The sequence below is a fragment of the Amycolatopsis ruanii genome (genome assembly GCF_003385175.1).
Taxonomy (GTDB): domain Bacteria; phylum Actinomycetota; class Actinomycetes; order Mycobacteriales; family Pseudonocardiaceae; genus Amycolatopsis_E; species Amycolatopsis_E thermalba.
In genome coordinates, this window is record NZ_PQHY01000031.1 from 1 (window position 1) to 56597 (window position 56597).

The window sequence follows — 56597 nt, forward strand, 5'->3', positions numbered from 1 at the left end:
GGCGGGACCGGATGACCGGCGGGAGGCGTCTTGTCGTCCGGCCGGTCCTTCGGATCGGGGCCGGTCCAGCCTCCGGTGTCGCTCATCGGGTCTTCTCCAACTTCCTGCGGGTCGCTTCGCCGCCCACTCTCGCAGAGCGGTCCGGCACCGGCCACGGGTGGCACGCGGCCGCCGCCGAGTCGTGATCTCTCCCTCGCGGGACGCGCGCTGACTATGCTGGCGGCCGATGACGTCTCCGCCGCCCCGGGAACCGTTGCCGCCGCCCTCGTCCGCGCCGCGGCACCGGGCGGAGCGTCGTTCCTCGCGGCCGGTGACCGCGTTCGCGCTGAGCGCCGTGGTGGTGCTGCTCGCGGGGCTGGTGGTGTTCATCGCGGTCGGCAACAGGCCGGACTCGCCGTCGCCGACCGTGGCCGCCCCGACGAGCACCGCGGCCAGCGGCGGCAACGCGGCGGGCGCGGCGACCGGCTCGGTGGACGGCGAGAAGATCCTTGCGCTGGCGAGCCACCCGATCCTGCAGAACCCGGACGACGGGCTGCAGAACTTCGCGTGCGAGCTGCCGGAGTGGCGCAGCGACCAGGCGTCGGCCGAGGCGTTCTTCACCGCCGCCGACCAGTGCCTCAACCAGGCCTGGGGCGAGTTCCTGGAGCGCTACCACCTGCCGTTCACCCCGCCGACCCTGCACTTCCCGACCGGCACCCACTTCACCACCGCGTGCGGCACGATCGCGGTGAGCGTGGCGACGGCGGCCTACTACTGCGACGACAACCTGTACGTGCCCTTCCGCGGCCTGCAGACCGACCAGTACGGCGACAACCCGGGTGTCTACCTGGCGCTGTTCGCGCACGAGTACGGCCACCACGTGCAGGAGGTCGCCGGGATCATGGACGCGGTGTGGCAGCAGATCTACGCCGTCGGGCAGAACAGCCCGGCCGGGCTGGAGCTGTCGCGGCGCAAGGAGCTGCAGGCGCAGTGCTTTTCGGGGATGTTCCTGGGCGCGGTGGTCGACCGGGGCGGCTCCGTGACGCGCGACATGTACGCCAAGGCCTGGCGAGACCAGGACACCCGCGGCGACAACACCTCCGGCAGCTCCGACCACGGCACCAACGCGCACTACGCGCAGTGGTGGCGGACGGGCGCGCAGTTCAACCGGATCGCGAAGTGCAACACGTTCGCGGCCCCGGCGGCGGAGGTCCGCTGAGGGCGGTTCCGGGCGGGCGCCGCGGCCGGGGCCAGCCGACGCGCACTTCCCGGATGTGCCCGACGGGTCACGCCCACGCGGTGCAGGTGGCATCGGGAAGGCTGCCCTCCGCGTGTCGCGGGTGATGTGGCCTCACCTCCTCCGGTGGGGCCAGCAGCGTCGGCGCGCCGGGTCAGCTCGCGGCAGGGATCTCCGCGCGGCGCGGGCCGCGGTGGATCAGGAATGCGTAGGTGCCTCCGCCGAGGCAGCTCAGCGCCAGCAGCGCCAGCCCGATCGGGCGGCGCAGGTCGTCGTGGCCGGTGACCACGTCCGCCAGGTGCACCTGGATCTCCCCGTCGCCCGCGGAGGCCGGCACCGTGACGTCGACCCGGTCGTTCTGGTCGTGCCCGCACGCGTCCAGGATCCCCGTGCGGGTCCGGCCGTCGACCGTGATCTCCACCGTCTCCTGCGGGTTCGGCGCCGTGCACTCGGCACCCTTGGTGACCGTGGCCTGCGCGACCGTGCCCTGCGCCGCGGCCGCGGTGCCCAGCACGCCCGGCCCCGCCCACCACACGGCGGTCACGATGGCGATGCCGACCAGCACGGCGACGGCGAGGGTGTTCCAGCGCAGCACGATCACCATGCTTCCAGAAGCGCCGGGTGAAGCACAGCCGCCGACGGGCTGCCGAGATCTATCACTCAACCCGGTCGGCCGGGGTCACTTTCCTCACGTAGAGCAACCGGTCGCCGGGTTCGATGGCGTCCACGGCGGGCGAGTCCACCCGGTACAGCTGCCCGTCGCGCACCACGCCGAGCACGATGTCCGGCAGGTGCCGCGGCGAGCCGCCCTCCTCGGACTTCTCCGCCGGGCGCTCGGCGATCGCCAGCCCGGACTCCGGGGTCAGCAGGTCCTCGAACATGTCGACCACGACCGGCGTGGACGTCGCCATGCCGAGCAGCCGTCCCGCGGTCTCGCTCGACACCACCACCTGGTTCGCGCCGGACTGCTTGAGCAGGTGCACGTTCTCCGCCTCGCGCACCGACACCACGATGTGCGCCTTGGGCGCCAGTTCCCGCGCGGTGAGCGTGGCCAGCACCGCCGAGTCGTCGCGATCCGCGGCCACCACGACCGCCCGCGCCCGCTGCACCGCCGCCACCCGCAGCACGTCCGACCGGGTGGCCGAGCCGTGCACGGTGACCAGGCCCAGCGCGGCGGCCGCGTCGAGCGCCTGCTGGTCGGTGTCCACCACGACGATCTTGTTCGGCTCGATCGCCTCGTCACCGAGCAGGGTCTTGACCGCGGCCCGGCCCTTGGTCCCGAACCCGACGACCACCACGTGGTCCCGCACCTTGGTCCTCCACTTCTGGATCCGGAGCGCCTGCCGCGACCGCTCGGTCAGCACCTCGAGCGTGGTGCCGACCAGGACGATCAGGAACAGCACCCGCAACGGCGTGATCACCAGCACGTTGATCAGCCGGGCCGTGCTCGTGACCGGGGTGATGTCACCGTAACCGGTGGTCGAGAGCGACACCGTGGCGTAGTAGAACGCGTCGAGCAGCGAGAGCCCGTCCTCGTTGACGTCCCGGTAGCCGTCCCGCCCCAGGTAGACGATGAACACGGCCGCCACCAGCGCGACCAGCGCCCACAGGACCCGTCTGCCGATGGACCGGATCGGGCTGACCGCCGGCTCCGGCATCCGGACGACGCCGACGAGCGAGTGGTCCGGTTCGTCCGCGACACGCACCCGCGGATCGTAAGGGATCATGTCAGGCCTCGCTAGGGCTGTGGCACGCTGCGGAGCAGATCGCGCAGACCGTCCGCGTCGAGCAGGTCCACCGGGCGCACCGTGTGGTCCTCGCGCACGTAGTGGAAGGCGGCGCGCACCTTCTCCAACGGCGTTCCGGACAGCGACGCCCAAGCCAGACGGTACGCCGCCAGCTGCACGGCGAGCGAGGCCATCCGGCCCTCCTCGGGCACGGCGCCGGTCTTCCAGTCCACGACGGTCCAGCCGCCGTCCGGATCGGCGAACACGGCGTCCATCCGCCCGCGCACGGTCACGCCGTCCACCTCGGTGGAGAACGGCACCTCCACCTCGTGCGGCGTGCGCGACGCCCAGGCGCTGCGGTCGAAGGCCTCCTGCAGCGCTTCGAGCGCGTCGTCGCCGGCCTCGTCCGGGTCGGCGGCGCCGGGCAGCTCGTCGAGGTCGAACAGCCGGTCACCGGCGAAGCGGCGCTCCAGCCAGCCGTGGAAGGCGGTGCCGCGGCGGGCGAAGGTGTTGGGCGGCACCGGCAGCGGGCGGCGCAGGCGGCGCGCGAGTCCGGCCGGGTCCGCGGCGAGCTCGACGAGCTGGCTCACCGACAGGTGGTCGGGCAGCGCGACCTGGTCGGCGGTGCCGGCGCGCTTGGCGTACTCGGCGAGCAGCACGTCGGTGTCGGCGATCCAGCCGTCCGGATCGTCCTCGTCCTCGTCCTCCTCGACCTCGCCGTCGGCCAGCGCGGTGCGGACCAGGTCGGCGCCCTCGTGCACGGCGTCGCGGCGGCCGGTCAGCGGGTCGGACGGCCAGTGCGCCGTCCGGGCCTGGCTGACCAGTGGGTTCTCCTCGTCGGCCGGTGGTTCCTCGGCCCACGCGGCGACCTTGCCGACGCCGTCGGCGGCCAGTTCGCCGACCTCCAGCAGGAAGTCCGAGGGGCCCTTGGGACGGGTGCTCGTCTCGTTCCACCAGTGCCCGGACACGACGAGCGCGCGCTCGGAGCGGGTCAGCGCGACGTAGCAGAGGCGGCGTTCCTCGTCGGCCTCGCGCTCGGCGAAGTCCTGCTCGTGGATCTCGAACGCCTCGATGACCTCCTTGCGGTCCATGCCGTCGGACACGCGCAGCTTCGGCAGGTCCGCGGAGTCACCGCGCAGCGCGGCGGGCAGCGACGTGACGGTGCGCAGCCAGGACGAGGACCGGCGCTTGTTGGGGAAGACCTCGCGCGCCAGGTGCGGCACGGCGACGACCTCCCACTCCAGGCCCTTCGCGGAGTGGACGGTCAGCACCTGCACGCGGTCCGGCACCACCTCGACCTCGCCCGGGGTGAGGCCGTCCTCGGCGTGCGCGGCGGTCGCCAGGTAGTCCACGAAGGACATCAGGGTGGCGGTGGGCGAGGTCTCCGCGAAGTCGGTGACCACGTCGGCGAAGGCGTCCAGGTGGGCGCGGCGGGCGCTGCCGGGGCGGGCCTGCGCTTCCACGTCGAGCAGCATGGTCCGTTCGACGTCGGCGACCAGCTCGGGCAGCGACTGGTCGAGGCGGCGGCGCAGCGCGGCGAGTTCCTGGCCGAGTTGCCGGATGCGGCGGTAGCCCTCCGGGGAGTAGCGCTTGGGGTCGCCCGGGTCGTCGAGCGCGTCGATGAGGCCGGTCTGCTCGGCGCGTTCGGCGAACAGCTCGTCCACCTTGGACTCTTCGGTGGGCGGGGGCGCGGAGATCTCGTTGGCGCGCCGCCACAACGCGGCGAGGTCGGCGGCCGCGAGGCGCCAGCGGGCACCGGTGAGCAGGCGGGCGGCGGCGGTGCCGGCGAGCGGGTCGGCGAGGACGCGCAGGGTGGCGACGAGGTCGGCCACCTCGGGTTCGTCGAGGAGCCCGCCGACGCCGACGACCTCGACCGGCAGGCCGCGGGCCCGCAGCTCGGCGGCGATCGGGGCCATGTCGGCGCGGCGGCGGACGAGGACGGCGGCGGTGGGCGGGGCGCCGTGCTCGTCCTGGTGGGCGAACCACCTGCGCGCCACGGCGTCGGCGACCCATTCGCGTTCGGTGCGGATGTCCGGCAGCAGGGCGACCTCGATGTCGGCGGGGTCGGCGTTGTCGCGGGCGCGGAGCCGTTCGACGCCGAGGCCGCGCCGGCGCAGCGGTTCGGCGATGCCGTTGGCGAGGACGAGGACCTCGGCGGGGTTGCGGAAGCTGGTGAGCAGGCCGTACTCGTGGGCGGGTTCGAGGCCCGGGCGCGGGAAGTCGGTGGTGAAGCGGGGCAGGTTGGCCGCGCTGGCGCCGCGCCAGCCGTAGATGGCCTGTGCGGGGTCGCCGACCGCGGTGACCGGCAGCGGCTCGTTCTCGACGCCGCCGAAGAGCGCGCGCAGCAGGATGCGCTGGGCGTGGCCGGTGTCCTGGTACTCGTCGAGGAGGACGGCGCCGTAGCGGGCGCGTTCGCCCTCGGCGACGGCCGGGTGCAGGTCGCGCAGGGTCGCGGCGAGGGACATCTGGTCGGCGAAGTCGAGTGCGCCCTCGGCTCGTTTGCGGCGCTGGTACTCCTCGATGAGCGGGATGAGCGAGAGGCGGAACTTCTGCGCGGCGATGATGTCGGTCAGCGACTTGGGCATCGCGGCGCGCTGGCCCTTGGCGCGCGGGGCGCGTTCGATGAGGTCACACAGCCAGCGGGTGTACTCGGCGAGTTTCTCTTCGGTGACCAGGTGTTCGCCGAGTTCGCCGGTGAGGGCGAGGAGTTGCGCGGTGACCGAGGCGGGGACGCGGTCGGTGTCCAGGTCTTCGTCCCAGGTCGACACCACGCGGTGGGCGAGCTGCCAGGAGCTGGTTTCGGAGAGCAGGCGGACGCCGGGTTGCACGGGCAGGCGCAGGCCGTGCTCGGCGAGGAGGCGGCCGGCGTAGGCGTGGTAGGTGAGGACGGTGGGTTCCCCGGCGAGCACCGCGGCCCGGCGCGCGCCGCCCGGGTCGAGCCGGTCGAGGAGGCCGGAGCCGGCGAGACGGCGCAGGCGGGCGCGGACGCGGTCGGCGAGCTGGCGGGCGGCCTTGCGGGTGAACGTGAGGCCCAGGACGCGCTCCGGGGTGACGAACCCGTTGGCGACGAGCCAGACCACCCGGGCGGCCATGGTCTCGGTCTTCCCGGCCCCAGCCCCCGCGACGACGAGCGCGGGCTCGATGGGCGCCGCGATGACCGCCGCTTGCTCCGGGGTGGGCGGGTGCAGGCCGAGCGCGTGCGCGATCTCGGCCGGGGAGGCGATCTCGGTCATGGCTTGGCTCCCGTGCTGGACACGGGAGCGGCTTGCGACGCCGCCCGCGGCGCGAGCCCCGGCGCAGGCGCGGCCACGCACAGCGCGGAGGCAGTGGGGGTTGGCACGCGCAGCGCGGCCTCAGCAGGAACCGCCACGCGCAACGCGGCCTCGGCGGTCGTCGAGCCGTTCGGCACCGCCACGCGGACCGCCGCCCCCGCAGGAGCCGCCGCGCGTAGCGCGGCTTCGGCGGTCGCCGAGGTATTCGGCACCGCCATCCGCACCACCGCCCGCCGCCCGGGCGCCGTGGCAGGCATCGCGGCGCTCGGCACTGCCCCCGCCCAAGGCGCCCAGCGCCGGATCACAAGTGTGATCGCGCGTGGCCGGTGCGCAGTAGCAGCCGTGCCGGCGGGTTTCGCGGAACCGGTCACGGCCCCGTCACCTGCCTGCCCTCCGGTCGCAGCGGGCAGGAACCCTTCGCGGGGCAGCGGTCGCAGTCCGGGTTCTCCGTGGCCTCGTACGCCGGGCCCGTCGCCGACGCCGCCACCTTCCGCACCAGCTCCAGCCACTCCCGGCCGCTCTCGTCGTCGAGCGGGGGCTGCTCCCGCACCGTCGCGCCCGTCTTGTTGTGCGACTTCGCCAGGTACACCAGCTTCGCCCCGCCGGGACGCTTCCCGCCGCCGAACGCGCCCAGCAGCACCGACAACTGGTACGCCGCCAGCTGCGGGTTCAGCTCGGCATCCGCGGCGCTCACCGCGGTCTTCCCCGTCTTCAGGTCGACGATCACGGGCCGCCCCTCGGCGTCGTGCTCCAGGCGGTCCACCCGGCCGCGCAGCTTGACCAGCAGACCGTCGCCACCGACCGGCAGCTCGACCTCGATGTCCTGCTCGATGCCCATCTGCTGCAGCTCGTGCCGCGAACTCGCCAGCCACGCCAGGAAGTTGCGCACCATCTGCTCGACCCGGTTCCGCTCGCGCCGCGAGAACCACGGCGCGCCCGCGTCGACCTTCGCCCACGCCTCGTCCAGCGCGCGCCGCAGGCCCTCGTCGTCCACGCCGTCCGCCGCGGCCTGCGCCAGCTCGTGCACCAGCGTCCCGGTGATCGCCGCCAGCTGGGCCGGGTCAGACCCGCCGTGCCGTTCGATCAGCCACCGCAACGGGCACTTCTTCAGAGTGTCCACAGTGGACGGCGAAATGCGCACCACGTCACCCTCGCCGTACAGTGGCGTGTCCGTCGACGTCTCCACCAGCCCGTACCAGGAATCCGGGTGCGCGCCCGGCACCCCGGCCCGCGCGAGCAGCACCAGCTGCCGCGCCGCCCGCGCCCGCCGGTCCGGCGGCACGTCCGGGTCGCACACCGCGCGCCGCAGGTCGCCGACCAGCTCGGCCAGCACCAGCGACCGCCCCGGCGGCTTGACCCGCGAGTCCAGCCCGGACTCGTCCGCGCTGTTGGCCTCCAGGTCGTCGACGAACCGCGACGGCTGCTCGTCCTCCCCGATCACGGCGCTCACCAGCAGCGTCCGCTTCGCGCGGCCGAGCGCCAGGTAGAACAGCCGCCGCTCCTCGGCCAGGATGGGCGCCGTCGCCGACACCGTCTCCTCCTCCAGCCCGGACAGCAGGTCCACCAGCCGCTCGACCCCGAGCAGCGAGCCACGCAGCCGCAGGTCCGGCCAGCTGCCCTCCTGCACGTTCGCCACGGCCACGACCGTCCACTCGCGACCGGCCGCCCCGTGCGCGGTCAGCAGGGACACGCCCTCGCCGCGCATCGCCACCGGCGCCAGGCTGTCGCCCGCGATGTTCTGCGACGACAGGTAGTCCGCGAACGCCGCCACGCTCGCCTTCGGCAGCCGGTCGACGTAGTTGCCCGCGGCGTGGAACAGCGCCACCACCGCGTCCAGGTCGCGGTCGGCCTGCGCGCCCAGCGTCCCGCCGCGCGCGGACAGCCGCACCCACCGCTTCTGCAGGCCGCTCTCCTGCCACACGTCCCACAGGACCTGCTCGACCCCCGCGCCCCGGCCGATCGCCGCGCGCGCGACCGCGATCAGACCACCGACCCGCCGGATCGGCGCCGCCTCGGCCTCCGCGAGACCGCCGAGCTTGTCGTTGTCCCGCAACACTTCCACGAGCAGCTCGTCACTGGACCGCTCACCGCCACCGGCCAGCTCCAGCCGCCGCAGACCACGCCGCATCCGGCGCAGCGCCAGCGGATCGGCGCCACCGAGCGGGGACGCCAGCAGCATCTCGGCGGTGTCGACGTCGAGCAGCGCGGGATCACCGGCGACGCGCAGCACCGCGAGCAGCGGCCGCACCGCCGGCTGGCGGGCCAGCGGCAGCTCCTCCACCGCCGACGCGATGGGCACCCCCGCGGCCCGCAACGCCCGCTGCAGCACCGGGAACGACCGCCCCGGCGAGCGCACCAGCACGGCCATCTCCGACCACGGCACGCCGTCGATGAGGTGCGCGCGGCGCAGCTGGTCGGCGACCCAGCTCGCCTCGGCGGACGGGGTCGGCAGCAGCCGGACCTTCACCTCGCCTTCGTCGGCCTTCGGGTCGACGCTGATCGCGCGGTGCCGGTTCGCGCCCGGCAGGGTCGCGCCGAGCTTCGTCACCGCCTCGTGCACGGCCAGGCTCAACCGGTGGGTCCGGGTCAGCGTCACCGTGCGGCCGCCGTCGGCGTCGGCGCGCGTGAGCAGGTTCGGGTCGGCGCCGCGGAAGGAGAAGATCGCCTGGTCCGGGTCGCCGGTCACGACGAAGTCCTCGGCCGCGGTGCCGAGCAGCCGCAGCAGGCGGAACTGCAGGTGGTCCAGGTGCTGGGCATCGTCGACGAACACGTGCCGGATCCGCGCCTGCTCGCGCGCCAGCAGGTCCGGGTCGCCCTCCAGCTCGACGAGCGCGCTCGCGACCAGCTCGGCGGCGTCCAGCGCGGGCGAACCGGGCGCGCCGAGCGCGTTGCCTCCCGCGCCCTGCAGGACCGTGACCTCCTCGTACTGCCGCCAGAACACCCCGGCCGCGACCCACTCCGGGCGGTCCTTGCGCCTGCCGAGTTTGACCAGGTCCTCCGGGCCCAGACCGCGTTCGGCGGCACGCAGCAGCAGGTCGCGCAGCTCCTCGGCGAAGCCGGGCACAGCCAGCGCGCGCCGCAGCTGCTCGGGCCAGTCCGGCGCGCCCTCGGCGAGGTCGCCGGCGAGCAGCTCGCGGACCACGACGTCCTGCTCCGGGCTGGACAGCAGCCGCGGCGCCGGCACGTCCTGCAACCCGGCCTGCAGGCGCAGCAAGGAGAACGCGTAGGAGTGGACGGTGCGCACGATCGGCTCGCGGATCGTGCGGGGCACGCCGTCACCGGCGGTGACGCGGCGGGTGATCTCGGCACGCAGGGCGTTCGCCGCGCGGCGGGACGCGGTGAGCACCAGCAGGCTCTCCGGATCGGCGCCACCGGCGATGCGGGCCGCCGCCGCGCTCGTGATCAGGGTGGTCTTGCCGGTGCCCGGTCCACCGAGGACGCGGACGAACCCGCGGGGCGCCGCCAGCACCGCCCGCGCGTCGTCGTCCCAGCGTTCCGGGCGCTGCTCGGGGGCGGGCGGCCGGACCAGCCGCGCGCCCGCCCGGGACCGGGTGCCCTCTGCGCTCACGTCTGGCATGGAATCACGACCGCCCGACAGAACCGGGGACCGGCACACCCTGGCGGTAGTTTGGTCACGTGAACGAGGAGCTGCACGAGCGGGTGCGCGAGGTGGTCGCGACCGTGCCGCCGGGGAAGGTCGCCACGTACGGTGACATCGCGGCGATCGCCGGCGCCCCGTCACCCCGGATGATCGGCCGGATCCTGTCCGAGGACGGCGCGGACCTGCCGTGGCACCGGATCCTGCGCGCCAACGGCACGCCCGCGCCGCACCTCGTGCACCGGCAGCTGGAACTCCTCCGGGCGGAGGGCGTGCTGGCGGACGGTCAGAAAGTCAACCTGAAGACCTACCGCTGGCGGCCGTAGAGCCGCTGGTCGAAGAACTCGACGAGGCCGGTGCGCTGGAAGTCCAGGCTGTGGGCGGCGTCGACGTCGCCGATCCAGGGCGCGGTGATCGCCGGATCGACGCCGAGCCGGGGCAGCAGGAACTGGTAGTCGGTGTAGCTGAAGTGCTCGCCGCCGGCCAGGTGCCGCTGCTCGCCTGGCCGCGCTGGTTGCTCAGGAACTCCTGCCAGGACCCGTCCGTGGCGGCGCTGTGGTCACCGGCGCTCATCAGCAGGAACGGCTGGTCCAGGCCCTGCTCGACGGCCTGCCCGAAGATCCGGTCCCGCTGCGAGTAGGCCATGCTGCCGTCCAGGTCGGCGCCCGCGTCGATCCGCGGGTCGGCCAGCATCGTCTCGGCCGTGGTGAACCCGCCGGCCGAATGCCCGAACATGCCGATCCGGGTCAGGTCGAGCGAGCGGCCCAGCCGGGCGGGCAGCGCACGCCCTTCCGCGTCCGGGTTGCCGCCCCGCGCGAGGACTTCGAGCTGGTCGAGGACGAACCGGGCGTCCGCGACGCGGGTGGCGATCATCCGGCGGCCGACCTCGACGCTCTGCGGTGGCAGGGCGCCGCGCACCAGGCGGCCGTCCGGGAACTCCACCACGGACGTCTCGCCGGGGTGGTCGAACGCGACGGTGACGTACCCCCGGCTCGCGAGCTCCTCCAGCTGGGTGGTCGCCAGCGCGCGGGGCTGCTCGGCGCCCGGTGTGTAGAGCACGACGGGCAGATGTCCGGCGGCGACGGGCGCGCCGGAGCGTGCGTTGGTGGCGAAGCCGTAGTCCAGCCGGGCGGGGTCCATGCCGAGCCGGGCGGCGTCGGCTTCGGCGATCACGGCGGCGGCGCCGGGTGTCAGGAACGGCGCCCGCGGGCCGCGGTCGTGGATCGCGGGGTAACGCACCGTCGCCATCAGCTCGCGGTCGCGGGCCTGGGCGGCCAGGTGCAGCTCGGTGACTCCGACGGCGAACGGGCCGGACGGTTCCGGCAGGGCGAGTGCCGTCCCGGCCGACGCCGGGACCACGGTGAGCGCGAAGGCGGCGGCGGTGAGCAGTGCGAGGCGGCGGATCGTCGATCTTGGTTTGACCATGCACCGAACCTAGGAAGCGGCCGGACCGGGCACATCGGGTTGATCACCGGGAGCGGCCCGGAGATCTCCCCCTAGGTGCCCAGCTCCGCGACCAGCAGCTTGACCAGCGCGCCCAGCCGCTGGCGGTCCGGTTGCAGGGTCGGCACTCCGGCCTCGGTGAACGGTGCGGCCGTCACCGGGCCCACGCACGCGCACACCACGTCACCCCGCAGGGCCCGCACCAGCTCGTCGTACCTGCCGCGCTCGCGGGCCAGCTCCAGCATGTTCGCGCTGGCCGGGGCGCTCGTGAAGGCCAGCGCCCGCACCGTGCCGGCCAGCACGCCGTCCAGCAGCTCGTGCGCCGGGTGCAGGTCCGCGGGCCACTCCCACCGGTACGGCTGCACCTCGATCACCCGCGCGCCGGCCTCCCGCAGCGGCGCGGTGTGCTCGGGCAGCGGCGAGCCGTGCAGCTGGACCGCCAGCCGCGCGCCCGCGACCCCGGCGTCCAGCAGGTGACCGAACAGCTGCCGGTTGCTCTCCTCGGGCGCGGCCCACTCCTCGGTGAGCCCGACGCCCCGCACCGCGCCCTTGCCCTTCGGGCCGCGGACGAACACCCGCGCCCGGGTCAGCGACGCCAGCAGGTCCTCCCGCAGCCCCCACCCCTCGGCGGCGTCCACCCAGCCGCGGAACCCGGCGCCGGTGGTGACCGCGAGGATGTCCAGCGGTTCGGCGAGGACCTCCTCGGTGGCCGCGCGCAGCCGGGCGTCGTCGGGCAGCGGGACGATGTGGATCAGCGGCGCGTGCCGCACGGTGGCGCCGTGGCGTTCCAGCGCGCCGATGAACTCCTCGGCCCGCCGTTCCGCGGTCACCCCGATCGTGACTCCGCTCAGATCACCCATAGAACGCACCCATCCGGTCCACCGCGGCCGCCACCTGGTCACGCAGGTCCGCGGGCTCCAGCACCCGCAGCTCGGGCCCGAACCGCAGCAGCTCCCCAAGTGCCGGGGCGCCGGGTTCCACCGGTAACTCCACGCGCAACCACCCGTCTTCGTCCGGCACCTCGCGGCACTCGCGCAGAGCGCGGGCACCCACCGCGCCCAGGTAGAACGGTACGAGGTCCCGGCCCAGCGGAGACAGCCGCACCACGGCGACCCGCGGGTACATCCGCCGCTCGAACTGCTCCGACCACTCCCGCCAATAGGCGGCCAGGTCGAACCCGGCCGGGCGCTCGAACGCGGCGCCGGGTTCGAGCGAGCGGATCCGGGACATTCGATAGGTCCGGATCGCACCCTCACACTGTGCGGCAAGGTACCAGTTCCCGGCCTTGAGGATCAGCCCCAGCGGCTCCAGCAGCCGGTTCGTCTCGCTGTTGTCCCACCGCCGGTACTTCACCGAAACCCGCCGCGAATCCCACACCGCCTGGGCGACCTCGGCCAGGTGCGGCAGGCTTTCGATGCCGCGGAACCAGCCGGGCACGTCGAGCACGAACCGCTCGGCGACCTTGCCCGCGCGGCTGCGCAGCTCGTCCGGCAGCGCGGCGTAGAGCTTGAGCTGGGCGGCGGTCAGCACGGTGACCACGCCCAGCTCGGCGGCCGCGTCGGGCAGCCCGGCCAGCGGGAGCGACTGGGCTTCCTCGCCGGTCAGGCCGGTGAGGCGGGTGCGGTAGCCGTCGAGCAGCCGGTAGCCGCCGGCCCGGCCGCGTTCGGCGTAGACCGGCACCCCGGCGGCGGACAGCGACTCGATGTCCCGGTACACGGTCCGCACCGACACTTCGAGCTCCTCCGCCAGCTCCTCGGCGGTCATCCGGCCGCGGTTCTGCAGGAGCAGCAGCACCGACAGCAACCTGCTCGCGCGCATGGACCCAGTATTCCCCGGAAACCTGACAGAAGGTGTCAGGCATGGGTCGCACACTGGGGCCATGACCAACACTTTCACCACGCGGACCTGGGACGAGAAGGTCGTCAGCGGCCCGGAGAACGGCCCCCGGTACGCCCACGCGCACGCCACGTTCGCCTACTCCGGCATGATCGAGGGCGAGTCGGCGTGCGACTTCCTGCTGTACTACCCGGGCGAGGGCTACAGCGGCAGCGGGCAGACCGCGCCGGGGTTCGAGCGGATCGAGGGCAGCGTGGACGGACGGAAGGGCAGCTTCGTGATCCGGCACGACGTGGCCTACGGCGCCGACGGCATCCAGGGCACGTTCACGGTCGTCGAGGGCTCGGGCACGGGTGAGCTGGCCGGACTGGCCGGGACCGGCACGATCGGAGGAGCGAGCGAGACCGTGAACTACACCTTCGACTACCGGCTGTGATGATCGAGGTCGAGCGCGAGCAGGTGCTCGCCCACCGGATCGCGGCGCAGGGCCTGCACCGCGACGTCGCCGACCCGGCCGGGCTGACCGTGTTCGACCTCGGCCTGCAGAGCACCCAGCGCGACACGGCGGCGATCTCCCTCGCGGCGCGGCTGCCCGGCCCGGTCACCGAGGAGTCCTTCGTGGAGGATCCGCGGTTCGTGCTGGCGTGGACGCACCGCGGGGCGCCGCACTTCCATCGCACGGACGAGATCGGCCGGGTCACCGCCGCGCTGGTCCCGCTCGACGAGGACGATGCGATGGCGCGGATGGGCTGGCAGCGCAAGCAGATCGAGGCGGCCGGGATGGGCGCGCTGGACGGGTTGTTCACCGCGGCGCGGGCGATGCGGAAGGTCGTCACCCGGGTGATGTCGAAGGGCGCGGTGAGCGAGGCCGTCACGAAGATCATCCCGGACGGCTTGTCGTACCAGTGCCGCGTCTGCCAGGCCACCCACATCCTGGATCACGTCATGCGGCTGGCGGCGATCCACGGCGGGGTGCGGCTGGAAGCCGGGGCCCAGCCCGCGACGCTGGCGCCGCTGGACGGCCGGCCGCGGATGCGGACGACGCCCGATGCCGGGGCCGCGACGGCCGTCGTCCGGGATTACCTGCACCTGCACGGCCCGGCGGCGCCGAAGGAGGCGGCGGATTTCGTGGGGACGAAGGTCGCCGTGGTGAAGCGGATGTGGCCGGAGGAGCTCGCCGAGGTGCGGTTCGCCGGGCGGACGGTGTTCCTGCCGGCCGGTGACGTGGCGGCGCTGGAGAACCCGCCGGAGCCCGACGTCGTGCGGTTGCTGCCGCCGTGGGACCCGTTCCTGCAGTCGCGGGACCGGGCGGTGCTGGTGCCGGACCGGGCGCGGCAGAAGGAGGTCTGGAGGATCCTCGGCAACCCCGGAGCGCTGCTCGCGGGCGGCGAGGTGGCCGGCGTGTGGCGCGCGAAGGGCAGCGGCCGCAAGCGGCTGGACTTCACGATCACCGCGTTCGACCCGCTCCCGCCCGCGGCGCGGACAGCCGCCGAGGAGGAGGCCGAACGGGTGGCGCGCACGCGGGGGTTCGCGGACCTGAAGGTGAGCTGGAACTAGCACCAGTCGCCGAAGCCGTCGCGGGCGCACCGCGGTCTCGTCAGCGCAACGCACTGCCGATGCTGATGCCGCCATCCACATCCAGCACCACCCCGGTCACGTAGCCGGCCGCCTCCGAGCACAGGAACGCCGCCGCCTCCGCGATGTCCGCCGGGTCGCCGATGTGCCCCACCGGCACCCGCGCGGCCAGCTTCGCCCGTGCCTTGTCGTCCATCGACGCCAGCATCGGCGTCGCGATCAGCCCCGGTGCGATCGCGTTCGAGGTCACGCCGTGCCGCGCGCCTTCCAGCGCGATCGTGCGTGCCATCCCGACCACCCCGGCCTTCGCCGCGGAGTAGTTCACCTGGCCGAAGTTTCCGCGCCAGCACATCGACGACAACGACAGCAGCCGCCCGTACCCCTGCCGCTTCATCGCACCGAACACCGCCCGGCTGCAGTTGAACATGCCGCGCAGGCTGACGTCGATCACCGCGTCCCACTCGTCGTCGGTCATCCGCTCCAGCCGGTTGTCGCGGATCACCCCGGCGTTGTTGACCAGCACGTCCACCCGCCCGAACGCTGCCAGCGTCCCCGCCACCCACGAACCGACCTGCGCCGGATCGGCCACGTCCACCACGGACGCCCGCACGTCGATGCAGTCGGCCGCGGTCTCCTTCACCGCGGCCTCGTTGACGTCGCACAACGCCAGCGACGCCCCCTCGTCGGCGAACCGGCGCGCCATGGCACGGCCGAGCCCCTGCCCGGCACCGGTGATCAGGACGACGCGACCCACGTAGCGCTTCACGAAAACAGAAACTACTGTTTCATCCAGCGAACCACAAGTCTCAGGCGGCGACCGCGAGCCGCCGCTGCGCCTGCTGATACCGGGCCAGCACCAGGTCCACCACGTCCGGGTGCACGCCCAGCGGATCGGCCACCACGTCCGCGCCCGCGTCCAGCACCTTCCGCTGGAACAACCCCGGCGCCAGCAGCCACGACGCCACCGCCACCCGGCGGCCCCGCCCCCGCGCCCGGGCCACCGCGTCGGCGATCGAGGGCTGCGCCGTCGCGACGTAACCCACCCGCACGGACGTGCCCAGCACCGCACCCAGGGCATCCGCGGCAACCCGCACCTCGGCGAGCGCGCGTGGATCGCTGGAGCCCGCCGCGGCCAGCGCGACCGCGTCACCCGCGCGGTAGCCAGCCCACTCCAGCCGGTCCCGCATCACGCCGACCAGCTCGGGCGCCGGGCCGAACGGGTCGGCCAGCAGCACGTTCCGGTGCCCGCTCGCGGCGATCTGCGCCGGGATGTCGGTTCGCACGTGGTACCCGGCGGCCAGGAACGCGGGCACGACGATCGCCTGGTAGCCGCGCACCGCATCGAGGACCGTCGTCACGTCGGGCTGCCGCACGTCGGCGTAGGCCACCCGCACCGGCACCGGCGTCCCGGCCCGCACGCGGTCCGCCAGCTCCTCGATCACCCGCGCGCCCCGCGGGTCCCGCGTCCCATGCGCTGCCAGCACGATCATCGTTCCACCGCCAACCGGTATCCGCGCTTCACCACGGTCTGCACGAGCTTCCCTTCGCCGAGCGACGTGCGCAGCCGCCCGATCGCGGTCTCCACCGCGTGTTCCTCACCGCCGCCGGGCAGTGCCGACGTCAGTTCCCGGCGCGAGACGACCCGGCCGGGCTCGCGGGCCGGCGCTCGCAGCACCGCCATCGGCGCGGGCGCCACGTCGCACAGCTGACCGTCCACAATGGCCGCCTGGCCGCGCAGCTCGATGAGCCTCCCGGCCGCCCGCAGCTTCGGCGACCGCTCGACCAGCGCCTGCGACACCGTCCGCGCCAGCGCGCCGATGCGCGCCCGCTCCGGCTGCACGGTGGGGATCCCGACCGCCGCCAGCGGGGCCGCCGTGATCGGCCCGACGCACGCGACCAGCACCCGGTGCGTCAGCGCCTCCACCAGCTCCGCGAGCCGCCCGGTGCGCTTGGCCATCGCCAGCGTGCTCGCCGCGGCCGGCGCGCTGGTGAACGGCATCGCGTCCACCGAGCCGTCCAGCACCGCGTCGATCAGCCGGTCCAGCGGCCCCGGATCGGACGGCCCGACCCAGCGGTACACCGGCACCTCGATGACCTCGGCCCCGGCCTCCCGCAACGATTCCACGAAGTACGGCAGGGGCTCGCCGTGCAGCTGCACCGCGACCCGCTGACCGTCCACACCGGACGCCAGCAGGTGCTGGAGCAGCTCCGCGCTGCTCTCCGAGGCCGGCGAGTAGCTCTCCGACAACCCGGCCGCGCGGATCGCGCCACGCGCCTTCGGCCCACGGGCCAGCAGCGACGCCTCGCCGAGGCGGCCGACCAGCGCCTCGCCGAGACCCCAGCCCTCGGCCGCCTCGACCCACCCGCGGAACCCGATGCCGGTGGTCGCCACGACCACGTCGACCGGCTCCGCCAGCATCCGCACGGTCGCGGCGTGCAGCTCGGTGTCGTCGGCGAGCGGCACGATCCGGATCGCCGGCCCGTACCGCACGGTCGCGCCCTGGCGCACCAGCAGCGCGCCGAGCTCGTCCGCGCGGCGCGCGGCCGTGATGCCCACCGCGAACCCGGCGAGCGGGAGGACACCGGGGGAATCGATCATGGCTGGAGGTACACCACACCCTCGATCACCCGCACCGGATACGTGCGCACAGCCACCGTCTCGTCGTCCAGCGAGTTGCCGGTGGCCAGCTCGAACCGGTGCTTCAGCATGGGCGAAGCGACGTGCGGCACGCCCTTCACGTCACCGATGATCCCCCGCGAGAGCACCGCCGCCTTGGTGAACGGGTCCACATTGGACACGGCGTAGACGTCGCCGGTCACCGTGCGGAAGATCGCCACCTGCCGCCCGTCGGGCAGCAGGGCGGCCACCCCGCGACCGGGGATCAGCCGGTCGACCGGGCAGATCTCGACCGCCTCCGTGGCGCGCTTCTCCTCCACCGCGGTCATCGCGAAACCACCTCCGGAACACCCAGCAGGACGGGGACTTTCTGGTCACGTTCGGCGCGGAACGAGATGGTCGGGTCGGGCGTGCCCGGCGCGTTGACGAACGAGGTGAACCGGGCCAGCTTCGCCGGGTCCTCCAGCACGCCGCGCCACTCGTCGGCGTAGTTCTGCACGTGCTTGGCCATCGCGGCGTCCAGCTCCTCGCAGATGCCGAGCTTGTCGTCGACGATCACCGCCCGCAGGTGGTCCAGGCCGCCGTCCATCTCCTCGATCCACGGCGCGGTGCGCTGCAGCCGGTCGGCGGTGCGCACGTAGAACATCAGGAACCGGTCGATGTAGGTGATCAGCGTGTCCTTGTCCAGGTCGGACGCCAGCAGCTCGGCGTGCCGGGGCAGGGCGCCGCCGTTGCCGCCGACGTAGAGGTTCCAGCCCTTCTCGGTCGCGATCACGCCGAAGTCCTTGCCGCGGGCCTCGGCGCACTCGCGGGCGCAACCGGACACCCCGGCCTTGAGCTTGTGCGGCGAGCGCAGGCCGCGGTAGCGCAGCTCCAGCTCGACGGCCAGGCCGACGCTGTCCTGCACGCCGTAGCGGCACCAGGTGGAGCCGACGCACGACTTCACCGTGCGCAGCGACTTGCCGTAGGCGTGCCCGGACTCCATCCCGGCGTCCACCAGCCGTTTCCAGATGTGCGGCAGCTGGTCCACGGTCGCGCCGAACAGGTCGATCCGCTGCCCGCCGGTGATCTTGGTGTAGAGCCCGAACTCCTCGGCGACCTCGGCGATCACCTTCAGCTTCGCCGGGGTGATCTCGCCGCCGGGGATCCGCGGCACGACCGAGTAGGTGCCGTTGCGCTGCATGTTCGCCAGGAAGTGGTCGTTGGTGTCCTGCAGCGCGGCCTGCTCGCCGGCCAGGACGTGACCGCCGTCGCGGTGGGTCGTGTCGAGCGTGGCGAGGATCGAGGCGACGGCCGGCTTGCAGATCTCACAGCCCGAGCCGGTGCCGTGCTTGGCGATCAGTTCGCCGAACGTGGTGATGCGGGTAGCGCTGAGGATCTGGAACAGCTCCTGGCGCGAGTAGGCGAAGTGCTCGCACAGCGCCTTGGACTGCTCGACCCCGCAGGCGTCGAGCAGCTTCGCCAGCATCGGCACGCACGACCCGCACGTCGTGCCCGCCTTGGTGCAGCCCTTGATCTTCGCGACGCTGTCGCAGCCCTCGTCGTGGATCGCGCTGGTGATGGCGCCCTTGCTGACCGCGTTGCACGAGCAGATCTGCGCCTCGTCCGGCAGCGCGTCCACACCCACCGCACTGGAGCCGCCTTCCGGCGCGAGCATCGCGGCCGGATCGGCCGGCAGCGGGCTGCCGACCAGCGGGCGGAGCAGGTTGTACGCGCTCGCGTCACCGACCAGCACACCGCCCAACAGGAGTCGGCGCCCGTGCTCATCAGGTTCGGACACGACGAGCTTCTTGTAGTACCCGCCGACCGCGTCGGAGAGCACGACCTCGACCGCGTTCTCCGTGGTGGCGTGCGCGTCGCCGAAGCTGGCCACGTCCACGCCCATCAGCTTCAGCTTGGTGGACAGGTCCGCGCCCGGGAACTCGCCAGTCTTGCCGAGCAGCTGCGCGGCGACGATCTCGGCCATCGTGTAGCCCGGGGCGACCAGGCCGTAGCAGCGGCCCTCGACCGCGGCGCACTCGCCGACCGCCCAGATGTCCGGATCGCTGGTGCGGCAGGCCAGGTCGGTGATGATCCCGCCGCGCTCGCCGACCGCCAGCCCGGACGAGCGGGCCAGGTCGTCGCGCGGGCGGACACCGGCGGAGAACACCACCAGGTCCAGGTCCAGCTCGGTGCCGTTGGTGAGCCTGGTGAACAGGCGGTCGCCGTCCTGCTCGATCTTCTCGGCCGAAGTTCCGGTGTGGACGGTCAGGTCCAGGTCGGTGACCAGCTTGCGCAGCAGCCGGCCACCGCCGTCGTCGACCTGGAGCGGCATCAGCCGCGGCGCCATCTCCACCACGTGCGGGGACAGGCCCATGTCGCGCAGGGCCTTCGCCGCCTCCAGGCCGAGCAGGCCACCGCCGACGACCATCGCCGCCGCGCGGCCGCGCTTGGTCGCCTTCGCGTGCTCGACCGCGGCCCGGATCGCGTCCAGGTCCTCGATCGTGCGGTAGACGAAACAGCCGGGCAGGTCGTGTCCCGGCACCGGCGGCACGAACGGGCGCGAGCCGGTGGCGAGCACGAGCGCGTCGTAGGGCTGCACGTGCCCGGACGCGGTGGTGACCGTCCTGGTCGCCCGGTCGATCGCGGTGACCGGGTCGCCCAGCCGCAGCTCGACCAGGTCGTCACCTTCGTAATCCGAACCGGACAGGGTGAGCGCCTGGACGTCCCAGCCATCCACGTAGGAGGTCAGGGCAACCCGGTCGTAGGCCGGGCGCGGCTCCTCGGCGAGCACGACGACCCGCCAGGCGCCCTCGGTGTCCTCGGCCCGCAGTGCCTCCACCAGCCGGTGGCTCACCATGCCGTTCCCGACGACGACGAGTGTGCGCATTACCGAAACCTCCTGCTCGCTTGCTCTTGCTTCAGACCCGGGCACCGGCGAGAGCCAGCCCGCGCTCGCTCACCGGCGCGTCCGACTTGCGGAGGTACACGGCCCAGGTGAGGACGAAGCAGATCCCGTAGAAGACGAGGAACCCGACGAACGCCGGCACGCCGCTGCCGGTGTCCAGGAAGGACTGCCGGAACGCCAGGTTGATGAACAGGCCGCCGAGCGCGCCGACCGCACCGGCCAGGCCGATCAGGGCGCCGGACCGCTTGCGGGCCTTGAGCATCTCGGTCGCCTCGTCGGCGCCGGCCGCGATCGCGGCCCTCGCCTTGGTGCGGAAGATGGCCGGGATGCTCTTGTAGGTGGAGCCGTTGCCGACCCCGGTCAGCACGAACAACACGATGAAGGCCGTGGTGAACAACGCCAGCGACTGGGTGTTGGACGCGATGATCAGGATGACGGTCATCACCGCCATGCCGACGAACGTGGTGAAGGTGACCCGCGAGCCGCCCAGCTTGTCCGCCAGCCAGCCCCCGGCCGGGCGGGAGAACGAGCCGAGCAGCGGGCCGAGGAACGTGACCGCCGCGGCCTGCAGCGGGGTGCGGCCGAACTGGTTCTGCAGCACCAGGCCGAAGGCGAAGCTGTAGCCGATGAACGAGCCGAACGTGCCGATGTAGAGGAACGACATCACCCACGTGTGGGCGTCGCCGATGATCTCCCGCATCGCCTTCTTGTCGTTGCGGACGGACGCGATGTTGTCCATGAACAACGCCGAGCACAGCGCCGCGACGACGATCAGCGGGATGTAGATGAACAGGATGATCCGCGGCGCGCCGGTGCCGACGGTGGCGATGATCAGCAGACCGAGCAGCTGGATCACGGCGACGCCGAGGTTGCCGCCGCCCGCGTTCAGGCCCAGCGCCATGCCCTTGGCCTTCTCCGGGAAGAACGCGTTGATGTTGGTCATCGAGGACGCGAAGTTGCCGCCGCCGACACCACCCAGCGCCGCGACGATCAGGAAGCCCCACAGCGGGGTGCCCGGCTCCATCACGATCGCCGCGCCGATGCTCGGGATCAGCAGCAGGGTTGCGCTGACGATCGTCCAGTTGCGACCGCCGAAGCGCGCCACCGCCCAGCTGTAGGGCAGCCGGGCGATCGCGCCGACCAGGGTCGGCGTCGAGGTCAGCAGGAACTTGTCGGCGGCCGAGAACCCGTACTGCGGCCCCATGAACAGGACCATCACCGACCACAGTGTCCAGATGGAGAACCCGATGTGCTCGGAGAAGATGGAGAACCACAGGTTGCGGCGGGCGATCTTCTTGCCGGTGGACTCCCAGAACGACTCGTTCTCGGGCTCCCAGTGCTCGATCCAGTGCTTGCGCGCCGCCGGCGCGGTCATCGTTGTCGTCATGTGGCCTCCCTAGGCGGTGGTGGCGAGCCAGTCGGCGATGCCGCAGACGGCGTCGCGACAGCTGCCACATCCGGTTGTCGCTCGGGTCACGGAAGCGAGCTCGGTGACGTCGGTGGCACCGGCGCGGAACGCCTCGACCAGCCGGCCCTTCGTCACCGAGTTGCACCGGCAGACGAGGGCGGCCGCCGGGATGTCGGCGGGGCTCGACGCGACGGTCGCCCCGCCCGGCAGCGCGCGCCCGAGCAGGACGGCGAGCCGGTCTTCGGGGACCGGGACACCCCGGTCGAACAGGTGCGTGATGTTCGCGGCGGCGTCCGGCGCACCCAGCAGGATCGCCCCGGCCACCCGTTCGCCGCGCACCACGAGCTTCGCGTAGCGGCCGCGCGCCGGGTCGGTCAAGCACACCACCTCGGCGTCCGGGTCGCTCGCGTCGGTGTGCACGTCGCCGAGCGCGGTGAGGTCGATGCCGCGTGCCTTCAGCTTGGTGATCACCTGCGTGCCGCGGTAGCGGGCGGACACGTCGGCGCCGGTCAGCAGGTCGGCCAGCACCTTCGCCTGCTGCCAGGCCGGCTCGACCAGGCCGGACACCGTGCCCGGGTGCTGCGCGCAGTCGCCGATCGCGTGGATGCGGCCGTCGCTGGTGCGCAGCGCGTCGTCGACCACGATGCCGCGGTCGACCGCCAGACCGGCCTCGGCGGCGAGCGTGGTCTCGGCCCGCACGCCGGTGCTGACGACGACCAGGTCGGCGTGGACCTTGCTGCCGTCGTCGAGCTTGAGCCCGTCGCCGGGAACGTACCGGGCCGCGCCCGCGCCGAGCCGGAAGTCGATGCCCAGCTCGCCCAGCGCCCTGGCCAGCACGCCACCGGCCCCGGCGTCGAGCTGGCGTTCCATCACGTGGCCGACCGGGTGCACGACGGTGACGAGGTTGCCGCGCCCGGCCAGGCCGCGGGCGGCTTCCAGGCCGAGCAGGCCGCCGCCGAGCACCGCGACCCGTTCCCCGGCCTGGGCGGCGTCCAGGATGCGGTCGCAGTCGTCCAGCGTGCGGAAGGTGACCACGCCCGGCGCGGGGGTGCCGTCGTCCAGGGTCAGGCCTTCGACGGGCGGCAGCCACGGGCGGCTGCCGGTCGCCAGCACCAGCGCGTCGTAGTCCACAGTGGAGGAGTCGCTGAGCCGGATCCGGCGGGCGGAGCGGTCGATGTGCTCGGCCCTGACGTCCGTGCGCAGGTCGATCGCGTGCCGGGCCGCCCAGTCCGGATCGTGCAGGCGGACCATCTCGGGGCGCATCGTCCCGGCGACCGCGGCGGAGAGCAGCACGCGGTTGTACGCGGCGTGCGGCTCCTCGCCGATGACGGTCAGCGTGACGCGAGCGCCTTCCGAGTCGCGGGCCCGGATCTCGTCGGCGAGCCGGGCCCCGGCCATGCCGTAGCCCAGCACCACCACCTTGCGGGTCATTCCGCACCGTCCTTCGTGGTCAGGCGAACCGCGCACACCTTGAACTCGGGCATGCGGCTCGTCGGGTCCAGGGCGGGGTTGGTCAGCAGGTTCGCCCGCTGCGCGCCGGGGAAGTGGAACGGCAGGAACACCGTGTCCGGCCGCATCGAGGCGACGCACCGCACACGCGCGGTGGTCTCCCCGCGCCGGGAGACCACCGCCGCCCAGTCGCCGTCGGCCAGACCGGCGCGGGCGGCGGTGTCCGGGTGCACCTCGACGTAGGCCTCCGGCACGACGTCGTTCAGCTCGCCGATCAGCCGGGTCTGGGCGCCGGACTGGTAGTGCTGCAGCACCCGGCCGGTGGTCGCGATCAGCGGGAACTCGCCGTCGGTCGGCTCGGCGGCGCCGCGGTGCTCGACCGGCACGAACCGGGCGCGGCCGTCCGGGTGGGCGAAGGAGTCCAGGAACATCCGCGGCGTCCCGGCGTGCTCGGTGCCGGTCACCGGCCAGTACAGGGCCTCACCGTCGCGCAGGCGTTCGTAGGTGACGCCGGAGTAGTCGGCGAGCCCACCCCGCGAGGCCTCGCGGAGCTCGGCGAACACCGTCTCCGCCTCGACCGGGAAGCGCGCGGCCGGCTGTCCCAGGCGCCGCGCGAGTCCACTGAGGACCTCCAGGTCGCTGCGCACCCCGGCGGGCGGGTCGATCGCCTTCTGCCGCAACAGGACACGGCCCTCCAGGTTGGTCATCGTGCCGCTCTCCTCGGCCCACTGCGTGACCGGGAGGACGACGTCGGCCATCGCGGCGGTGTCGGACAACACGAAGTCCGCGACGACGAGGAAGTCCAGGCCGCGCAGGCGATCCGCGACGTGCGCCGACCGCGGCGCGGACACCACGACGTTGCTGCCGAACACGAGCATCGCCTTCGGGCCGGTCTCGGTGCCCAGCGCGTCGAGCAGCTCGTAGGCCGAGCGGCCGGGGCCGGGCAGATCGGCGGGGTCGACACCCCACACGCGCGCGACGTGCTCGCGGGCGGCCGGGTCGTCGATCTTGCGGTAGCCGGGCAGCTGGTCGGCCTTCTGGCCGTGCTCGCGACCACCCTGGCCGTTGCCCTGACCGGTGAGGCAGCCGTAACCCGAGCCCGCGCGGCCGGGCAGGCCGAGCGCCAGCGCCAGGTTGATCCAGGCGCTCACGGTGTCCGAACCGCTCGCGTGCTGCTCGGTGCCGCGCGCGGTGAGGATGTAGGCGTCGCGGGCGTTCGCCAGCAGGGTGGCGACGCGGCGCTGGTCGGCGGCGGCGACACCGGTGACCCGCTCGACGCGCTCGGGCCACCAGCGCGCGACGATCTGCCACACCGCGTCGAAACCGCGGGTGCGCTGCTCCACGTAGGACCGGTCGAGCAGGCCCTCGGCGACCAGCGCGTGCAGGATGCCCAGCGCCAGCGCGAGATCGGTGCCCGGGGCGGGCGCCAGGTGCAGGCTCGCCTGGTCCGCGGTCGGCGTGCGGCGCGGATCGACCACCACCAGCCCGCCGAGGTCGATGGCCTTGCGCAGGTGCTGCATGAACGGCGGCATGGTCTCCGCCGGGTTCGACCCGATCAGCAGGACCGCGTCCGCCTCGCCGACGTCGGTCAGCGGGAACGGCAGCCCGCGGTCCAGGCCGAACGCCTTGTTTCCGGCCGCCGCCGCGGACGACATGCAGAACCGGCCGTTGTAGTCGACCTGCGAGGTGCCCAGTGCGACCCGGGCGAACTTGCCCAGCAGGTAGCTCTTCTCGTTGGTCAGACCGCCGCCGCCGAACACGGCGACCCCGTCCCGGCCGTGCTCGGCCTGGACCTCGGCGATCCGGCGCGCGACCAGGTCGAGCGCGTCGTCCCAGGTCGCCGGCACCAGCTCGCCGTCGACCCGGACCAGCGGCGTGGTCAGCCGCGCCGATCTGGTGAGCAGGCTGCCGGCGGTCCAGCCCTTCTGGCACAGGCCGCCGCCGTTGGTGGGGAACTCGCGGGGTGCGACGGCGGTGCCGGACAGGCTCATCCCGCACTGCAGGGCGCAGTAGGGACAGTGGGTGGCCACCTTGACCTGGGGTTCCGCGGTGAGCGTCACGCGCACCTCCTTCCGCCTCTGCCCAGAGACGGTAGGAACGGCGTGTTACCTGGAAACTCTCGAATGTTTCAGGCGTTTGACATTGCTACGGCATTTCGAGGGATGCCCGGTGAGAAGTGACGCGGGCTACAGGATCTCACTCACCGCGGCCGCGGCGGCACGCAAACCGTCGAGCGAAGCGGCCGTGGCGCGCGGGCTGAGCGCGTTGCCCGCCAACCGGAACAGCACGGCCCGCAGCAGGAGCTGCGGCCATTCCGGCAGGTGGGACCAGCGCCGCAGGAAGCCGGGCGCGGCGTCACCCCAGGCGACGGCGTCGACGGCGGCCACCGCGGCGCCCCATTCGGCGGGCCGGTAGAACGGGTCGAAGTCGACGATGCCGGGCGGGGCGTCGTCGTCGAAGAGGACGGTGCCGAAGAGGTCGCCCGGCACGACCTGGTCCGGCAGCCGCACGGGTCTTCGCGCCACCGCGAGGACCTCGAACCAGCGGCCGCCCTTGGCCTCGTCGACCGGCACGTCGGCCTCGCCCCAGGCCACCCGGTCGGCCACCGCGTCCGGATCGGTCCGGGCGGCCAGGTGCCGCGGGCGCGGCAGGCCGTCGAGCGCGTGGGCCAGTTTGAGGGCGGCGAGCATGATCTCGTCGTGCCGGTGCTCGGGACTGCCGTCGAGGTAGCGGCGCGCCGCCCACCCCGCGACGATCCACCGCCCGTCCCGCGCGCGTTGCGGCTTGGCGAGGCGCAGGTCGGGGACGTCGAGGGTGGGCAGCGTGCCGGCGAGCCACAGCGTGCGCGGCCGGTCCCGCACCGGGGTCAGGACGATGTCACCGCAGCGGTGCGCCCGCCCACCGGGCAGCGGCTCGGGGGTGGTGTGCTGGAGGCCGAAGGCCATGAGCACAGCCGCCGGTGGCTGACCTGCTCTCGGACCGTCGGGCACCGCCCGAGATTACCGCGTGGGGACGACGTTTTTCGGCCGTTCGAGCACGACCGGCCTCATCGGACGGCCCAGAGTTTGATCGTTCCGTCATCGCCGCCGCTGGCGAGTGTGTTGCCGTCGGGACTGAACGCGACGGCGTTCACCGGGCCGGTGTGGCCGGTGAGGACCGCGACGGGTGCGGTCCGTTCGCCGGCGTCGTCGACGGACCACGGATCCCACAGGCAGACGGTGCCGTCGTCGCTCGCGCTGGCCAGGGTCTTGCCGTCGGGACTGTACGCGACGGCGTTCACCGCGCCGGTGTGGCCGACGAACGTGCCCAGGAGATCATCCTCCTCCCTGCCGGCGAACCACCGCTTGATCGTGTGATCGGCGCTGCCACTGACCACACCGACCGGGTCGACCGGGCCGAAGGCGAGGCAGGTGACCCGATCGGTGTGACCGACGTGGGTGACGACGGTGCCGGGCTGACGCAGCGGCCACACGCGCACGGCGTTGTCGGCGCAGCCGGCGGCCAGGAGCGCACCGCTGCCGTTGTAGTCCACCGCGCTGACCGCCGCCGGCTGCTCCTCGGGCGGCAGGTCGCGGGCGTGCTGGTGGGTGACGGTGCTCCACAGGCTGATCGTTCCGTCCTCGTTGCCGCAGGCGATACCGGTGCCATCCGGGTGGAACGTCGTCGCCGTCACGTGCCCGGTGCCGGTCAGCTTGGTCGTGTAGGTGCGGGCGATCGGGTCCCACAGGGTGACCTCGCCGCCGCTGTCGACGCAGACCAGGGTTTTGCCGTCCGGGCTGAACGAAACGGACCGGGCAACGGTGATGTGACCGCTGAGCGGGGCGAGCAACCGGTGTGTGACCGGATCCCAGAGCTTGATGGAGTAGGAGACCCCGGCGGCGAGCAGCGTGCCGTCCGGGCTGAACGCCAGCCCGCGCACGATGTCGTCGGCAGCGAGATCCACCGGAGGGGCACCGCTGTGCGTGGTCGCGGCGGCCGTGCCTTGGCCGCCCTGGTTCGCCGACGGGGAGGAAATCAGTTTGGCCGCCACCGGGACCGCCAGGGTGGCGGCCAGTGCGCTTGCCCCGGCGGTGAGGACGGCACGGCGACTCGGCCGCCAGCCTCGCGCCGGCCCCGGACTGATCTGCGGTTTCCCCGGGTGTCCGGCAGGCTGGTCAGCACCCGTTGCCGAGGCTTCGCGGTTGCGGGCGAAGACGAAGTCGGCGGCACGGTCGCTCACCCGGCTGCCGGGCTCGGGTTTGCCGTCCCGCACCAGGGCTTCCGCAACCCGGTCGAAGATCGGGCCGAGCGTGAGCCCGGGTGGCTGGCCGGGAATCCCGGCCTCGACCACGTCGACCAGGTACTTGGTGAAGTAGGTCTGCGGTCGTGGGTTGCCGGCCGCGGTCTCGAACCAGGCGGTGTTGAATTCGCCGCTGGCCATCATCAGGTAGAAGCCCGGCGAACGCGGCAGGTCCGGAGTTCCGGCGAGGTGGCCGTCCCGGCCCGCGGCGAGGCCGGCGAAGCAGCAGTCCAGGATCGCGATCTTCGTGGTCGCCTTGCTGGCCCGGAAAGCCTGACGGACGGCGTCGAAGGTGAGGCTGGTGGTGGTGCGCAGGACCGGGTCCGGGCTGGAGTCGCCCAGCGCGAGGCAGAGCCGGTCCTCGTTGTCGTACTGGCCGTGGCCGACGTAGTAGAACAACGCGACGTCCACCGCGTCGCGCAACCCGACCACCAGTTCGTGCGGTAGGTCGCCGAGCCTCGCCCGATTGCCGACCACCGAAATCCGGTCCTGGGGCCACGGTCCGCACAACGGACTCGTCAACAGGGCCGTCATCCGGTTCAGGCTGTACTCGGCGGCCGGTACGGGCGGCAGGTGACGGTACTTCCAGGTACCGATCAGCACCGCCCGCGACCGGGAAAACTCCCCATCCAGCGCGTCAGGCATCGCCAAGCAGCTTGTCGACCACGGCTTCCGCGTCTTCGACGTTCTCGGCGGTCACCGTCACGCGGCGATCGCCGGACTCCAGCGTGACGGTCACGTTCGAGCGCCGCGACCGGATGAACTCGGGCAGCGTCTTGATCGTCACCGCGAGCACCCCGCCACCGGCGGCCAGGACCTGCAGCAGGTCCCAGGCCCCCTGTTCGCCGGCACCGGGCCGGCCCGGGACCTGCGTGACCTCCACACCGGGGATCCGGCCCAGGTGCTCGCGCAGCGACCGCAGCTCGGCCGGGTCGGACACCACCACGTCGACGCTGCAGGACGCGTTCTTCCCGCGCATGATCCCCCTCGCCCTGCTCGGACTGACACGCTTCGCACTCGCATCGTCGCAGAAAAGGGTCGCCGAATGGGCGGCGCTGACGAAAAAAAGGCCCGCCGCGGCGACACCGCGGCGGGCCCTTCCGGCACGCGTCAGTAGGTCGGCAGGCTCTGGTCGATCTGCCGCGCCCAGGCCAGCACGCCGCCACCGAGGTGGGTGGCGTCCTTGAACCCGGCCCGGTGCAGCGCGGCCAGCGCCTCGGCCGAGCGGGCACCCGACTTGCAGTGCAGCACGATCGGCTTGTCCTGCGGCAGCTCGGCCAGCGCCTCACCGGACAGGATGCGGTCCTTCGGGATCAGCTTGGCGCCCTTGATGTTCACGATCTCGTACTCGTGCGGCTCGCGGACGTCGATCAGCTCGAAGTCCTCGCCCGCGTCGAACTTGGCCTTCAGCTCCGCCGGGGTGATGGTGCTGCCCGACGCCGCCTGCTGCGCCTCGTCCGACACGACACCGCAGAACGCCTCGTAGTCGATCAGCTCGGTGATCTTCGGCGTCTCCGGGTCCTTGCGGATCTTGACCTCGCGGTACTTCATCTCCAGCGCGTCGTAGCTGATCAGGCGGCCGAGCAGCGGCTCACCGATGCCGGTGATCAGCTTGATCGCCTCGGTCACCATGATCGAGCCGATCGAGGCGCACAGCACGCCCAGCACGCCACCCTCGGCGCACGAGGGGACCATGCCCGGCGGCGGCGGCTCGGGGTAGAGGTCGCGGTAGTTCAGGCCCTGCCCGTTCGGCGCGTCCTCCCAGAACACGCTGACCTGGCCCTCGAACCGGAAGATCGAGCCCCACACGTACGGCTTGCCCAGCAGCACGGCGGCGTCGTTGACCAGGTAGCGGGTGGCGAAGTTGTCCGTGCCGTCCAGGATCAGGTCGTACCCGCGGAAGACGTCCAGCGCGTTCGCCGTGGTCAGCTGCTCGGTGTGCAGGATGACGTCGACGAACGGGTTGATCTCGGCGATCGACTCCTTGGCCGACACGGCCTTGGGCTTGCCGATGTCGGACTGGCCGTGGATGACCTGGCGCTGCAGGTTCGACTCGTCGACCACGTCGAAGTCGATCACGCCGAGGGTGCCGACACCCGCGGCGGCCAGGTACAGCAGCGCCGGGCTGCCGAGGCCGCCCGCACCGATGACCAGGACCTTCGCGTTCTTCAGCCGCTTCTGCCCGTCCATCCCGACATCCGGGATGATCAGGTGCCGACTGTAGCGGGCCACCTCTTCTTTGGTGAGTTCGGCCGCCGGCTCCACGAGCGGCGGCAGCGTGCCTGCCATCGGTCCTCCAAGTTCGCGCGGCTGTCGTTGTCGCTCCCCAAGTATCCACAACACGGAGCGCGACCGGACTCTTCCCGCCGTCCCAGGATGTGGGACCGGGTCAGCCGGCGGGAGCGCTGTCGCCGAACTGGAGCACCGGCCAGGCGTTGGGCACGCACGTCTTGCCGTCGGCCGGCACGGCCTTCGAGTTGTACTGGTCGACCGCGTTCAGCTGGGCCACGTAGTTGTTGGACACCCCGAAGGTCTGCTGCATCATCACGGGCGCCAGCGCGCCGTTCTCCTGGCAGCCCACGTGCGATTTGCCCAGCGCGTGCCCGACCTCGTGGTTGATCGCGTACTGGCGGTACAGCCCGAGGTCGGTGAACGCCATCGCCCCGCGCACCCAGCGGGCGAGGTTGATCACCACGCGGTGGTCGAACGCCCGCGAGTAGCAGGAGGTCGGGAACGGGATGCTGAACCCGCACACGTCCGGCCGCTTGGCGGTGTCCGGAGTGGTGAGGCTCACGCGGAAGTCGATGTCCGGGTAGTCCGCGCCGACCCGCTGCAGCTTGACCTTGCCGGTGCCGATCCAGCTGCGCACGTCCGACAGCGTCCGCTCGACGGCGCTGGCGAAGGCGTCGTCCCCGGCGTAGCTGGCCGGGTCGATGCCGTTTTCGACCTCGATCGTGTAGTGGTACAGCTTCCCGCCGCTGCCGGCCTCCTTGCCGCTCACACCGTCGTTGGGCACCGGCACGACGTGGTAGGCCATCGAGCCGCCCGGCGTGAAATCACCGCCGGTCGGCAGCTCGGCGGTGGGGATGTTGAGGTCGCGTGGCGCGGCCGGTTGTTCGGACAGCACGCTGTCCCCGCCCTGCCCGGCACCTCCGTCCACGGCCTGCGACGCGGAGTTCGTCTGCGGCGGGGCCGGCTCGGTGGCGGTGTTGAACACCACCAGGACGGTGATCACCACGAGGACCGGCAGTGCGTACGCGCGCCAGCCGTAGGCGCCGACGAGACGCCGCATCCGGCCCTTGCGGCGGCGCGCCTCGCGGGCTTCCTCCGGGTCCTGCTCGAGCTGCGCCTGCGGCGGCTTCCACGACGCGGTCAGCGGCTCGGCCTGCACGCGGCGCGCACGCGGGCGGTAGCGGTCCTCACTCAGGCGGACCGACGACCGGCCCGACGGTGGCGCGTACTGCGCTCGCCGTCCTTCGCCACGCTCGCCGTTACTCGCCCGATTCACGGGTCCCAGATTGCCACATGCGCAGAGTTACGCAACGCGCGACCAAGCCGTCACGCTGCGAACTCGAATTAGCTCGAATGGGCTACCACGAACCGGCGGCGACTTCCTCCCACATACCCAGAACAGCCTTCGCTACGACGATCGGGCGTTCCATCTGCGCCACGTGACCGGTCCTCGGCAGCACGAGCAGGCGCCCGCGCGGGAGCAGCTTCGCGGTCCGCGCCGCCCGGCGGACGGAGATCACCTTGTCCTCGGTGCCCCACACCACGAGCGTGGGAACCGTCACGTTCGGCACCACCCGCCACAGCGACGCCGCGCCCCGCGCGAACCAGGTCCGGAAGATCCCGAACGTGCTCCGGGACATCGCGAGGTTCGCCCAGGCCAGCTCGGCGCGGGCGCTGTGCTCCTCGACCAGCTCGGCCATGCGGTGCTCGGGGAAGGAGTCCGGATCGGCGAAGCACAGCTTGATCACCATCTTGGCGCGTTCCTGCGCGGTGTAGGCGGCGAGCCTGCGCCGGGCGCGGCGGCCGATGAACGGCAGGTAGGCCAGCGCCATCAGCGGATCGGACAGCCGCCGCGGGTCGGGCCGCCGGTCCGGCATCGCGGGCGAGATCAGCGTCAGCGTCTTGACCAGGTCCGGGTGGCGCGCCGCGACGAGCAGGGACACCGCCCCGCCCATCGAGTTGCCGACCAGGTGCACGGGGCCGACGCCGAGGCCCGTGATGAACTTGGCGACCACCTCGGCGTGCGCGTCGAGGCTGAAGTCGAACGCGCGTTCCGGCTCGGAGAACCCGAAGCCGGGCAGGTCGATCGCGACACCCCCGGCCGTCGGCGCGAGCAGCGCGGCCAGATCCGTCCAGTTCGTCGACGACCCGCCGAGCCCGTGCACGTAGAGGACGGTCTCGTCCTGGGCGCCGGGCGTGCGGCGGACGTGCAGGGAGACGCCGCCGACCTGCTCGGTTTCGCCGGGCCACGGCGGGAGTTTCGGGTCCAGTTCGGGTAACTCACGAGTGGACAGCGGAACGTGCGTGACGGGCACCCGGGGCGCCCCGGAATCCGGGGTCGGCCGGGAACTCGGGACGGTGTCGGTCATCAATCCAGGATGCCTACCGACCCGTCCCTTGGCGACTCGGCGATACCGGCGAGTAATCTCGAACGGGTTCTTTGGGAGGAAAGCATGACGGAGACTGCGGCGGCGCAACAGCGGGGAGTCCGGCTACCCCGGACCGAGCGGCGCGCTCAGCTTCTGGCCGCGGCGCAGCGGGTCTTCTCGGCCAACGGGTACCACGCGGCGGCCATGGACGAGATCGCCGAACAGGCCGGTGTCAGCAAGCCCGTGCTGTACCAGCACTTCCCCGGCAAGCTCGACCTCTACACCGCGCTGCTGGAGAACCACGTCGACGAGCTGGTCGCGCGCGTGAACGAGGCGCTGGCCTCGACCACCGACAACAAGCTCCGCGTGCGGGCCGCGGTCGGCGCGTTCTTCGACTTCGTCGCCAGCGAGACCGGCGCCTTCCGGATGATCTTCGAATCCGACCTGCGGGGCGAGCCCGTCGTGCAGGAGGCCGTGGACCGCGCCACCACCGAGTGCGTGAACGCGATCACGGACACCATCACGGCCGACGCCGGCCTGGACGAGGGCCGGGCACGCCTGCTGGCGGTCGGCCTGGTCGGGCTGAGCCAGGTCAGCGCCCGCTTCTGGCTGGCCCACCACAGCACGATGAGCCGCGAGGAGGCGGTGTCGCTGACCGCGACGCTCGCCTGGCGCGGCATCGGCGGCGGCTTCCCGCTCCAGCACGCGCCAGGCGAGTCCGGCTAGTTCCGCAGCAGGCGGCTCAGCCGCTTCGCGACCTCGCGGGTTCGCTCGTAGGTCAGCTCGTGGCCCGCGCCGGGGAACAGCACGAACTCCGCGTCCGGCAGCTCCTCGGCGATCACCCGCGCGTGGTGCACCGGCGTGATCCGGTCCCGGTCCCCGACCATCACCACCGTCGGCGTGCCGCGCAGGGTCGCCAGCGCCTTGCGCCGGTCGTGGTCGGACATCGAGTCCCGGAACCCGCCCACGCTGCGCGGGTGCGCCCGCAGGAACTGCTCCGTCATCGCGCGCACGTCCGCGCGGCGGACCTTCTTCCCGAACGCCAGCCACTTCACCGACGGCCGCGCCAGCGGCGCCGGGATCGGCACGTGCTCGGCGCCCCACCGGTTCAGCAGCCGCCCGAACGTCTTGTCCACGCGCGCCGCCACCCGTCCGGCCCGCCCGTTCAGCCCGAGCGTGAGCCGGTCCATGTCGCAGCACGACGTGGCGATCAACGCGACCCCGTCGACCCGCGACTCCACCAGCTCCGGGTGCCGCTCGGCCAGCGCCATCACGGTCATCCCGCCCATCGAGTGCCCGGCCAGCACCAGCCTGCCCGCCGGCGCCAGCTCGGCGATCAGCTCCGCGAGGTCGTCGGCCAGCTGCGCGACGGTCGCCGTGCCGGGCTTGGCCGGCTCGGACCAGCCGTGGCCGCGGTGGTCGTAGCGCAGCACCCGCACCCCCGTCGGCAGCAGCGGCAGGACCGGGTCCCACTCCAGGTGGTCCTGCGTCCACGCGTGCACCAGGACCAGGGTGACGGTGGCGTCACGCGGGCCGGACGCGTCGACGTGGAGGACGGTGCCGTCGCTGGTGGTGAAGCGACGGTCCGTCCCCCTTCGACGGACCGTCGCCGTCATCGGGCCCCCAGCAGGAAGGACTTGCGCCACCAGTACGTGCCCGGCTGGCCGACCAGCCCGGCCTCGTCCAGGAACGCCATGATGCGTTCGCCGGACCAGCGCAGCGTCTCGTGCCAGTTCGGGTTGCTCATCGCGGTCTCCCACGCCTCGCGCGGGTTGAGGCCGACCGCCTTGTAGACGCGCGGGTTGATCAGGCTGCGGGTGATCGCGAAGCTGACGACGGCGATCAGCCAGCGCTGGTAGAGCAGCTCGGCCTTGGACAGCTTCGCCATGCCGCGGGTGACCTCCTCACGGGCGAAGGTCACGTGCCGCGCCTCTTCGAGCACGTGGATGCGGTTGACCATGCGCACCAGCGGCTGGATGTTCTCGTCGGCCATGCTCTCCCGCTGGATGCGGTCGAGGATCTCCTCGGCGACCAGGATCGAGCCGTAGAGCGCGGGCCCGTAGCCGATAAACTGCAGCAGCTTGCCCAGCCGGTGCACGATCTTGACCGGCCCGTAGGCCGGTGCGCCGACCCGCTCGACCGAGCGCGCGAACATCGTCGAGTGGCGGCACTCGTCGGCGATCTCGGCGAGCGCGTACTGCACGTGACGCGTGGTGGGGTCGGAGTTGTAGACCTCCTTGAGCAGCAGCTGCATCAGCAGCACCTCGAAGAAGATGCCGTTGCTGGCGACGCTGGCCAGCTCGTGCCTGCCCAGCTCGAGCCGCTGCTCCTCGCTGAGCCGGTCCCACAGGTGCGTGCCGTAGAGCGAGCTGCGGTGCTCCAGCTGGAACGGTTTGCCCTCGTCCAGTGGGGCGTCCCAGTCGATGTCGACCTCGGGGTCGTAGAACTTGTTCGCCGAGGACTTCAGCAACCGCTCCGCGGTCTTCTCCCGGCCGTGGTCATCCAGCGTTCGCGTCATCGCGTGCTCCCCACTGATTGTGTAACCCGTGGTAACAGTTACCTCTGGTAGCATGGGGCGCGTGACGGATCGTGTCAAGCGCAGCGGCAAGCACCCCTCGGCCGGCGAGCCGGCGACCGGCGACGCGCGCCGCGACCGCTGGCGCAAGCACCGGGTGGAGCGGCGGGCCGAGTTCGTCGAGGCGGCCCTGAAGGCGCTGGACGAGCGCGGGCCGGACCTGGCGATGGACGACGTCGCCGTCGGCGCCGGGGTCACCAAGCCGGTGCTGTACCGGCACTTCGCGGACAAGGCCGACCTGTACGACGCGCTCGGCCAGCGGGGCACCGAGCTGCTGTTCTCGCGCCTGGTGCCGGCGATCAACGCCGAGCTGGCGCCGGTGCCGCGGATCCGCATGGCGCTGGACGCGTTCTTCACCGTCATCGAGGAGCACCCGAACCTGTACCGGCTGCTGGCGCGTGGCTCGTTCGCGGGCAAGCAGGCCGACGCCGACGTGGTGGCCGAGGACAAGGAACTGATCGCCACCGCGCTGACCGCCCTGCTCGGCGACTACATGCGGATGTTCAACATGGACTCCGGCGCCGCCGAGCCGTGGGCCTACGGGATCGTCGGAATGGTCCAGAACACGGGTGAGTGGTGGCTGGAGCGCCGGTCGATGAGCCGGGACAGCGTCGTGGAGTACCTGACGCAGATCATCTGGGCCGCCATCGACGGGCTGGCCCGCCAGCACGGGGTCACGATCGACCCGAACAAGCCGCTGGAGGAGAACAAGATCGTCCAGCTCGGACGGGTGCGCCCGAAGGAGGAAACGGATGTCGGCTGACGACGAAGACGGCTACACCGGTCCCGCGACGGTGGTGGTGGACGGCACCGAGGTGCCCGTCGAGGTGGCGCTGAGGGGCCACTTCCAGCCGATCGACGGCTACTACCGCTGGTACGGCCGCATCGCGCCGAACGCCCGGCTGGACGAGCTGTGCGGTGGCCGCAAGAAGAAGGGCGAGATCCGCACCCCGGACGGCTCCGCGGCGGGCGAGTTGTCGGACCCGGACCCGTGGGGCCGCTACCGCATCCTCGGGACGAGCACCCCGCCGTTCACGGTGCCCAGGACACTGGCCGAACTGGCCGAATAACCGCGTCACCCGTGAAACGCAGAAAGGGGCGCCCACCAGCCGGTGGGCGCCCCTTCTTCGCGTCTGCTTGTCAGGAACCGACCGCGAACCCGACCCGGCGCACGTCCGTGGGCGCGATCTCCACGTAGGCGATCCGGTCCGACGGGACCAGGAACTTGCGCCCCTTGTCGTCGGTGAGGCTGAACAGGCCGTCCGCGGTCTTCAGCGCGTCGGCGACCAGCTTCTCGACCTCCTCGGCGGACTGGCCACTGGACACCACCAGCTCACGCGGGGTGTCCTTGATGCCGATCTTGACCTCCACCTGCTACCTCCGACTGGGTTCTGCCACGTACTCCACTGCCCAGGCTAGCCCAGCCCGAGCACCTGCATCCGTTTGGTGTGCCCCTGCTGCAACCGCCGGAACAGCCCGGCGATTCCCGACAGGTCGCCCGACCCGGACACGATCAGCTCCGCCAGCGGGTCCCGCTCGGCCACCACGTACTGCGCCTGGGTGAGCGCCTCGCCGAGCAGCCGCCGCCCCCACAGCGCCAGCTTGTCCCGCGTCTTCGGGTCGGCCTCGATCCCGGCCGCGACCTCCCGCTCGGCGAAGGCCGAGTGCCCGGTGTCGGCGAGCACGGTGACCACCAGGTCCTTGGTCTCCGGGTCCAGCCAGCTGCCGACCTCGCGGTAGAGGTCCGCCGCCAGCCCGTCCCCCACATAGGCCTTGACCAGCGATTCCAGCCACGACCGGGGCGCGGTGGACGCGTGCCAGGCGTCGAAGCGGGCCACGAACGGCGCCATCGCGTCCTCGACGCGCCTGCCGTGGTCGGCGAGGAACTTCGCCAGCATCTCGTAGTGCCCGATCTCGGCGGCCGCCATCGCCGACAGCGCGGCGCGCCCGGACAGGGTGGGCGCCTTCCGCGCGTCCTCCGCCATCCGGTCGAACGCGGACAACTCGCCGTACGCGATGACCCCGAGCAGGTCGACGACGCCTTCGCTGATCTCTCGTGTCACGGCCGTGAGCGTACCGCCGCGCCGGAGAGACGAATCTAACGTGGACACACCGGGCCGAAATGCCGAGGCCGGGGCCGCACCCGTTACAATTGGACGGGAAAGCTACCGCATCAGCTCAGATGCGCCCCACCCGAGGCACACCCGCCTCGACTCGCCGGAGGACGAGCACACCCGGGCGCAGGGCGAGCGGCAGGTAATGCGCGTGCACGCCGTCCAGGCATTCCCGGTGGACCTTCCCGCCGGTTGAGTGCCCAATCTCGACCAGGCCGTGCGCGCTGGTAGAGAGAGGCGATCACACTGACCGCGACGAATCCGGAAAACACGACCGACCCGGTGGCCCTCGAGCACAGCGAGACCGGGGTTCCCGACACCGACACCTCCCACCCGCTGCAGGCCGACCACGTCGAGCCCGCCACGCCCACCTTCGCCGAGCTGGGCGTCCGCCCCGAGATCGTGCGCGCGCTCGCCGAGGCCGGCATCGAGCACACCTTCGCCATCCAGGCCCTGACGCTGCCGCTCGCGCTGGCCGGCGACGACCTGATCGGCCAGGCCCGCACCGGCATGGGCAAGACGCTGGGCTTCGGCGTCCCGCTGCTGCAGCGCGTGGTCTCCCCCGGCGACGGCACCCCGCAGGCGCTCGTGGTCGTCCCGACGCGTGAGCTGTGCCTGCAGGTCACCCGCGACATCACCGACGCCGCCAAGCACCTGGACGTGCGCACGCTCGCCATCTACGGCGGCCGCCCCTACGAGCAGCAGATCAGCGCGCTGCGCAAGGGCGTCGACGTGGTCGTCGGCACCCCGGGCCGCCTGCTCGACCTCGCCGAGCAGAAGGCGCTGGTCCTGGGCAAGGTCCGCGCGCTGGTGCTGGACGAGGCCGACGAGATGCTCGACCTGGGCTTCCTCCCGGACATCGAGCGCATCCTGACCATGGTGCCCGACGAGCGGCAGACCATGCTGTTCTCGGCCACGATGCCGGACCCGATCATCAAGCTGGCCCGCACCTTCCTCAACCGCCCGACGCACGTGCGGGCCGAGGAGAACGACTCCAGCGCGGTGCACGAGCGCACCACCCAGTTCGCCTACCGCGCGCACTCGCTGGACAAGCCGGAGCTGATCGCCCGCGTGCTCCAGGCCAAGGACCGCGGCCTGACGATGATCTTCACCCGCACCAAGCGCACCGCCCAGAAGGTGGCCGACGACCTCGCCGAGCGCGGGTTCGCCGCCGCCGCGGTGCACGGTGACCTGGGCCAGGGCGCCCGCGAGCAGGCGCTGCGCGCGTTCCGCTCGGGCAAGGTCGACGTGCTGGTCGCCACCGACGTCGCGGCCCGCGGCATCGACGTCACCGACGTGACGCACGTGATCAACTACCAGACGCCCGAGGACGAGAGCACCTACGTGCACCGCATCGGCCGCACCGGCCGCGCGGGCAAGACCGGTGTCGCGATCACGCTGGTCGACTGGGACGACATGCACCGCTGGCAGGCCATCAACGACGCGCTCAAGCTCGACATGGCCGAGCCGGTCGAGACGTACTCGACGTCGAAGCACCTGTTCAGCAACCTGGACATCCCGGAGGACGCCACCGGGCGGCTGCCGCTGTCCAAGCGCACCCGCGCCGGGCTGGCCGCCGAGCCGGAGGAGCAGATGGGCGGCCGCCGGGGCAGCGGCGGTGCGACCACCCGCAGCCGCCGCCGCACGCGTGGCGCGGCGAAGCCCGCCGAGGGCGAGGCGGCCGAGGCCACCGGCGAGTCGTCGGGTGAGGAGCGCCGTCCGCGCCGCCGCACGCGCGGTGGCAAGGCGGTCGGCGAGGCCTCCGGCCCGTCCGAGAAGGGCCCGGCCGAGCGAGAGGCCGGCGAGTCCGCGGAGCGACCCGCCCGTCGTCGCCGCCGTCGCCGTTCGGGCTCGGCCAGCGCGTCGGCGAACACGTCTGATACACCGGGTTCGGCAGACTGAGGCCGACCGGCGCCGCGGGGGCGCCGGCGAACACCGGGAGCAGGAACGTGAGCGAGCCCGAGGCGGGAGGACGGCACCGCCGTCCCGAGGGCGATGCGGCCGCCGGGCCGATCGGCGCGGAGGACGTGCTGGCCGGTGCTCCCGCCCCGGCGCCGGCTCCCCAGCGGCCGTGACGCGAGCGGCCGTCGCCGTGGAACCGGCCACGCGACCGGGTGATCGCGGTCGCGATCACCGTCGTCGTGGTCGTCACCGGCGTCGTCATCTGGGCCGGTAGCGCGAACCGCGCGACGACCCAGGAGACGTCCGCGCCGGGCACTCCCCTGCCGCCCTCGCCCGCGACGGTGCCGGCGACGCTGCGTGAGCTGTGGCAGGCGCCCAGCGACGCGGCCCCGGTCCCGATCGCCGAGGGCACGGCGGTGGCGACCGCGAACGGCGGTGAGATCGCCGGTCGCGACCCGCTCACCGGCGCGGTGCGCTGGCGCTACGCCCGCGACCTGACGTTGTGCACCGCTGCCGAGGCCTGGGGCCGGGTGCTGGCGGTGTACCGCAAGGACGGGGTGAACGGCGAGTCCGGCTGCTCCGAGGTGGTCGGGCTCGGCATCGACACCGGGCTGCGCAAGGCGCAGCGCACCGGCAGCGCGCCGCTGGGCACGCGGCTGGTGACCGACGGCAGCCAGGTCACCGCGACCGGGTCCGAGCTGCTCGTGACCTGGCGGGACGACCTCGTGGAGACCAACGAGTACGGCAAGGTCCCCGCCCTGGTGAACCCCGGCAAGCAGCCGCGCACCGGGTGCACGTACGGGTCGGTCGCGATGGCGTCCGGGCGGATCGGCGTGATCGAGCGCTGCCCCGGCGATCCGGGAGACCGGCTGACGGTGATGAAGGCCGTGCCGAAGGAGTCGGACGAGCCGCAGGTGTCGTTCAGCGCGATCGTGGCCGGGCACAACGCGAAGCTGGTCGCGATGTCCGGTGACTACACGGCGGTCGCGCTGCCGGACCAGCGGCTGCTGGTGCGGTACGACGCCGACGGCGAGCAGACGGCGGCGTACCCGCTGGACGTGCCGGCGTCGGACCTGGCGCAGGACCCGGTGGGCCTGGCGCCGGTCACGTCGACCACGTCGGCGAACGTGTACTGGTTCACCGGCTCGAAGACGATGGCGCTGTCCCGGGACGATCTCACTCCACTGTGGACGTTGAACAGCGCGCTGGGGCCGGGCATCACGTTCGCGCACCAGCTGGTCGTGCCGATCCAGGGCGGGCTGGCGGTGCTCAACGAGTCGGACGGGTCGACGATCCGCACCATCGCGGTGGACCGGCACGGCTACACCGGACCGGTGCGCCTGGCCGCGCTCGGACCGGTGCTGTTCGAGCAGCGCGGGAACACGCTGGTCGCGTTGTCGTGACCGGTCAGCTCACGCCGCACGGGGCCGAGAAGGTGCGGCTGCGGGGCCTGGCGGCGCTGCGCACACCGGCTCCCGCGACGGCGACGGCCGTCCTGGTGCCCGGGTACACGGGGTCCAAAGAGGACTTCGCCCCGCTGCTGGACGGCTTGGCGGACGGTGGTTTCCGCGCGGTCGCGATCGATCTGCCGGGCCAGTTCGAGTCGCCCGGCCCGCCGGACGAGAAGGCTTATCTGCCGTCCGCGCTGGGTTCGGTGGTGGCCGAGCTGGTCGCCGATGTCGAGGGGCCGGTGGTGTTGCTCGGCCACTCCTACGGCGGGCTGGTCGCGCGGGCGGCGGTGCTGGCGGGCGCGCCGGTCGTGGGGTTGACGTTGCTGGACAGCGGCCCCGGCGAGTTGCCCGACGGCGCCCGGCGGCGGGCGCTGGGGGCGTGTGAGCCGGTGTTGCGGACGTCCGGGCTGGACGAGGTGTACCGGGTGCGGGAGCAGGTGAGCGCGCGGTCACCGATGTGGGCGGCGATGCCGGCGGACCTGAAGGAGTTCCTGCGGTTGCGGTTCCTGGCGTCGAGCCCGGTGGGGTTGCTGGGCATGGCCGACGGCCTGCGGACCGAGCCGGACCTGGTGGACGCCCTCGCCGCGACGGGCGTCCCGACGCTGGTGGTCGCGGGCGAGTGGGACGACGCGTGGAGCGTGGCGGCGCAGCGCGAGATGGCCGCGCGGCTGGGCGCGCCGTTCGAACTCATCCGCGGCGCCGCGCACTCCCCGAACACCGAAAACCCGGCCGCGTTGCTGCGGGTGCTGCTACGCGCGTGGCGGGAGTGGCTGGGTTAGGCCCACCAGAAGGTCCACAACGCGCCGGCGAGGATCATCAGCACCGCGAGCCCGGCGGCGCCGGCGAGAACCCCGTCCTTCCGATCGGCGACGCGCTGCGCGAGAAGGGCCAGCACGGCGGCCGCCGGGTGGGCGATCATCGGCGCGGCACCCGGCCCGGGGACGTCGAGGAAGGCGCACAGCAGCCCGGCACCAAGCACGAGCACAGCCAGCGCGACGAGCCCGGCCGCCAGCGAGCCGGTGAGCCCGCGCCACCGCCGGGCCGTCCGGCTCCGGCCACGCGCCGGGGCCAGCGCCAGCTCTTCGGTGTCCGTCATGTCCTCGCTCACCCTGTTCCACTCCTCGACCGGGACCCCCGAGGATTCCACCACGCCCGCGACGGGCCGAATCGGGACCACCCGCACCGGGGATCCCGGTCAGGCGCGCGGCCCGAGGAACAGGCCGCCACTGGCGTCGATGACCTGACCGGTGATCCAGCGCGCCGCGTCGGAGGCGAGGAACGCGACCACGTCGGCGATGTCGCCGGATTCGCCGAGGCGGTTCAGCGCCGTCGAGCCGGCGATGAACTCGGCCAGGCCCGGGGCCTCGAACGCGGAACCGTTGGTCGCCGTCCGCGTGGCGCCGGGAGCGACCGCGTTCACCGTGATGCCCCGGGCACCGAGTTCGTTGGCCAACGTCATGCTCATCGTTTCCACGGCCCCCTTCGTCATGGCGAACGAGGTCTGGGCCGGGTTGGCCATCCGGGTCGCGACCGACGAGATCGTGATGATGCGGCCGCCGTCGCGGAACAGCGGCAACGCGCGCTGGATGATGAAGTACGGCGCACGCACGTTGACGGCGAAGAGGTGGTCGAACTCGGTCCGCGTCGTGGCTCCGAGCGGTCCGGCGGGTGCGGCCGCGGCGTTGTTGACGAGGATGTCCAGCGGCCGCCCCGCCAAGGCGGACTCGACGCCCGCGAAGAGCGTTTCGACGTCGTCGTCCACACCCAGCCGCGCCCCGACGGCGAACGCGCGCCCACCGTCGCGTTCGATCTCGGCGACCGTCGCCGCCGCGCCCTCGGCGTCCGTGCCGAAGTGCACGACCACCACCGCCCCCTGCGCGGCGAGGCGAGCCGCGATCGCCCGTCCGATGCCACGCGATGCCCCGGTCACCAAAGCCGTTCGCACACCGATCACCCCAGTCTGTTAGCTGCCACCGAATTGTTAGTGACTACCATTGCGGTACTGTCTACCAGGTGGCTGAGCGGCAATCAACGTTGCGGGCGCGACAACGAGCCGAAACGCAGCGCGTGATCCAGGCGCACGCGGTGCGGTTGTTCACCGAACGCGGCTACGACGCGACGACCGTGAACGAGGTCGCCGAGGCCGCGGGTGTTTCGGCGATGACCGTGTACCGGCACTTCCCCACGAAGGAAGACCTCGTGCTCGCCGACCAGCTCGGCGGGCTCGTCGCCGAGCGGCTCGCCGCGACTTCGCCGGCGCAGCCGCTGGTCCGCCGGATCGGCAGGGCACTCGTCGACGCGACGGCGACGCTGACCGAGGGTGACCCCGCGACGAGGCGGCACCTGCTCGCGCGTCTCCGGCTGATGATCTCGGCACCGGCACTGCGGGCCAGGCACCTGGACAACCACTACGCCCTGCAGGAGGCGATCGTGGACGCCCTCGGCGTGACCGACCCCGAGGGGACGTTCCAAGCCCGAGCAGCGGCCGGAGCCTGTCTGGCCGCGATGCACACGGCGCTGGTGCGCTGGGCCGAGGAGGACGGGAAGACCTCGCTACCGGCCCTCATCGCGCAAGCACAAGCCGCCGCCTTCGGTGACGCCGCGGAGGGCGGCGCGACCTGACTCTGGAGTTTCCGAGGGAATTCGTGCCGCGGCCGGCCGGTCACCCCATCGGCGGCTGGGCGAGAACCACCCGGCACCGCAACCCCCACGACCTCGACCCACACCAGCCGACCGCCCGGCCACACCTACGGCGCCAACGACCCCCACGGTCCGGCCGCACACACCAGCCACGCGGTCAGCCCCACACCTACGGCGCCAGCAACCGCCACCGCCCGCTGCCGAGCGGGGCTCCTGAGCCCGGCCTCGCCCCTACGGCGCCAGCAGCTCCCACGGCTTCGCCGCCGCGGCGGCCGCCTGTCCGGCCTCGCAGCTGGGGCGGAAGTCGCACCAGCCGCAGCGGCGGTCGGGGCGGGCGGGGAACAGCACGTCGCCGTCGCCGCCGGCTTCCAGGGTGTCCGTGGCCAGCCGGACGTCCTCCGCGGTCTCCTCCGCGCGCCGCAGGTGCCGCCGCAGGCTGTCCGGCGTGTGCGTCGCCTCCGCGACCGTGCCGCTGGGCAGGTGGTGCAGCTCGACCTTCGTGCACGGCCGCCGCAACGTCCGCTCGGCCGCCACCGCGTACATCGCCAGCGCCTGCGAGCTGCGGGCCTCGTACTCGTCCGGCGCGCGGCGGCCCGTCTTGTAGTCCACGATCACCAGCTCGCCGCCGCGCTGGTCGATCCGGTCCGCGCGGCCCTCGATGATCATCGACGCCGGCTGCCCCGGCTCCGGGTTCACCGGCGCCGACACCCAGCGCTCGATGCCCACCGGATCGCTGGTCACGTCGTGCTGCTCGACGTACTCGGCCACCCACTGCTTGGCACGCGCGCGGTACGTCGCGGCTTGCTCGGCGTCGGCGAAACCGGCGTCCTGCCAGTGCTCCGACAACAGCGCCGCGGCGCGCTCCGGCGTGCGGCGCGCGGGCGGCAGGTCGAACAGCGCACGCAACGCGTTGTGCACGACCGCGCCGAGCGTGCTGTGCGCCCACGGCCCCGTGCGCTGCGGGGTCGGCCGGTCGAGGTAGGCCAGGCGATACCGGCGCGGGCAGTCCGCGAAGGTGGCCAGCCGCGCCGGGCTCACCTTCGTCAACCGCCGCGGCTGGACCGCGAACTCGAACCCCAGTTGCTCCACGCTCACTACGGTACGCACCACCTCCGACACTTTCGGCTCCGCCCGCGCCCCGCTGCGCATATGATCTGGGCGGTTGGCATTCGGATCAGGGGGCAGTGCGTGTTGACGTTCGAAGCGGCGCCGGCCGAACTGGACATCCTCGACGAGGAACTGGGCCTCGGGAGGTTCGTCTACCCGCACAAGGTCCCGTTCGTGAGCGGGACCCGGACCGAGCGGGCCGAGCAGCGGCGGCGCGTGTTCGAGCACTGGCACCGGCTCGGACGCATGTCGCGGGACCGGCTGCAACCCGAGTTCGAGGACCTGCTGCGGCTGTGGGCGCGGCCCGAGGTGCTCGTCACCCAGGTCGTGGCCGAGCTGACCACCGACGCGCAGATCCTGGCGCGCGGCGGCTGGGCCGGCCAACACGGCGTGCTGAGCCGCCAGACCGGCGACGACGTCACGTTCCACGAGCTGCGTGCGGGCCAGGTGCTCCCGCAACTGCTCGACCCGCTGCCGGAGGTGCCGCCGGTGCGCATCGCGCCCGTCAACTACGTGTCGCAGCCCCGCGGCGGCGATCTGTTCGGCGGCGGGGAGCCGCCGCGGGAGAAGCGCGTCGCGGACCGGTACTTCGCGGCGCCGCCGCTGCGGGCCGGGGTGGTTTCGTGCTCGGTCCGCGGGGTGGACGCGGGCCGCCTGACCTGGTTCGACACCCCGGACGGCCGGTTCTTCACCACGGTGGAGCACCTGCCCGACGGCGCGCAGCGGCACACGTTCACCCCGGCCGACCGGGCGCGCATCGGCCAGTGGGTGCGGGACCGGGTCAACCAGCACCTGACCGCGGTGCATCGCTGAGTCCAGGGGAGGATGGGGAGCCATGACGCAGCCTGACAACGGTTACTCGCGTCGCCGGTACGAGTCGGAGGTCTACGCCGAGACCGCGGGGAAGTCCGCCGGCAAGTTCTTCGGGCCGGACGCCGAGGCGGTCGCGGGCGGCTACTCGATCAAGTCCGGCCAGATCTACACGCGGAAGCTGCAGGCCGAGGGCGGCGCCTACCGCGACGGCCTGCCGCCCTCGGACCAGCTCTACGACGGGGTGCCGCACGAGCAGCTGAAGACGATGGTCACCGACGGTGTCTCCCCGGAGGAGGTCGACGAGCAGGGCACCATCGTCAACGACCTCGGCAACGCCTTCGGCGAGATGGCCTCCGCGCTCCGGCAGGGTGTCGCCAAGGAGCAGGCCGGCTGGCAGGGCGACGGCGCGAACTCCGCCTTCGGCTACTTCAACACGCTCGCGACCTGGGCGGACAGCTCGAAGGACGCGGCCTTCCTGTCGGCCAACCGCTATTCGCAGACCTCCGCGGCCCTCTCTCAGGCGCGCAACAGCATGCCGGAACCGGCGGGCCGGTCGGTCGAGGAATCGGTCGCCGCCGCCCGGCAGCAGCTCGCGGGCGGGGACTGGCAGGCCGCCACCGCCACCATGAACGACATGCAGAACCAGGCCGCGCTCCAGCACCAGGCCCAGCAGGAGGCCGCGGCGGTCCTGGCGCAGCGGGATCTGATGCTGCACTCCGGCGGCTCGACCCAGCCCGTGTACGCGACGCCGACCGCGCAACCCGACACCGGCGGGACGACGACCCCGCAGTTCGCCGCCAACGACAGCACCATCGCGTCGAGTTCGGGCGGGGTCGGCCCGATGGGTGGTTCCCCGGGCGGGGTGCGGACCGTCGGGAGCATCGCGCCGCCCACGGTGCCGCTGCCGGGCGCCGGACCGACCACCGGTGCGTCACCGGCCGCCGGTTTCGCCGACCACGCCGGTGGCTGGGGCCGCTCCCCCGGCACGACGGTTCCCGGCAGCTCGGGGACCTCGGCCGGGGCGGGCATGATGCCGATCGCGCCGGGCCAGGCCGACCAGACCCGCACGTCACCGCGCCCGGGTGCGGGTGCGGGCCGTGCCGGTGTCCCGCCGCGGGCGGGCGTGGGTGGCCGGGCCGCCGGTGGCGCGGCGGGCCGTCTCGGCGGCGCCGCGGGCCAGGAACCGGCGGCGGGCCGCAAGGCCGGGGTCGGTGAGCCGGGCGCGCGGGCCGCCGCGGAAAGCGCGAACAGCGGCCGCGCCGGAGCGGCGGGCAAGGCCGGCGCGTCCGGGACGGGCCTGGCCGGTCCGGCAGGCAACTCGAAGAAGGAGGAGGACAAGGACCACGAGCGGCCCGCGTACCTGCTCGAAGACGATCCGGACAGCATCTTCGGCCACGAGGGCGGCACCGACGAGAACGGCAACCGCATCAGCCCGCCGGTGATCGGCGGCTGACACCTGCGCGTCGCCGGTGGAGCGTCAGCCGCCCTCGATGAAGCCGCGCACCGAGTTCGCGACCAGTTCCACGGCGATCGCGGCCAGCAGCAGACCCGCGATCTTCGCCAGCAGCGTGATACCGCTTTCCTTGATGAGCCGGATCACCACGCCGGAGAACCGCATGCACGCGTAGATCACGATGTGCACCGCGACGATCGCGCAGGCCAGCGCCACGTACGCGCCCACGTGCCCGGCCGCCTGCCGCACGAAGACGATCGTCGCGGCGATCGCTCCCGGGCCCGCCAGCAGCGGCGTGCCCAGCGGCACCAGGGCGACGTTCACGTCCTCCACCACGTTCGGCTCGCTCGTCGCGCCGCGGCCGGTCAGCAGGTCCAGCGCGATGAGCAGCAGGAGCAGCCCGCCCGCCCCCTGCAGCGCGGGCACCCCGATCCCCAGGTAGGCCAGGATCGCCTGCCCCGCGATCGCGAACAGCGAGATCACCAGCAGCGACACCAGCACCGCCTGCCGCGCCGCCCGCGCCCGCACGGCGGGCGGCTTGCGGCCGACCAGACTGAGGAACACCGGCACGGTCCCCGGCGGGTCCATGATCACGACCAGCGTGATCGACGCCTCCAGGAACAGCTTCGCGTCGAAGAAGTCGGCGACCGCCAAGGTCAGCCCACCACGATCCGCGCGCCGGACGCCTTGTCGATGAGCGCCTCGAACTGCTCGGGATCGGTGTTCTCCGCACCGATCGGGATCGTCTTGTTCGTGCCGTGGTAGTCGCTGGACCCGGTCTGCACCAGCCCCAGCTCATCGGCCAGCCCGCGCAGCTCGGCGCGCGTGGCCTCGTCGTGGTTGGGGTGGTCGACCTCGAGCCCGGTCAGCCCGAGCTCCGCCAGCCCGACGATGTACTCCGCCGACACGATCCGCCCGCGGCTGCGCGCGAACGGGTGCGCGAACACGGTCACGCCACCGGCCTCGGCGATCATCTCGATCGCCCGCTCCACCGGCGTGTCCTGCCGCGGCAGGTAGTAGCCGCGGCCGGCGCCCAGGTACTCGGCGAACGCCTGGTCCACGCTCGTCACCAGCCCGGCCCGCACCAGGGCCTGCGCGAGGTGCGGACGGCCGGCCGGGGAGTCCGGACCGAGCGATTCGAGCAGCTCGTCGGCGTCGATCGGCAGGCCGTCGGCCTGCATCCGCACCGCCATCGCCCGCAGCCGGGTGCGGCGCTCCTGCCGCAGCCGGGTCTGCTCGGCCACGATCGCCGGGGACGCCGGGTCGAACAGGTAGGCCAGCAGGTGGATGCTGACGCCGAAACTGCTCACGCACGACAGCTCGGCGCCGGGCACGAGCGTGAGACCCGGCGGCAGCGCCGCGGCCGCCGCGGCCCAGCCGGCCGTGGTGTCGTGGTCGGTCAGCGCGACCACGTCGAGCCCCGCGGCGCCGGCGGTGGCCACCAGTTCGGCCGGCGTGTCCGTGCCGTCCGACACGGTGGAGTGGGTGTGCAGATCGATGCGCATCGGAATCATTGTCGCCTACCCGGCCGGCACACGGCCGACCAGGCACGACGACACCTCAACCGACGATCTTCTTGCCGCGCGCCAGGCGCTGGGCCTTGATCATGGAGAAGCGCTCGCTCTGCTTGTGCTTGTCGCCGAAGACGAGTTCGGAGATGGTGTCGTAGAACTCCTCCGGGCTCGGCAGGAACTCGATCCGGTTCAGCGCCTGGATCTGACCGGCCGACTCGACGACGACCGTGCCGTAGCCGAACATCCGGCCCCACGCCGAGCGTTCGTAGGTCAGGTCGGTGACCTTCGAGATCGGCATCATCGCGACCTTGGTGGTGATGACGCCGCTGGTGAGCACGAACCGCTTGTCGGTCACCACCAGGCGTTCGACCCACCACTCGATGACCTTGAACGCGTACACGACGACCACGAGCAGCGCCGCGTACCAGAGGATGTTCTGGACCACCCACAGGGACGGTGGCAGCAGGTAGGACACCATCACGCAGATCGCGAGCAGGGCGATCGTCTCGAAGGTGTCCCAGGCCAGGAAGGCCCAGTGCCTGCGGACCCGAACCACGCGCCGCTCGGTGTCGAGCAGGTACTCGTCGGGATCCCGGGGGGCGAACATCAAGCCAGCCTATCCGGCCGCCTACGAAGTGAACACGTTGCTGACGAAGGTGATGACGGCCTCGGCCGATTCACGCAGGAAGTCGACGATGTTGCTGACCAGGTTGGCCGCGTTGCCCGGCTGGGCGATCACGAAGAACAGCACCAACGCGATACCCACGAGCCCGGCAATCTTCTTCGCGTTCACAACGATCAATCCCGTCTCTTACTCCGGCATCGGACTGGCAAGCTCACCAGTAACGTTGTACCGCACTCCGCAGGGTTACGGGAGGTAAGTCCCGCGCTTGGGTCAGTGTCCGGCTGTGATCTAATCGGTTGGTTACTCTCCGCGTCCGGCGGGACCGGGTTAGGCTGCCCTCATGAGCGGGATTCGCCCGGTGTCCGTGCGGTGCGTAGGCGGGATCTTGCACGATCACGAGGGCCGGTTGCTGCTCGTCCAGCGCGCGAACGAGCCCGGACGCGGACTGTGGTCGATCCCCGGCGGACGCGTCGAACCGGGCGAAACGGACAGTGAGGCCCTGGTCCGGGAGATGCGCGAGGAGACCGGTCTCGTGGTCCGGCCGGGCGCGCTGGCGGGGCACGTGGTCCGCGGCCGCTACGAGATCTACGACTACGTCTGCCAGGTGGAGAGCGGTTTCCTGCAGGCGGGCGACGACGCGGCCGACGTGCGCTGGGTCGACGAAGCGACCTTCACGGCGCTCGCGCTGACCGATGGGCTGGCGGACACACTGCGTGGCTGGGAGATGCTGCCGCGCTGCTGAGGGCGCTTTCCGGCAGCGGAACCCAGGGCCACTTCGCCGGGCGAGGAGCGGCCCGGGCGGCACCCCACTCGCGGCGACGCCCACCTTTCTTCGCAGCAGCGACTCGGCAGCCGAGGCGACACCTCGGCTGCGGCGAAACCGCCACCTCACCGGGCCAATACGCGGCGACCCGGCCAGCACACCGCCACCAGCGACACCCCAACCTCCCCCGCAGCAGCAACTCGGCTGCCGAGGCGACGCCTCGGCTGCGGCGAAAATCGCTGCTCGCGGCGGCCTGTCGGCTGTGGCGAGCCGACGGAAACGCGCTGCCTTCGTGCCGAGCCGCCCCGCAGGGGCGCGTTGTTCCCGCGGAGCGAGCCGCCTCCGCGCTGCTGAGGGCGCTTTCAGCCCTGGATGCGGCTCTCCGCGCCACTCCAGTCCCGTTCGCGCAGCTGGAACTTCTGGATCTTCCCCGTCGAGGTCTTCGGCAGCGCCGCCACGAACTCCACCCGGTCCGGCACCTTGAAGCGCGCGATCTGCTCCCGCACGTGCGACCGCAGCTCCTCGGCCGTCACCGCGGCCCCGGGGCGCAGCACGACGTACGCCTTGGGCCGCTCGCCCCACTTCTCGTCCGGGACGCCGACCACCGCGACCTCCGCGACGGCCTCGTGCGAGTCCAGCGCCGCCTCCACCTCGATCGTCGAGATGTTCTCGCCGCCCGAGACGATGATGTCCTTCGCCCGGTCACGCAGCTGGATGTAGCCGTCCGGGTGCCACACGCCCAGGTCGCCGGAGTGGAACCAGCCGCCGCGAAACGCTTTCTCCGTCGCCTCGGGGTCGGCGAAGTAGCCGGACATCACGTTGTTCCCGCGCATCACGACCTCGCCCATCGTGACGCCGTCGCGGGGCACGTCGCGCATCTGCTCGTCCACCACGCGGATCCCGTCGGTCACCAGCATCCCGACGCCCTGCCGCGCCATCAGCCTGCTCCGCTCGGCGATGTCGAGCTTGATCCACCCCTCCTGCGCCTCGCACACCGTGTACGGGCCGTACGTCTCGGTCAGCCCGTACACGTGCACCAGCCGCGCGCCCAGGTCCGTCATCCGCCGGATCACGGTCGGCGACGGCGGCGCCCCGGCCGTGGTCACCACGACCTCGCGCGACAGCGGATGCGCCCCGGAGTAGCCCGCGATCGTGTTCAGCACCGTCGGCGCGCCGTTGAGGTGCGTGATGCCCTCGCCGTCCAGCAGCCGCCAGATCTCCGCCGCGTCGACCGCCCGCAGGCACACGTGCGTGCCGCCGATCGCGGTGACCGCCCACGTCGTGCACCAGCCGTTGCAGTGGAACATCGGCAGCGTCCACAGGTACTTCGACTCCGGCGAATGACCCGAATGGATGATCTCGGCGAGCGAGTTCAGGTACGCGCCCCGGTGGTGGCACTGGACGCCCTTGGGCCGTCCCGTCGTCCCGGAGGTGTAGTTGATCGAGATCGTCGACCGCTCGTCCGCGACGCGCCACGGCAGCGGCTCGTCGCTGCCGCGCGCCAGCAGCTCGTCGTAGGTGATGCCGCCGACGGCCGGATCCGGCCCCGCGCCGTCGACCACCGTCACGATGTCCACGCCGGCGTCCGGCGGCACCGAGGCGTGCAACGCGGCGTCCACGACCAGCACCTTCGCCCCGGAGTGCTGGAGGATGTAGCGGATCTCGGCCGGCGCGAGCCGGGTGTTGATCGCGACCAGCACCGCGCCGGCGAGCGGCACCGCGAAGTGCGCGACCAGCATCTCCGGGATGTTCGGCAGCAGGTACGCCACGCGGTCCCCGGGCTCGATACCGCTCGCCCGCAGCGCCCGCGCCACGCGCGTCGCCTCGGCGGCGAACTCGCGGTAGGTCACGCGGCGCTCGCCGTAGACGATGGCCTCCTTGTCGGCGAAGACCTCGGCGGAGCGCTCCAGGAACGCCAGCGGGGTGAGCGGGGTGAACCACGTGTCCTCAGCCATGACCACATCCTCACCGCAGTGGGCCCGGCCACACAACAGCTAGGCGGCCAGCCAGGTCATCCGGGCGCCGTAGCGCGTGGTGCGGGCCAGGGCGACGGCGTCCCAGCCGTCCGCGGTGCGCCGCGCCAGCCCGAGCGTCGTCAGGCCGTCCCGGGCGAAGGCCAGCTCGTCCCGGCCCGGCAGCACCGCGGACAGCCCGTGCTCGTACGTCTCGTCCATGACCCACCACAGTGGACGCGTCTGGCCCAGCGCGGCCATGCGGGACAGGAACTCGGCGCGGTCGGCGTCCGGGATGTGGCCCATGGTCCGGCTGGTGAGCACCACCAGCGGCAGGTCCGCGGGCACCCGGGACACCGCCTCGTCGAACCCGCCGACCGCGCCCGCGGCGATGATCTCCGGCGGCGACTTGCGCTGCGCCAGCGCCGCCGCCCGCAGCAGCCGCACCCGGTCCGGCTGGTCGGCCCACACGCACGCCTCCAGCCACGCCAGCTCGTCCTCATCGGACAGATCCAGCGGCGCCGGGTCGAGCCCGACCCGCGCGGCGACGGTCAGCTTCTTCGGCAGCTTCGGCAGCACCGCGCCGGGCGCCAGGTCGAGCGCGCAGTGCAGCCCGACGGCAGCCTTGGCCGGCCCGGCGACCAGCTGCTCGCCACCGTCGCACTGGTACCGGTAGGCGAACCTGTCCATCCCCAGCAGCAACCCGCCCGCGGTGCCGACCTCGATCAACGCGATCTTGCCGCCGGCCTGCTTGGCGGCCATCGCGACCCCGGGGAAGGCCGACGCGGCCCGGCGCACCTCGTTGTTCGCCAGCGACTTCGACGCGAGCATCCCGGCCGCGTCGTCCGCGTGCGCGAGCAGGAACTCGCGGAACACCGGCCAGGTCTGGCCGTCGACGCCGTCGAACCCGCCCAGCGACGGGTAGTAGCGCGAGAGCGGGTGGATCGGGTCGGCCTGGATGAGCCGGTGCGCGACCGCGAACAGCAGCGCCGGGCTCGCCCCGCCGGGCGCGGCGGCCAGCAGGCCGGCCACCTCGTCGTCCTTGGCGGCCTTCGACGCGAGGTGCTCGTAGAGCGGCGACTCGCCCGCCGCGCTCCCGGCGAACTCGCTCAGCTGCCGCTTGGCTTCGGCCAACCCGATCGTCACGCGCTCTCCCTCACTCGTGCGGAACGGGACGGCCCGGTTGCTCGCCCCCACGCGCCTCACCGTAGTTCTGCTTCGGCACCAGGACCTTGCGGCGGAAGATGCACACGATCGTGCCGTCCTGCTTGTAGCCCCGGGTCTCCACGTACACCACGCCCCGGTCGTCCTTCGACTTCGACGGGGTCTTGTCCAGCACCTCGGTCTCACCGTAGATGGTGTCACCGTGGAAGGTCGGCTTGACGTGCCGGAGCGATTCGATCTCCAGGTTCGCGATCGCCTTGCCCGACACGTCCGGCACCGACATGCCCAGCAGCAGCGAGTAGACGTAGTTGCCCACCACGACGTTCTTGCCGAAGTCGGTGGTCTCGGCCGCGTAGTGGGCGTCCATGTGCAGCGGGTGGTGGTTCATGGTGAGCAGGCAGAACAGGTGGTCGTCGTACTCGGTCACCGTCTTGCCGGGCCAGTGCTTGTACACCGCGCCCACCTCGAACTCCTCGAAATACCGCCCGAACTGCACCGCTCGACCTCCCTGCGGGTAACGCCACACCGACCTGGAGCGACGTCAACTGATGTTGAGGAGTACCCTCGGCCAATGGAGGCGGTGCGTCAACGCGACAGCCGCCACGTTGCCGGTCCGGCTGGAGGAGGTGAGGAACGCACGATGAGTAGTGGCGATAGTCCGCTCCCTAGTAAACCCAGCGTTTCCCTCCGCATGGCCGGAATCCTCTCCGGCCGTTAGGTCTCTTTTCGCCCGGGAAAACGCTGGTCAGTGCCGAGCGGACGCATTCCTGCCCGCCCGGCGGTCGTGGTACGCACTGCGAAAGCCAGGAGATCCCATGCCTGCGATTCCCTCCCTCGGTGGCCTGCGCGGCCGGGGCAACGGCCGGTCGACCCGGGTCGAGCCGCCCGTGCCGGTCCCGGTGTCGGCCTACATCGTCGACTGCGCCGTGTACGTCGACGGCGAACGGCTGCCCGGGCGCTGGACGCACGCCGAGGCCATCAAGGAGGTCCGGCGCCGGCGTGACGGGTTCGTCTGGATCGGCCTGCACGAGCCCGACCAGCAGCAGATCCAGGGCATCGCGGAGGTCTACGGCCTGCACGAGCTGGCCGTCGAGGACGCCGTGCAGGCGCACCAGCGGCCGAAGCTGGAGCGCTACGACGACACGTTGTTCATGGTGCTCAAGACGGTCCGCTACGTCGAGCACGAGTCGCCCACCACGGCCAACGAGATCGTGGAGAGCGGCGAGCTGATGGCGTTCCTCGGGCTGGACTTCATCATCACCGTCCGGCACGGGGCGCACTCCGGGCTGGCGCGGCTGCGCCGTGAGCTCGACGAGGACCCGGAGCGGCTGGTGAACGGCCCGGCCGCGGTGCTGCACGCCATCACCGACCTCATCGTCGACCAGTACCTGGAGGTCACCTCGTCGATCGAGGAGGACATCGACGAGATGGAGGCGCGCGTGTTCGCGCCGCGGTCGACGGTCAGCGCGGAGCAGATCTACCTCATGAAACGCGAGGTGCTGGAGCTGCGCCGGGCGGTGTTGCCGCTGGTCACGCCGGTGCGCCGGCTGGCCGAGGGGTTCACCCGGCTGGTGCCCGACGAGGTCCGGTCGTACTTCCGCGACGTCGACGACCACCTGACCACCGTGTCGGAGCGGGTGGGCAACTTCGACGAGCTGCTGACGACGCTGGTGAACGCGACGGTCGCCAAGATCACGCTCCAGCAGAACAGCGACATGCGCAAGATCACCTCGTGGGCGGCGATGATCACGGTGCCCACGATGATCGCGGGTATCTACGGCATGAATTTCGATTACATGCCGGAACTGCGCTGGCAGTTCGGCTATCCGGCGGTTCTCGTGCTGATTCTCGGGATCTGCCTGCTTCTTTACCGAATATTCAGGAAGAACAACTGGCTGTAGCCCATTCCTGAAGTGTTCGATGAAAGGAGTCGACTCATGACCAGACTGCTCACGAGCGTGAAGTTCTGGGCGCTCGCGTTGACCCTGACGTGGATCGCGGTGGTGGCGGTCCTGATCGCGGACCACCCGGAACTCGCGCAGGCCCGCTGAGGAGTCCTTATCGTGGACCCATGCGCGCACTGGTGGTCGCCGACGAGGTCGACGAGCGGCTGTGGGCCGGTATCGGCCCCGGCTGCGACGTCGGCCTCGTCCTGGCCGCCGGTGACCTGCCGTTCGACTACCTGGAGTTCCTGACCGACGCGCTGGGCGGTGTGCCGTGCGTGTTCGTGCCCGGCAACCACGACCCGGACCTGTCCGGGTTCACCCGCCACGGCGGCCTGTTCCTGCGGGCCGGGTTCCCGCAGGCGTGGCCCGGTCCGGCCGGTGGCATCAACGCCGACGGCCGCGTGGTCGACGTGTGCGGTCTGCGGATCGCGGGGCTGGGCGGCTCGGTCCGCTACAACGACGGGCCGAACCAGTGGACCCAGGCGCAGCAGGCCCGCCGCGCCCGGGGCCTGGTCCGGCAGGCGGCGCGCCGGCGGCGCCGCGACGGCCGCGGCGTCGACGTCCTGCTGACGCACGCCCCGCCGCGCGGCGTCGGCGACCGCGAAGACCCGCCGCACCGCGGCTTCGACTGCCTGCACCCGGTGGTCGAGCGGATGCGGCCGGACTGGTTGCTGCACGGCCACATCCACCCCTACGGCGAACACCCCCGGGAGCACCGGATGGGCGAGACCCGAGTCCGCAACGTCGTCGGCAAGCACCTCATCGAGTTCACCCCGCACGAGGTGCGGACGTGACCCCCGCGCGCGACACCGGCTTCCCCCGCGCCGACGCCGAACACGACTTCCTGCGCGCCCGGCGGCGGCAGGTGCTGTCCCGGCTGGCGAACTGGCTGCGCCGGGAACCCGACGACGTCAACATCATGCTGCCGTTCGACGAGGTCGTGGACGCGCTGGGGTACGCGGGCGAGCGGCGGATCGGGCGGCGGGTGATCCCGCTGAACTCGATCGTCGGCAGCGTGGACCGGGGCCGCGACTTCGACCGCCGGTTCCGGCCCACGTCCGGCCGGGTGCGGGAGCGCTGGGAACGGCTCGCGCTGGCCGCGCGCCGCGGCGAGCACATCCCGCCGATCGAGGTGTACCGGGTCGGTGACCTGCACTTCGTGATCGACGGGCACCACCGCGTTTCGGTCGCCTACGCGCTCGGGCTGGAGACCATCGAGGCGTCGGTGACCGAGGTGCACACCAAGCTCGACCCGAAGGGCATCCGCTACCGGGGCGACCTGATCGTCAAGGACTACCGGCGGCTGTTCCTGTCGCGGGTGCCGCTGACCGGCGAGGCGCGCGCGGCGATCGTGGTGAGCGACCCGTGGGACTACGCGCACCTCGGTGAGCACGTCGAGGCGTGGGGGTTCCGGCTCATGCAGGCGGAGGGCAAATTCCTCGACCGCGCCACGATCGCCCGGCGCTGGTACGACGAGGAGTACCTGCCGGTGGTGGAGATGATGCGGCAGGCGGAGCTGATCGGGGACCGCACCGAGGCCGAGGCGTACATGTGGGTCGCGGGCGAGCGTTACCGGCTGATCCGGCAACACCGCTGGGACGACGAGGTCATCGAAGCGCTGCGGGCCCGCCGGCGCTGAAGGCCGGCGCCGCTGCCCGGCCCCGCAGCGCGCGCCGCACGCCGAGACCCCCGGTCACGCCGGCCAGCGGCGCCGGGCGGCCCCGCAGCCTGCGGAACGCCGCATCACTGAGAGCGCGACCGAACACCGGCCCGAAGCCCAGCGAGCCCGCCGACGGTGAGACCCCCGGTCACCGCGGCCTGCGGAATGCGGCACCGCCGAGGGCGCGCCGCACACCATCACCGAAGCCCACCTCACAACGCGGCAGGCTGCGGCGCTGTCCGGCCCCGCAGCCTGCGGAACGCCGCATCGCTGAGGGCGCGCCGCACACCATCACCGAAGCCCACCTCACAACGCGGCAGGCTGCGGCACCGCCCGGCCCTGTAGCCTGCCGAACACCGCACCGCCGACGGCGCGCCGCACACCATCACCGAAGCCCACCTCACAACGCGGCAGGCTGCGGCACCGCCCGACCCCGCAGCCTGCCGAACACCGCACCGCCGACGGCGCGCCGCACACCATCACCGAAGCCCACCTCACAACGCGGCAGGCTGCGGCGCTGTCCGGCCCCGCAGCCTGCGGAACGCCGCATCGCTGAGGGCGCGGCCGCACACGGTCACCGAGCCCACGCACTGGCCGTCCGCGTCCAGGATCCGTACGTCGTAGCGTGGCCGGTTGCCTCGGGTGCCGGTCTTCGCCCAGCTCAGGACCGCTCCGGTGGACGGGCCGGCGGGCACCGTGGCGGCCAGCCGCGTCAGTACGAAGCGGGTGCCCTCCTGCCGCTGGTTGTCCGCGTACTCCAGGAGCGTCACGAACTGCCGCGCCGCCTCGATCAGCCGTTCCGCGGTCCGCCCGCCGTCGAGGTGGTGCCCGGCCGGCGGCGGCAGCACGGTGACGCGCCAGTCCTGCTCGCTCTCGGCGAGGTCGCCGACGACCACGTTCTCCGCCCGGCGGCGGTGCACCAGTCGCCGATCGACGGGCCGCACCACCCGGCGCGGATCCTCCACCGAACCCACGGGCCACTCGACGGCAGCGCCCACCTCGACCGCGCC

52 protein-coding genes and 1 pseudogene (1 of these 53 running past the window's edge) are annotated in these 56597 nt (G+C 72.5%); 17 read left to right on the forward strand and 36 right to left on the reverse strand.

All coding sequences use genetic code 11. The features are described from left to right. Positions 1-226: 226 nt before the first annotated feature. A complete protein-coding gene (locus tag D0D28_RS18245) occupies positions 227-1198 on the forward strand; it encodes a neutral zinc metallopeptidase (RefSeq protein WP_240323255.1) in 972 nt (323 codons plus the stop codon). 172 nt (positions 1199-1370) lie between these two features. On the opposite strand, the gene D0D28_RS18250 is transcribed toward D0D28_RS18245, so the two are convergent. From D0D28_RS18250 to D0D28_RS18265, 4 genes are all read right to left on the reverse strand, one after another. Next, complete coding sequence (locus D0D28_RS18250) at positions 1371-1820, reverse strand: hypothetical protein (protein WP_094006808.1); 450 nt, start codon at positions 1818-1820, stop codon at positions 1371-1373. Between the two features lie 52 nt (positions 1821-1872). After that, positions 1873-2943 (reverse strand): potassium channel family protein, encoded by a 1071-nt coding sequence (locus D0D28_RS18255; protein ID WP_094006809.1) that lies wholly within the window; start codon positions 2941-2943, stop codon positions 1873-1875. Positions 2944-2954: 11 nt separating this feature from the next. Continuing rightward, positions 2955-6176 carry an ATP-dependent helicase gene (locus D0D28_RS18260; protein WP_116111407.1) on the reverse strand — a complete coding sequence of 1074 codons (3222 nt, stop codon included), beginning with the start codon at positions 6174-6176 and terminating at the stop codon, positions 2955-2957. A gap of 406 nt (positions 6177-6582) precedes the next feature. After that, on the reverse strand, positions 6583-9792 hold the full coding sequence (locus tag D0D28_RS18265; protein ID WP_430732398.1) for an ATP-dependent helicase: 3210 nt from the start codon (positions 9790-9792) through the stop codon (positions 6583-6585). 59 nt (positions 9793-9851) lie between these two features. On the opposite strand from D0D28_RS18265, the gene D0D28_RS18270 reads away from it, so the two are divergent. Then, the gene (locus tag D0D28_RS18270) at positions 9852-10139 is read left to right on the forward strand and encodes an MGMT family protein (protein ID WP_116111409.1); all 288 of its coding nucleotides are present in this window, start codon (positions 9852-9854) and stop codon (positions 10137-10139) included. Here D0D28_RS18270 and D0D28_RS18275 read toward each other — a convergent pair. The 3 genes from D0D28_RS18275 to D0D28_RS18285 all read right to left on the reverse strand — a co-directional run bounded on the left by D0D28_RS18275 (position 10108) and on the right by D0D28_RS18285 (position 13074). Next, positions 10108-11238 (reverse strand): alpha/beta hydrolase family protein, encoded by a 1131-nt coding sequence (locus D0D28_RS18275; RefSeq protein WP_240323256.1) that lies wholly within the window; start codon positions 11236-11238, stop codon positions 10108-10110. The two genes, D0D28_RS18270 and D0D28_RS18275, sit on opposite strands and share 32 nt — an antisense overlap. Before the next feature lie 71 nt (positions 11239-11309). Further along, a complete protein-coding gene (locus tag D0D28_RS18280) occupies positions 11310-12116 on the reverse strand; it encodes a uroporphyrinogen-III synthase (protein ID WP_094006814.1) in 807 nt (268 codons plus the stop codon). Further along, positions 12109-13074, reverse strand: a complete 966-nt coding sequence (locus D0D28_RS18285; protein WP_116111410.1) for a helix-turn-helix transcriptional regulator — start codon at positions 13072-13074, stop codon at positions 12109-12111. Before D0D28_RS18285 ends, D0D28_RS18280 begins: the two co-directional genes overlap by 8 nt. Positions 13075-13135: 61 nt before the next feature. Between D0D28_RS18285 and D0D28_RS18290 the strand changes: the two genes are divergently transcribed. Further along, the gene (locus D0D28_RS18290) at positions 13136-13528 is read left to right on the forward strand and encodes a DUF3224 domain-containing protein (RefSeq protein ID WP_116111411.1); all 393 of its coding nucleotides are present in this window, start codon (positions 13136-13138) and stop codon (positions 13526-13528) included. Next, positions 13528-14649: a DNA glycosylase AlkZ-like family protein gene (locus D0D28_RS18295; protein WP_116111412.1), complete on the forward strand. Its 1122-nt coding sequence runs from the start codon at positions 13528-13530 to the stop codon at positions 14647-14649. The genes D0D28_RS18290 and D0D28_RS18295 overlap by 1 nt, the downstream gene beginning before the upstream one ends. 40 nt (positions 14650-14689) lie before the next feature. Here the strand turns inward: D0D28_RS18295 and D0D28_RS18300 are convergent, their stop codons facing one another. The 14 genes from D0D28_RS18300 to D0D28_RS18365 form a co-directional block, all read right to left on the reverse strand. Beyond that, on the reverse strand, positions 14690-15433 hold the full coding sequence (locus tag D0D28_RS18300; protein WP_094006818.1) for an SDR family oxidoreductase: 744 nt from the start codon (positions 15431-15433) through the stop codon (positions 14690-14692). A 40-nt stretch (positions 15434-15473) separates the two neighbouring features. Further along, positions 15474-16157, reverse strand: coding sequence for a sirohydrochlorin chelatase (locus D0D28_RS18305; protein ID WP_116111413.1), 684 nt, complete (start codon positions 16155-16157; stop codon positions 15474-15476). Beyond that, complete coding sequence (locus tag D0D28_RS18310; protein WP_116111414.1) at positions 16154-17266, reverse strand: uroporphyrinogen-III synthase; 1113 nt, start codon at positions 17264-17266, stop codon at positions 16154-16156. The genes D0D28_RS18305 and D0D28_RS18310 overlap by 4 nt, the downstream gene beginning before the upstream one ends. After that, the gene (nirD, locus tag D0D28_RS18315; RefSeq protein WP_116111415.1) at positions 17263-17613 is read right to left on the reverse strand and encodes a nitrite reductase small subunit NirD; all 351 of its coding nucleotides are present in this window, start codon (positions 17611-17613) and stop codon (positions 17263-17265) included. Before nirD ends, D0D28_RS18310 begins: the two co-directional genes overlap by 4 nt. After that, a complete protein-coding gene (nirB, locus tag D0D28_RS18320) occupies positions 17610-20153 on the reverse strand; it encodes a nitrite reductase large subunit NirB (RefSeq protein WP_094006822.1) in 2544 nt (847 codons plus the stop codon). The genes nirD and nirB overlap by 4 nt, the downstream gene beginning before the upstream one ends. A 31-nt stretch (positions 20154-20184) precedes the next feature. Further along, the gene (locus D0D28_RS18325) at positions 20185-21558 is read right to left on the reverse strand and encodes a nitrate/nitrite transporter (RefSeq protein WP_094006823.1); all 1374 of its coding nucleotides are present in this window, start codon (positions 21556-21558) and stop codon (positions 20185-20187) included. 9 nt (positions 21559-21567) lie between these two features. Next, on the reverse strand, positions 21568-23010 hold the full coding sequence (locus D0D28_RS18330; protein ID WP_116111416.1) for an FAD-dependent oxidoreductase: 1443 nt from the start codon (positions 23008-23010) through the stop codon (positions 21568-21570). Next, complete coding sequence (locus D0D28_RS18335) at positions 23007-25019, reverse strand: molybdopterin oxidoreductase family protein (protein WP_116111431.1); 2013 nt, start codon at positions 25017-25019, stop codon at positions 23007-23009. Before D0D28_RS18335 ends, D0D28_RS18330 begins: the two co-directional genes overlap by 4 nt. 195 nt (positions 25020-25214) lie before the next feature. Beyond that, on the reverse strand, positions 25215-26018 hold the full coding sequence (locus tag D0D28_RS18340; RefSeq protein ID WP_255407924.1) for a TIGR02569 family protein: 804 nt from the start codon (positions 26016-26018) through the stop codon (positions 25215-25217). A 56-nt stretch (positions 26019-26074) separates the two neighbouring features. Then, positions 26075-27952 (reverse strand): caspase, EACC1-associated type, encoded by a 1878-nt coding sequence (locus D0D28_RS18345; RefSeq protein WP_116111417.1) that lies wholly within the window; start codon positions 27950-27952, stop codon positions 26075-26077. Beyond that, positions 27945-28286, reverse strand: a complete 342-nt coding sequence (locus D0D28_RS18350; RefSeq protein WP_094006827.1) for an effector-associated constant component EACC1 — start codon at positions 28284-28286, stop codon at positions 27945-27947. The genes D0D28_RS18345 and D0D28_RS18350 overlap by 8 nt, the downstream gene beginning before the upstream one ends. Before the next feature lie 131 nt (positions 28287-28417). Further along, positions 28418-29596, reverse strand: a complete 1179-nt coding sequence (gene moeZ, locus D0D28_RS18355) for an adenylyltransferase/sulfurtransferase MoeZ (RefSeq protein WP_094006828.1) — start codon at positions 29594-29596, stop codon at positions 28418-28420. Positions 29597-29696: 100 nt separating this feature from the next. After that, entirely contained in the window at positions 29697-30815 is a 1119-nt protein-coding gene (locus D0D28_RS18360; protein WP_167481456.1) for a DUF3152 domain-containing protein, read from the reverse strand. Between the two features lie 82 nt (positions 30816-30897). Continuing rightward, entirely contained in the window at positions 30898-31908 is a 1011-nt protein-coding gene (locus tag D0D28_RS18365) for an alpha/beta fold hydrolase (RefSeq protein WP_094006829.1), read from the reverse strand. A gap of 84 nt (positions 31909-31992) precedes the next feature. On the opposite strand from D0D28_RS18365, the gene D0D28_RS18370 reads away from it, so the two are divergent. After that, complete coding sequence (locus tag D0D28_RS18370) at positions 31993-32634, forward strand: TetR/AcrR family transcriptional regulator (RefSeq protein WP_094006830.1); 642 nt, start codon at positions 31993-31995, stop codon at positions 32632-32634. Here D0D28_RS18370 and D0D28_RS18375 read toward each other — a convergent pair. Then, a complete protein-coding gene (locus D0D28_RS18375) occupies positions 32631-33524 on the reverse strand; it encodes an alpha/beta fold hydrolase (protein ID WP_094006831.1) in 894 nt (297 codons plus the stop codon). The genes D0D28_RS18370 and D0D28_RS18375 overlap by 4 nt on opposite strands. Next, the gene (locus D0D28_RS18380) at positions 33521-34426 is read right to left on the reverse strand and encodes an AurF N-oxygenase family protein (protein ID WP_094006832.1); all 906 of its coding nucleotides are present in this window, start codon (positions 34424-34426) and stop codon (positions 33521-33523) included. The genes D0D28_RS18375 and D0D28_RS18380 overlap by 4 nt, the downstream gene beginning before the upstream one ends. Before the next feature lie 52 nt (positions 34427-34478). Here D0D28_RS18380 and D0D28_RS18385 point away from each other — a divergent pair, with 52 nt between their 5' ends. After that, complete coding sequence (locus tag D0D28_RS18385; protein ID WP_116111418.1) at positions 34479-35246, forward strand: TetR/AcrR family transcriptional regulator; 768 nt, start codon at positions 34479-34481, stop codon at positions 35244-35246. After that, positions 35236-35553 (forward strand): DUF4873 domain-containing protein, encoded by a 318-nt coding sequence (locus tag D0D28_RS18390; protein WP_094006834.1) that lies wholly within the window; start codon positions 35236-35238, stop codon positions 35551-35553. The genes D0D28_RS18385 and D0D28_RS18390 overlap by 11 nt, the downstream gene beginning before the upstream one ends. Before the next feature lie 70 nt (positions 35554-35623). On the opposite strand, the gene D0D28_RS18395 is transcribed toward D0D28_RS18390, so the two are convergent. Both D0D28_RS18395 and D0D28_RS18400 read right to left on the reverse strand, forming a co-directional pair. After that, positions 35624-35854 carry a DUF3107 domain-containing protein gene (locus D0D28_RS18395; RefSeq protein WP_094006835.1) on the reverse strand — a complete coding sequence of 77 codons (231 nt, stop codon included), beginning with the start codon at positions 35852-35854 and terminating at the stop codon, positions 35624-35626. A gap of 44 nt (positions 35855-35898) precedes the next feature. Further along, positions 35899-36546 (reverse strand): ferritin-like fold-containing protein, encoded by a 648-nt coding sequence (locus tag D0D28_RS18400; protein ID WP_094006836.1) that lies wholly within the window; start codon positions 36544-36546, stop codon positions 35899-35901. Between the two features lie 333 nt (positions 36547-36879). Here D0D28_RS18400 and D0D28_RS18405 point away from each other — a divergent pair, with 333 nt between their 5' ends. The 3 genes and pseudogenes from D0D28_RS18405 (at position 36880) to D0D28_RS18415 (ending at position 40729) form a co-directional block, all read left to right on the forward strand. Next, positions 36880-38499 carry a DEAD/DEAH box helicase gene (locus D0D28_RS18405; RefSeq protein WP_094006837.1) on the forward strand — a complete coding sequence of 540 codons (1620 nt, stop codon included), beginning with the start codon at positions 36880-36882 and terminating at the stop codon, positions 38497-38499. A 47-nt stretch (positions 38500-38546) separates the two neighbouring features. Next, positions 38547-39902, forward strand: a pseudogene (locus D0D28_RS18410) (Rv3212 family protein). Continuing rightward, entirely contained in the window at positions 39899-40729 is an 831-nt protein-coding gene (locus D0D28_RS18415) for an alpha/beta fold hydrolase (RefSeq protein ID WP_116111419.1), read from the forward strand. Before D0D28_RS18410 ends, D0D28_RS18415 begins: the two are co-directional and overlap by 4 nt. Here the strand turns inward: D0D28_RS18415 and D0D28_RS18420 are convergent. Beyond that, complete coding sequence (locus D0D28_RS18420; RefSeq protein ID WP_240323257.1) at positions 40726-41046, reverse strand: hypothetical protein; 321 nt, start codon at positions 41044-41046, stop codon at positions 40726-40728. The two genes, D0D28_RS18415 and D0D28_RS18420, sit on opposite strands and share 4 nt — an antisense overlap. A gap of 99 nt (positions 41047-41145) precedes the next feature. Next, entirely contained in the window at positions 41146-41904 is a 759-nt protein-coding gene (locus D0D28_RS18425) for an SDR family oxidoreductase (RefSeq protein WP_116111420.1), read from the reverse strand. A gap of 113 nt (positions 41905-42017) precedes the next feature. On the opposite strand from D0D28_RS18425, the gene D0D28_RS18430 reads away from it, so the two are divergent. Further along, positions 42018-42572, forward strand: a complete 555-nt coding sequence (locus tag D0D28_RS18430) for a TetR/AcrR family transcriptional regulator (RefSeq protein WP_240323258.1) — start codon at positions 42018-42020, stop codon at positions 42570-42572. A 249-nt stretch (positions 42573-42821) separates the two neighbouring features. On the opposite strand, the gene D0D28_RS18435 is transcribed toward D0D28_RS18430, so the two are convergent. Beyond that, the gene (locus D0D28_RS18435; protein ID WP_094006843.1) at positions 42822-43679 is read right to left on the reverse strand and encodes a RecB family exonuclease; all 858 of its coding nucleotides are present in this window, start codon (positions 43677-43679) and stop codon (positions 42822-42824) included. 99 nt (positions 43680-43778) lie between these two features. Between D0D28_RS18435 and D0D28_RS18440 the strand changes: the two genes are divergently transcribed. Together D0D28_RS18440 and D0D28_RS18445 are read left to right on the forward strand one after the other, a co-directional pair. Beyond that, positions 43779-44510 carry an ESX secretion-associated protein EspG gene (locus D0D28_RS18440; protein ID WP_116111422.1) on the forward strand — a complete coding sequence of 244 codons (732 nt, stop codon included), beginning with the start codon at positions 43779-43781 and terminating at the stop codon, positions 44508-44510. A gap of 22 nt (positions 44511-44532) precedes the next feature. Next, positions 44533-45963: a hypothetical protein gene (locus D0D28_RS18445; protein WP_116111423.1), complete on the forward strand. Its 1431-nt coding sequence runs from the start codon at positions 44533-44535 to the stop codon at positions 45961-45963. A gap of 24 nt (positions 45964-45987) precedes the next feature. On the opposite strand, the gene D0D28_RS18450 is transcribed toward D0D28_RS18445, so the two are convergent. The 4 genes from D0D28_RS18450 to D0D28_RS18465 are packed head-to-tail and all read right to left on the reverse strand — an operon-like array spanning position 45988 to position 48279. Next, positions 45988-46617 carry a MarC family protein gene (locus D0D28_RS18450; protein ID WP_094006846.1) on the reverse strand — a complete coding sequence of 210 codons (630 nt, stop codon included), beginning with the start codon at positions 46615-46617 and terminating at the stop codon, positions 45988-45990. Between the two features lie 2 nt (positions 46618-46619). Further along, positions 46620-47477, reverse strand: a complete 858-nt coding sequence (locus D0D28_RS18455; protein WP_116111424.1) for a PHP domain-containing protein — start codon at positions 47475-47477, stop codon at positions 46620-46622. Between the two features lie 46 nt (positions 47478-47523). Then, positions 47524-48084, reverse strand: a complete 561-nt coding sequence (locus D0D28_RS18460) for a PH domain-containing protein (RefSeq protein WP_017986943.1) — start codon at positions 48082-48084, stop codon at positions 47524-47526. 21 nt (positions 48085-48105) lie between these two features. Further along, a complete protein-coding gene (locus D0D28_RS18465) occupies positions 48106-48279 on the reverse strand; it encodes a hypothetical protein (RefSeq protein ID WP_085929391.1) in 174 nt (57 codons plus the stop codon). A 163-nt stretch (positions 48280-48442) separates the two neighbouring features. On the opposite strand from D0D28_RS18465, the gene D0D28_RS18470 reads away from it, so the two are divergent. Beyond that, on the forward strand, positions 48443-48844 hold the full coding sequence (locus D0D28_RS18470; protein ID WP_094006848.1) for an NUDIX hydrolase: 402 nt from the start codon (positions 48443-48445) through the stop codon (positions 48842-48844). 383 nt (positions 48845-49227) lie between these two features. On the opposite strand, the gene D0D28_RS18475 is transcribed toward D0D28_RS18470, so the two are convergent. From D0D28_RS18475 to D0D28_RS18485, 3 genes are read right to left on the reverse strand one after another with little or no spacing between them, the layout of a single operon-like run. After that, a complete protein-coding gene (locus tag D0D28_RS18475) occupies positions 49228-50820 on the reverse strand; it encodes an acyl--CoA ligase family protein (protein WP_116111425.1) in 1593 nt (530 codons plus the stop codon). Between the two features lie 39 nt (positions 50821-50859). Continuing rightward, entirely contained in the window at positions 50860-51963 is a 1104-nt protein-coding gene (locus D0D28_RS18480) for a DUF2332 domain-containing protein (protein WP_162831112.1), read from the reverse strand. 10 nt (positions 51964-51973) lie between these two features. Beyond that, complete coding sequence (locus tag D0D28_RS18485; protein WP_116111427.1) at positions 51974-52477, reverse strand: MaoC family dehydratase; 504 nt, start codon at positions 52475-52477, stop codon at positions 51974-51976. Between the two features lie 319 nt (positions 52478-52796). On the opposite strand from D0D28_RS18485, the gene D0D28_RS18490 reads away from it, so the two are divergent. The 3 genes from D0D28_RS18490 (at position 52797) to D0D28_RS18500 (ending at position 55566) form a co-directional block, all read left to right on the forward strand. Beyond that, positions 52797-53882 (forward strand): magnesium and cobalt transport protein CorA, encoded by a 1086-nt coding sequence (locus D0D28_RS18490; RefSeq protein WP_116111428.1) that lies wholly within the window; start codon positions 52797-52799, stop codon positions 53880-53882. Between the two features lie 170 nt (positions 53883-54052). Further along, complete coding sequence (locus D0D28_RS18495) at positions 54053-54721, forward strand: metallophosphoesterase family protein (RefSeq protein WP_094006853.1); 669 nt, start codon at positions 54053-54055, stop codon at positions 54719-54721. Beyond that, the gene (locus tag D0D28_RS18500) at positions 54718-55566 is read left to right on the forward strand and encodes a ParB N-terminal domain-containing protein (RefSeq protein ID WP_094006854.1); all 849 of its coding nucleotides are present in this window, start codon (positions 54718-54720) and stop codon (positions 55564-55566) included. Before D0D28_RS18495 ends, D0D28_RS18500 begins: the two co-directional genes overlap by 4 nt. Positions 55567-56081: 515 nt before the next feature. Here the strand turns inward: D0D28_RS18500 and D0D28_RS37370 are convergent. Next, on the reverse strand, positions 56082-56597 hold the 3' end of the coding sequence (locus D0D28_RS37370) for a nitroreductase family protein (protein ID WP_205413295.1). 1011 nt of this gene lie beyond the right edge of the window; the window shows 516 of its 1527 coding nt (coding positions 1012-1527); the start codon falls outside the window, past its right edge; the stop codon is at positions 56082-56084.

Bases quoted from the DNA above. Each gene is read 5' to 3' on its own strand.
- D0D28_RS18470 (WP_094006848.1), top strand. From the start codon at position 48,443: ATGAGCGGGATTCGCCCGGTGTCCGTGCGGTGCGTAGGCGGGATCTTG.
- D0D28_RS18335 (WP_116111431.1), bottom strand. From the start codon at position 25,019: ATGAGCCTGTCCGGCACCGCCGTCGCACCCCGCGAGTTCCCCACCAAC.
- D0D28_RS18370 (WP_094006830.1), top strand. From the start codon at position 31,993: ATGACGGAGACTGCGGCGGCGCAACAGCGGGGAGTCCGGCTACCCCGG.
- D0D28_RS18325 (WP_094006823.1), bottom strand. From the start codon at position 21,558: ATGACGACAACGATGACCGCGCCGGCGGCGCGCAAGCACTGGATCGAG.
- D0D28_RS18255 (WP_094006809.1), bottom strand. From the start codon at position 2,943: ATGATCCCTTACGATCCGCGGGTGCGTGTCGCGGACGAACCGGACCAC.
- D0D28_RS18285 (WP_116111410.1), bottom strand. From the start codon at position 13,074: ATGCGCGCGAGCAGGTTGCTGTCGGTGCTGCTGCTCCTGCAGAACCGC.
- nirD (WP_116111415.1), bottom strand. From the start codon at position 17,613: ATGACCGCGGTGGAGGAGAAGCGCGCCACGGAGGCGGTCGAGATCTGC.
- D0D28_RS18390 (WP_094006834.1), top strand. From the start codon at position 35,236: ATGTCGGCTGACGACGAAGACGGCTACACCGGTCCCGCGACGGTGGTG.
- moeZ (WP_094006828.1), bottom strand. From the start codon at position 29,596: ATGGCAGGCACGCTGCCGCCGCTCGTGGAGCCGGCGGCCGAACTCACC.
- D0D28_RS18460 (WP_017986943.1), bottom strand. From the start codon at position 48,084: ATGTTCGCCCCCCGGGATCCCGACGAGTACCTGCTCGACACCGAGCGG.
- D0D28_RS18260 (WP_116111407.1), bottom strand. From the start codon at position 6,176: ATGACCGAGATCGCCTCCCCGGCCGAGATCGCGCACGCGCTCGGCCTG.
- D0D28_RS18265 (WP_430732398.1), bottom strand. From the start codon at position 9,792: ATGCCAGACGTGAGCGCAGAGGGCACCCGGTCCCGGGCGGGCGCGCGG.
- D0D28_RS18245 (WP_240323255.1), top strand. From the start codon at position 227: ATGACGTCTCCGCCGCCCCGGGAACCGTTGCCGCCGCCCTCGTCCGCG.
- D0D28_RS18330 (WP_116111416.1), bottom strand. From the start codon at position 23,010: ATGACCCGCAAGGTGGTGGTGCTGGGCTACGGCATGGCCGGGGCCCGG.
- D0D28_RS18275 (WP_240323256.1), bottom strand. From the start codon at position 11,238: ATGGTCAAACCAAGATCGACGATCCGCCGCCTCGCACTGCTCACCGCC.
- D0D28_RS18445 (WP_116111423.1), top strand. From the start codon at position 44,533: ATGACGCAGCCTGACAACGGTTACTCGCGTCGCCGGTACGAGTCGGAG.
- D0D28_RS18345 (WP_116111417.1), bottom strand. From the start codon at position 27,952: ATGCCTGACGCGCTGGATGGGGAGTTTTCCCGGTCGCGGGCGGTGCTG.
- D0D28_RS18290 (WP_116111411.1), top strand. From the start codon at position 13,136: ATGACCAACACTTTCACCACGCGGACCTGGGACGAGAAGGTCGTCAGC.
- nirB (WP_094006822.1), bottom strand. From the start codon at position 20,153: ATGCGCACACTCGTCGTCGTCGGGAACGGCATGGTGAGCCACCGGCTG.
- D0D28_RS18375 (WP_094006831.1), bottom strand. From the start codon at position 33,524: ATGACGGCGACGGTCCGTCGAAGGGGGACGGACCGTCGCTTCACCACC.
- D0D28_RS18310 (WP_116111414.1), bottom strand. From the start codon at position 17,266: ATGATCGATTCCCCCGGTGTCCTCCCGCTCGCCGGGTTCGCGGTGGGC.
- D0D28_RS18280 (WP_094006814.1), bottom strand. From the start codon at position 12,116: ATGGGTGATCTGAGCGGAGTCACGATCGGGGTGACCGCGGAACGGCGG.
- D0D28_RS18455 (WP_116111424.1), bottom strand. From the start codon at position 47,477: ATGATTCCGATGCGCATCGATCTGCACACCCACTCCACCGTGTCGGAC.
- D0D28_RS18490 (WP_116111428.1), top strand. From the start codon at position 52,797: ATGCCTGCGATTCCCTCCCTCGGTGGCCTGCGCGGCCGGGGCAACGGC.
- D0D28_RS18305 (WP_116111413.1), bottom strand. From the start codon at position 16,157: ATGATCGTGCTGGCAGCGCATGGGACGCGGGACCCGCGGGGCGCGCGG.
- D0D28_RS18295 (WP_116111412.1), top strand. From the start codon at position 13,528: ATGATCGAGGTCGAGCGCGAGCAGGTGCTCGCCCACCGGATCGCGGCG.
- D0D28_RS18385 (WP_116111418.1), top strand. From the start codon at position 34,479: ATGGGGCGCGTGACGGATCGTGTCAAGCGCAGCGGCAAGCACCCCTCG.
- D0D28_RS18495 (WP_094006853.1), top strand. From the start codon at position 54,053: ATGCGCGCACTGGTGGTCGCCGACGAGGTCGACGAGCGGCTGTGGGCC.
- D0D28_RS18250 (WP_094006808.1), bottom strand. From the start codon at position 1,820: ATGGTGATCGTGCTGCGCTGGAACACCCTCGCCGTCGCCGTGCTGGTC.
- D0D28_RS18420 (WP_240323257.1), bottom strand. From the start codon at position 41,046: ATGACGGACACCGAAGAGCTGGCGCTGGCCCCGGCGCGTGGCCGGAGC.
- D0D28_RS18380 (WP_094006832.1), bottom strand. From the start codon at position 34,426: ATGACGCGAACGCTGGATGACCACGGCCGGGAGAAGACCGCGGAGCGG.
- D0D28_RS18475 (WP_116111425.1), bottom strand. From the start codon at position 50,820: ATGGCTGAGGACACGTGGTTCACCCCGCTCACCCCGCTGGCGTTCCTG.
- D0D28_RS18350 (WP_094006827.1), bottom strand. From the start codon at position 28,286: ATGCGCGGGAAGAACGCGTCCTGCAGCGTCGACGTGGTGGTGTCCGAC.
- D0D28_RS18365 (WP_094006829.1), bottom strand. From the start codon at position 31,908: ATGACCGACACCGTCCCGAGTTCCCGGCCGACCCCGGATTCCGGGGCG.